Annotated in this window: 59 protein-coding genes and 1 tRNA gene (1 of these 60 only partly in view); 28 read left to right on the top strand and 32 right to left on the bottom strand. The window is 69.1% G+C overall.

The features are described 5' to 3' along the window. Positions 1 to 895, top strand: partial view of an arginase gene (rocF, locus tag AC1RVW_RS19040; protein ID WP_409194372.1) — the 3' portion only. Its footprint begins 23 nt before the window's first position; only the last 895 of its 918 coding nucleotides appear in the window; its start codon lies beyond the left edge, outside the window; the stop codon is at positions 893 to 895. Here rocF and AC1RVW_RS19035 read toward each other — a convergent pair. The 14 genes from AC1RVW_RS19035 to AC1RVW_RS18970 form a co-directional block, all read right to left on the bottom strand. Next, positions 892 to 1422, bottom strand: a complete 531-nt coding sequence (locus tag AC1RVW_RS19035) for a DUF805 domain-containing protein (protein ID WP_285414393.1) — start codon at positions 1420 to 1422, stop codon at positions 892 to 894. The genes rocF and AC1RVW_RS19035 overlap by 4 nt on opposite strands. Positions 1423 to 1491: 69 nt before the next feature. Then, positions 1492 to 2850: a DUF58 domain-containing protein gene (locus AC1RVW_RS19030; RefSeq protein WP_493201765.1), complete on the bottom strand. Its 1359-nt coding sequence runs from the start codon at positions 2848 to 2850 to the stop codon at positions 1492 to 1494. 14 nt (positions 2851 to 2864) lie between these two features. After that, on the bottom strand, positions 2865 to 3860 hold the full coding sequence (locus AC1RVW_RS19025) for an AAA family ATPase (protein WP_106936649.1): 996 nt from the start codon (positions 3858 to 3860) through the stop codon (positions 2865 to 2867). A 17-nt stretch (positions 3861 to 3877) separates the two neighbouring features. Further along, positions 3878 to 5128 (bottom strand): DUF4350 domain-containing protein, encoded by a 1251-nt coding sequence (locus tag AC1RVW_RS19020; RefSeq protein ID WP_493201762.1) that lies wholly within the window; start codon positions 5126 to 5128, stop codon positions 3878 to 3880. Beyond that, complete coding sequence (locus tag AC1RVW_RS19015) at positions 5125 to 5901, bottom strand: DUF4129 domain-containing protein (RefSeq protein WP_493201760.1); 777 nt, start codon at positions 5899 to 5901, stop codon at positions 5125 to 5127. The genes AC1RVW_RS19020 and AC1RVW_RS19015 overlap by 4 nt, the downstream gene beginning before the upstream one ends. Then, on the bottom strand, positions 5888 to 6619 hold the full coding sequence (locus AC1RVW_RS19010; RefSeq protein ID WP_081266031.1) for a hypothetical protein: 732 nt from the start codon (positions 6617 to 6619) through the stop codon (positions 5888 to 5890). The genes AC1RVW_RS19015 and AC1RVW_RS19010 overlap by 14 nt, the downstream gene beginning before the upstream one ends. After that, on the bottom strand, positions 6609 to 7610 hold the full coding sequence (locus AC1RVW_RS19005; protein WP_493201758.1) for a stage II sporulation protein M: 1002 nt from the start codon (positions 7608 to 7610) through the stop codon (positions 6609 to 6611). Before AC1RVW_RS19005 ends, AC1RVW_RS19010 begins: the two co-directional genes overlap by 11 nt. Continuing rightward, positions 7607 to 8344: an RDD family protein gene (locus AC1RVW_RS19000; protein ID WP_493201756.1), complete on the bottom strand. Its 738-nt coding sequence runs from the start codon at positions 8342 to 8344 to the stop codon at positions 7607 to 7609. The genes AC1RVW_RS19005 and AC1RVW_RS19000 overlap by 4 nt, the downstream gene beginning before the upstream one ends. Positions 8345 to 8350: 6 nt before the next feature. Further along, on the bottom strand, positions 8351 to 8869 hold the full coding sequence (locus AC1RVW_RS18995) for an RDD family protein (RefSeq protein ID WP_409194378.1): 519 nt from the start codon (positions 8867 to 8869) through the stop codon (positions 8351 to 8353). Positions 8870 to 8925: 56 nt separating this feature from the next. Continuing rightward, positions 8926 to 9963, bottom strand: a complete 1038-nt coding sequence (locus tag AC1RVW_RS18990) for an FUSC family protein (RefSeq protein ID WP_493201754.1) — start codon at positions 9961 to 9963, stop codon at positions 8926 to 8928. After that, entirely contained in the window at positions 9960 to 10433 is a 474-nt protein-coding gene (locus AC1RVW_RS18985) for a MarR family winged helix-turn-helix transcriptional regulator (RefSeq protein WP_493201752.1), read from the bottom strand. Before AC1RVW_RS18985 ends, AC1RVW_RS18990 begins: the two co-directional genes overlap by 4 nt. 41 nt (positions 10434 to 10474) lie before the next feature. Then, positions 10475 to 11164 (bottom strand): DUF2242 domain-containing protein, encoded by a 690-nt coding sequence (locus tag AC1RVW_RS18980; protein WP_493201751.1) that lies wholly within the window; start codon positions 11162 to 11164, stop codon positions 10475 to 10477. A gap of 97 nt (positions 11165 to 11261) precedes the next feature. After that, positions 11262 to 11915, bottom strand: a complete 654-nt coding sequence (locus tag AC1RVW_RS18975; protein WP_493201749.1) for a nucleoside/nucleotide kinase family protein — start codon at positions 11913 to 11915, stop codon at positions 11262 to 11264. 36 nt (positions 11916 to 11951) lie between these two features. After that, complete coding sequence (locus AC1RVW_RS18970) at positions 11952 to 13226, bottom strand: Glu/Leu/Phe/Val family dehydrogenase (protein WP_409194383.1); 1275 nt, start codon at positions 13224 to 13226, stop codon at positions 11952 to 11954. A gap of 233 nt (positions 13227 to 13459) precedes the next feature. Here AC1RVW_RS18970 and AC1RVW_RS18965 point away from each other — a divergent pair, with 233 nt between their 5' ends. Then, positions 13460 to 13882 carry a hypothetical protein gene (locus tag AC1RVW_RS18965; protein WP_106936641.1) on the top strand — a complete coding sequence of 141 codons (423 nt, stop codon included), beginning with the start codon at positions 13460 to 13462 and terminating at the stop codon, positions 13880 to 13882. A gap of 145 nt (positions 13883 to 14027) precedes the next feature. Further along, entirely contained in the window at positions 14028 to 14495 is a 468-nt protein-coding gene (locus tag AC1RVW_RS18960) for an Lrp/AsnC ligand binding domain-containing protein (protein ID WP_081266040.1), read from the top strand. A 4-nt stretch (positions 14496 to 14499) separates the two neighbouring features. Here the strand turns inward: AC1RVW_RS18960 and AC1RVW_RS18955 are convergent, their stop codons facing one another. Next, positions 14500 to 15210, bottom strand: a complete 711-nt coding sequence (locus AC1RVW_RS18955) for a YggS family pyridoxal phosphate-dependent enzyme (protein WP_493201746.1) — start codon at positions 15208 to 15210, stop codon at positions 14500 to 14502. Positions 15211 to 15261: 51 nt separating this feature from the next. Between AC1RVW_RS18955 and AC1RVW_RS18950 the strand changes: the two genes are divergently transcribed. Beyond that, entirely contained in the window at positions 15262 to 16305 is a 1044-nt protein-coding gene (locus tag AC1RVW_RS18950; protein ID WP_081266042.1) for a type IV pilus twitching motility protein PilT, read from the top strand. A 136-nt stretch (positions 16306 to 16441) separates the two neighbouring features. Next, complete coding sequence (locus AC1RVW_RS18945; RefSeq protein ID WP_081266043.1) at positions 16442 to 17578, top strand: PilT/PilU family type 4a pilus ATPase; 1137 nt, start codon at positions 16442 to 16444, stop codon at positions 17576 to 17578. 104 nt (positions 17579 to 17682) lie between these two features. Here the strand turns inward: AC1RVW_RS18945 and AC1RVW_RS18940 are convergent, their stop codons facing one another. Both AC1RVW_RS18940 and AC1RVW_RS18935 read right to left on the bottom strand, forming a co-directional pair. Continuing rightward, entirely contained in the window at positions 17683 to 19233 is a 1551-nt protein-coding gene (locus AC1RVW_RS18940) for an MFS transporter (protein ID WP_493201743.1), read from the bottom strand. Continuing rightward, positions 19230 to 19712, bottom strand: a complete 483-nt coding sequence (locus tag AC1RVW_RS18935; RefSeq protein WP_106936638.1) for a MerR family transcriptional regulator — start codon at positions 19710 to 19712, stop codon at positions 19230 to 19232. Before AC1RVW_RS18935 ends, AC1RVW_RS18940 begins: the two co-directional genes overlap by 4 nt. 87 nt (positions 19713 to 19799) lie before the next feature. Here AC1RVW_RS18935 and AC1RVW_RS18930 point away from each other — a divergent pair, with 87 nt between their 5' ends. Continuing rightward, a complete protein-coding gene (locus tag AC1RVW_RS18930; protein WP_493201741.1) occupies positions 19800 to 20708 on the top strand; it encodes an NAD(P)-dependent oxidoreductase in 909 nt (302 codons plus the stop codon). Positions 20709 to 20751: 43 nt separating this feature from the next. Here AC1RVW_RS18930 and AC1RVW_RS18925 read toward each other — a convergent pair whose 3' ends face one another. From AC1RVW_RS18925 to AC1RVW_RS18915, 3 genes are all read right to left on the bottom strand, one after another. Continuing rightward, positions 20752 to 21558, bottom strand: a complete 807-nt coding sequence (locus AC1RVW_RS18925; RefSeq protein ID WP_493201740.1) for a BON domain-containing protein — start codon at positions 21556 to 21558, stop codon at positions 20752 to 20754. Then, on the bottom strand, positions 21555 to 22199 hold the full coding sequence (locus AC1RVW_RS18920) for an SIS domain-containing protein (RefSeq protein ID WP_081266048.1): 645 nt from the start codon (positions 22197 to 22199) through the stop codon (positions 21555 to 21557). The genes AC1RVW_RS18925 and AC1RVW_RS18920 overlap by 4 nt, the downstream gene beginning before the upstream one ends. Before the next feature lie 86 nt (positions 22200 to 22285). Further along, positions 22286 to 22654, bottom strand: a complete 369-nt coding sequence (locus tag AC1RVW_RS18915; RefSeq protein ID WP_493201738.1) for a YraN family protein — start codon at positions 22652 to 22654, stop codon at positions 22286 to 22288. A gap of 46 nt (positions 22655 to 22700) precedes the next feature. Here AC1RVW_RS18915 and rsmI point away from each other — a divergent pair, with 46 nt between their 5' ends. Beyond that, positions 22701 to 23648, top strand: a complete 948-nt coding sequence (rsmI, locus tag AC1RVW_RS18910) for a 16S rRNA (cytidine(1402)-2'-O)-methyltransferase (RefSeq protein ID WP_454906541.1) — start codon at positions 22701 to 22703, stop codon at positions 23646 to 23648. On the opposite strand, the gene AC1RVW_RS18905 is transcribed toward rsmI, so the two are convergent. Both AC1RVW_RS18905 and AC1RVW_RS18900 read right to left on the bottom strand, forming a co-directional pair. After that, complete coding sequence (locus AC1RVW_RS18905; protein ID WP_493201736.1) at positions 23645 to 24181, bottom strand: RNA 2'-phosphotransferase; 537 nt, start codon at positions 24179 to 24181, stop codon at positions 23645 to 23647. The two genes, rsmI and AC1RVW_RS18905, sit on opposite strands and share 4 nt — an antisense overlap. Then, positions 24178 to 25074, bottom strand: coding sequence for a LysR family transcriptional regulator (locus AC1RVW_RS18900; protein ID WP_493201734.1), 897 nt, complete (start codon positions 25072 to 25074; stop codon positions 24178 to 24180). Before AC1RVW_RS18900 ends, AC1RVW_RS18905 begins: the two co-directional genes overlap by 4 nt. Positions 25075 to 25171: 97 nt before the next feature. On the opposite strand from AC1RVW_RS18900, the gene AC1RVW_RS18895 reads away from it, so the two are divergent. Beyond that, positions 25172 to 25669, top strand: coding sequence for a hypothetical protein (locus AC1RVW_RS18895; RefSeq protein ID WP_493201732.1), 498 nt, complete (start codon positions 25172 to 25174; stop codon positions 25667 to 25669). A gap of 14 nt (positions 25670 to 25683) precedes the next feature. Here AC1RVW_RS18895 and AC1RVW_RS18890 read toward each other — a convergent pair whose 3' ends face one another. Next, positions 25684 to 26412, bottom strand: a complete 729-nt coding sequence (locus tag AC1RVW_RS18890) for a glutathione S-transferase (protein WP_493201730.1) — start codon at positions 26410 to 26412, stop codon at positions 25684 to 25686. A gap of 76 nt (positions 26413 to 26488) precedes the next feature. Continuing rightward, positions 26489 to 27292 carry a sulfite exporter TauE/SafE family protein gene (locus AC1RVW_RS18885; RefSeq protein WP_493201784.1) on the bottom strand — a complete coding sequence of 268 codons (804 nt, stop codon included), beginning with the start codon at positions 27290 to 27292 and terminating at the stop codon, positions 26489 to 26491. A gap of 134 nt (positions 27293 to 27426) precedes the next feature. Between AC1RVW_RS18885 and AC1RVW_RS18880 the strand changes: the two genes are divergently transcribed. Further along, positions 27427 to 28194 (top strand): AraC family transcriptional regulator, encoded by a 768-nt coding sequence (locus AC1RVW_RS18880; protein WP_493201729.1) that lies wholly within the window; start codon positions 27427 to 27429, stop codon positions 28192 to 28194. A 27-nt stretch (positions 28195 to 28221) separates the two neighbouring features. On the opposite strand, the gene AC1RVW_RS18875 is transcribed toward AC1RVW_RS18880, so the two are convergent. From AC1RVW_RS18875 to AC1RVW_RS18865, 3 genes are all read right to left on the bottom strand, one after another. Beyond that, on the bottom strand, positions 28222 to 28449 hold the full coding sequence (locus AC1RVW_RS18875; RefSeq protein WP_081266057.1) for a hypothetical protein: 228 nt from the start codon (positions 28447 to 28449) through the stop codon (positions 28222 to 28224). A gap of 51 nt (positions 28450 to 28500) precedes the next feature. Then, positions 28501 to 28575, bottom strand: a tRNA-Arg gene (locus AC1RVW_RS18870). A gap of 41 nt (positions 28576 to 28616) precedes the next feature. Beyond that, the gene (locus AC1RVW_RS18865; protein ID WP_081266058.1) at positions 28617 to 29288 is read right to left on the bottom strand and encodes a TetR family transcriptional regulator; all 672 of its coding nucleotides are present in this window, start codon (positions 29286 to 29288) and stop codon (positions 28617 to 28619) included. A gap of 176 nt (positions 29289 to 29464) precedes the next feature. On the opposite strand from AC1RVW_RS18865, the gene AC1RVW_RS18860 reads away from it, so the two are divergent. From AC1RVW_RS18860 to AC1RVW_RS18845, 4 genes are all read left to right on the top strand, one after another. Continuing rightward, a complete protein-coding gene (locus tag AC1RVW_RS18860; RefSeq protein WP_409194387.1) occupies positions 29465 to 30733 on the top strand; it encodes an efflux RND transporter periplasmic adaptor subunit in 1269 nt (422 codons plus the stop codon). An 18-nt stretch (positions 30734 to 30751) separates the two neighbouring features. Further along, a complete protein-coding gene (locus AC1RVW_RS18855; protein ID WP_081266060.1) occupies positions 30752 to 33916 on the top strand; it encodes an efflux RND transporter permease subunit in 3165 nt (1054 codons plus the stop codon). A gap of 156 nt (positions 33917 to 34072) precedes the next feature. Then, positions 34073 to 35497 carry an efflux transporter outer membrane subunit gene (locus AC1RVW_RS18850; protein WP_493201782.1) on the top strand — a complete coding sequence of 475 codons (1425 nt, stop codon included), beginning with the start codon at positions 34073 to 34075 and terminating at the stop codon, positions 35495 to 35497. Between the two features lie 124 nt (positions 35498 to 35621). Then, positions 35622 to 36317 carry a c-type cytochrome gene (locus AC1RVW_RS18845; protein WP_493201726.1) on the top strand — a complete coding sequence of 232 codons (696 nt, stop codon included), beginning with the start codon at positions 35622 to 35624 and terminating at the stop codon, positions 36315 to 36317. Positions 36318 to 36365: 48 nt separating this feature from the next. Here AC1RVW_RS18845 and AC1RVW_RS18840 read toward each other — a convergent pair whose 3' ends face one another. From AC1RVW_RS18840 to AC1RVW_RS18830, 3 genes are all read right to left on the bottom strand, one after another. Further along, positions 36366 to 36932, bottom strand: coding sequence for a DUF2946 family protein (locus tag AC1RVW_RS18840; RefSeq protein ID WP_493201724.1), 567 nt, complete (start codon positions 36930 to 36932; stop codon positions 36366 to 36368). 19 nt (positions 36933 to 36951) lie between these two features. Next, positions 36952 to 37929, bottom strand: coding sequence for a YheT family hydrolase (locus AC1RVW_RS18835; RefSeq protein WP_493201722.1), 978 nt, complete (start codon positions 37927 to 37929; stop codon positions 36952 to 36954). Positions 37930 to 37995: 66 nt separating this feature from the next. Next, entirely contained in the window at positions 37996 to 38448 is a 453-nt protein-coding gene (locus AC1RVW_RS18830) for a YybH family protein (RefSeq protein WP_081266065.1), read from the bottom strand. A 217-nt stretch (positions 38449 to 38665) separates the two neighbouring features. Here AC1RVW_RS18830 and rutA point away from each other — a divergent pair, with 217 nt between their 5' ends. The 6 genes from rutA to rutF are packed head-to-tail and all read left to right on the top strand — an operon-like array spanning position 38666 to position 42982. After that, positions 38666 to 39778, top strand: coding sequence for a pyrimidine utilization protein A (gene rutA, locus AC1RVW_RS18825; RefSeq protein WP_493201721.1), 1113 nt, complete (start codon positions 38666 to 38668; stop codon positions 39776 to 39778). A gap of 14 nt (positions 39779 to 39792) precedes the next feature. After that, entirely contained in the window at positions 39793 to 40587 is a 795-nt protein-coding gene (rutB, locus tag AC1RVW_RS18820) for a pyrimidine utilization protein B (RefSeq protein WP_493201719.1), read from the top strand. Between the two features lie 25 nt (positions 40588 to 40612). Then, positions 40613 to 41005 carry a pyrimidine utilization protein C gene (rutC, locus tag AC1RVW_RS18815; RefSeq protein ID WP_081266067.1) on the top strand — a complete coding sequence of 131 codons (393 nt, stop codon included), beginning with the start codon at positions 40613 to 40615 and terminating at the stop codon, positions 41003 to 41005. 8 nt (positions 41006 to 41013) lie between these two features. Then, positions 41014 to 41820, top strand: coding sequence for a pyrimidine utilization protein D (gene rutD / locus AC1RVW_RS18810; protein ID WP_493201718.1), 807 nt, complete (start codon positions 41014 to 41016; stop codon positions 41818 to 41820). Continuing rightward, on the top strand, positions 41817 to 42416 hold the full coding sequence (locus AC1RVW_RS18805; RefSeq protein WP_493201716.1) for a malonic semialdehyde reductase: 600 nt from the start codon (positions 41817 to 41819) through the stop codon (positions 42414 to 42416). Before rutD ends, AC1RVW_RS18805 begins: the two co-directional genes overlap by 4 nt. A 14-nt stretch (positions 42417 to 42430) precedes the next feature. Then, the gene (gene rutF, locus AC1RVW_RS18800; RefSeq protein WP_081266070.1) at positions 42431 to 42982 is read left to right on the top strand and encodes an NADH-dependent FMN reductase RutF; all 552 of its coding nucleotides are present in this window, start codon (positions 42431 to 42433) and stop codon (positions 42980 to 42982) included. Between the two features lie 40 nt (positions 42983 to 43022). On the opposite strand, the gene rutR is transcribed toward rutF, so the two are convergent. Continuing rightward, a complete protein-coding gene (gene rutR, locus AC1RVW_RS18795; protein ID WP_493201714.1) occupies positions 43023 to 43730 on the bottom strand; it encodes an HTH-type transcriptional regulator RutR in 708 nt (235 codons plus the stop codon). A gap of 226 nt (positions 43731 to 43956) precedes the next feature. Between rutR and AC1RVW_RS18790 the strand changes: the two genes are divergently transcribed. From AC1RVW_RS18790 to AC1RVW_RS18760, 7 genes are all read left to right on the top strand, one after another. Then, the gene (locus tag AC1RVW_RS18790; RefSeq protein WP_409194395.1) at positions 43957 to 44958 is read left to right on the top strand and encodes an isopenicillin N synthase family dioxygenase; all 1002 of its coding nucleotides are present in this window, start codon (positions 43957 to 43959) and stop codon (positions 44956 to 44958) included. Positions 44959 to 45152: 194 nt separating this feature from the next. Continuing rightward, positions 45153 to 45539, top strand: a complete 387-nt coding sequence (locus AC1RVW_RS18785; protein WP_081266073.1) for a VOC family protein — start codon at positions 45153 to 45155, stop codon at positions 45537 to 45539. Positions 45540 to 45644: 105 nt separating this feature from the next. After that, positions 45645 to 46712: a BMP family ABC transporter substrate-binding protein gene (locus AC1RVW_RS18780; protein WP_234382281.1), complete on the top strand. Its 1068-nt coding sequence runs from the start codon at positions 45645 to 45647 to the stop codon at positions 46710 to 46712. A gap of 3 nt (positions 46713 to 46715) precedes the next feature. Then, on the top strand, positions 46716 to 48242 hold the full coding sequence (locus AC1RVW_RS18775) for an ABC transporter ATP-binding protein (protein WP_106936619.1): 1527 nt from the start codon (positions 46716 to 46718) through the stop codon (positions 48240 to 48242). Further along, on the top strand, positions 48235 to 49389 hold the full coding sequence (locus AC1RVW_RS18770) for an ABC transporter permease (protein WP_493201711.1): 1155 nt from the start codon (positions 48235 to 48237) through the stop codon (positions 49387 to 49389). Before AC1RVW_RS18775 ends, AC1RVW_RS18770 begins: the two co-directional genes overlap by 8 nt. Then, on the top strand, positions 49386 to 50318 hold the full coding sequence (locus AC1RVW_RS18765) for an ABC transporter permease (protein ID WP_081266077.1): 933 nt from the start codon (positions 49386 to 49388) through the stop codon (positions 50316 to 50318). Before AC1RVW_RS18770 ends, AC1RVW_RS18765 begins: the two co-directional genes overlap by 4 nt. Further along, positions 50315 to 50989, top strand: a complete 675-nt coding sequence (locus tag AC1RVW_RS18760) for a cysteine hydrolase family protein (protein ID WP_493201710.1) — start codon at positions 50315 to 50317, stop codon at positions 50987 to 50989. The genes AC1RVW_RS18765 and AC1RVW_RS18760 overlap by 4 nt, the downstream gene beginning before the upstream one ends. 22 nt (positions 50990 to 51011) lie before the next feature. Here the strand turns inward: AC1RVW_RS18760 and AC1RVW_RS18755 are convergent, their stop codons facing one another. After that, positions 51012 to 51779, bottom strand: coding sequence for a hypothetical protein (locus AC1RVW_RS18755; RefSeq protein WP_493201708.1), 768 nt, complete (start codon positions 51777 to 51779; stop codon positions 51012 to 51014). Between the two features lie 45 nt (positions 51780 to 51824). On the opposite strand from AC1RVW_RS18755, the gene AC1RVW_RS18750 reads away from it, so the two are divergent. Both AC1RVW_RS18750 and AC1RVW_RS18745 read left to right on the top strand, forming a co-directional pair. Next, positions 51825 to 52424 (top strand): LemA family protein, encoded by a 600-nt coding sequence (locus AC1RVW_RS18750; protein WP_172839768.1) that lies wholly within the window; start codon positions 51825 to 51827, stop codon positions 52422 to 52424. A gap of 126 nt (positions 52425 to 52550) precedes the next feature. Then, positions 52551 to 53262: TPM domain-containing protein (locus tag AC1RVW_RS18745; RefSeq protein WP_493201706.1), on the top strand; the 712-nt coding region annotated here is incomplete at its 3' end.

The raw sequence follows: 53262 nt of genomic DNA, 5'->3' as shown, positions 1-53262 counted from the left end.
ACTGATAGGCGCCCCCACCGACATCGGCGCCAGCGTGCGCGGCGCCGGCATGGGGCCCGATGCGCTGCGCGTGGCGGGCCTGCCCGAGGCGCTGGCGAAACAGGGCTTCGCGGTGATCGACCGCGGCAACCTCGCCGGACCCGCCACGCCGTGGGCGCCGCCGGCCAACGGACTGCGCCATCTCGACGAGGTGGTCACGTGGAACCGCTCGGTCTACGCCGCCGTCGACAGCGCGCTGGGCGCGGGCCACGTGCCGCTCATGATGGGCGGCGACCACTGCCTGGCCATCGGCTCGATCAGCGCGGTGGCGTGGCATGCGCGCAGGCGCGGCAAGAAGCTGCGCGTGCTGTGGCTCGACGCGCACTCCGACGTCAACACCGAGACCACCAGCCCCAGCGGCAACCTGCACGGCATGCCGGTGTCGTGCCTGCTGGGCCACGGGCCTTCGGTGCTCACCGGCTGGAGCGGCGAGCGCGCGGCGCTGGCGCACGAGGCCATCCGCTTCATCGGCATCCGCAGCGTGGACAGCGACGAGAAGGAAGCCATCCGCACGCTGGGCCTGAACGTTTTCGACATGCGCCACATCGACGAACACGGCATGCGCACCACCATGACGGAAGCGCTGCAGGACGTGGACGAAGACACGCACCTGCACGTGAGCTTCGACCTCGACTGCCTCGACCCCGGCATCGCGCCCGGCGTGGGCACCGGGGTGCGCGGCGGGCCGACCTACCGCGAGATGCAGCTGTGCATGGAAATGATCTCGGACACCGGCCGGCTCTGCTCGCTCGACGTGGTGGAGCTGAACCCGGCCCTCGACGTGCGCAACCAGACGGCCGAGGTGGCCGTGGAACTCATCGAGAGCCTGTTCGGCAAGTCGACGCTGGTGCGTTAGCGGGTGGCCGGCATCGCGATGGCCAGCACGATGCCGACCAGCGCGACCACGGGCAGCAGCCACGCGCCGATGATGACGCCGATGCCATTGGGCGGCGGCGGCGCGCCGAAGCGGTTGCGACCCTTGGTGCCGCCCTTGAAGACCCAGATCAGCCCGACCAGGGGGATCAGTCCCAGCAGCAGCATCCAGCCCGACCAGTCCATGTCGTGCGTACGCTGGATCGCCACCAGCACATAGAAGATGAAATAGGGAATCAGGGCCAGCACGGTCACGATGCCGATGCCGGTCGGCGTGCCCAGGCCCGCCGCGCCGATGATGCCGCCCAGCACGCCGGCCCCCGCGACGCACAGCAGGTACGAATACATCATGTACGCCAGGAAGCGCACCCGCCCGATGCGGCCCTTGGCGGACCAGAGCTTCACGGGTTGCACGCTCGCGTTGTCGTCGTAGACGTCGTCCACGGCAGCGCGGGGCGCTGCATAGGGGTTCGGGTTGAGGTTGGGATTGGCGTTGGTGAAATCCGTCATGTGTTTCTTCTCCTCTGACTGTTGGTAGTTGAACGATTGACTGAGCGCAAACATTTTGGACAGGGATGGCTACAAAAGGCCAGCCCTTTTGACGGCGTGATAGCGGTTCACCAACGCCACCGCCAGGTCGGCCGGCTCGACGTCGACCGACAGCGGATCGTTGCCGACCACGCGCGCGAAGGCGTCGCGCCTCGACTGGTCGAACAGGTGCGCGGCCGCCACGTCGACCGCGTCGCGCGGCTGCGCCAGCGGCTGGCTGGCGATGCGCCCGAGCACGCGTTCGCGCAGGCTCGCAACGAGCACCAGGTGCTTGCGGCGCAGCAGCTTGATGGCGGGGCGCAGTTCGGTGGCGTCTTCGTCGCGGAAGTTGGTCAGCACGATGACGAGCGCGCGCCGCTTCTGCGTGAGCAGCAGCTCCTGCGCGGCCAGCAGGTAGTCGGAATGGGTGGCGCCGGGCTGGATGTCGTGCAGCCGGTTCATCAGCGCATTGAGCGTGGCGGTGCCCTTGCGCGGCGCGAAGTCGCGTCGCTCTTCGGGCGGGCAGCCGAAGGTCATGGCGCCGACCTCGTCGCCCTCCTTGAGCGCCACGTAGCTCAGCAGCATCAGCGCGTTGAGCGCCTCGTCGAAGTGGCTGTTGGCCCTCTGTGCCTGCGCGCCTTCGTCCGCGCGCATGCGGCGGCCGCAGTCGAGCAAAAAGAGCACGCACTGGTCGCGGTCGTCCTGGAACTCGCGCACGATGGGGCGGCGCTGGCGCTGCGTGGCCTTCCAGTCGATGTGGCGCAGCGAGTCGCCGGTCTTGTAGTCGGCGAGCTGGCGGAAGTCGGTGCCCAGCCCGCGCTGCGCATAGGTCTTGATGCCGATCTGCGCGAGCCGCCGGTCGCCCGACAGCCATGCGTAGCGCGCCAGCGCGGCGAAGTTGGGATACACGCGCAGCCGGCGCGGCTCGCCCAGCGTATGCCGCACCTCGAAGCAGCCGAGCCGGGTGCGCCAGCGCAGCTGGGTGGCGCCGAATTGCGCCACGCCGCGCTGCGTGGCCGTGGCGGTGTAGCGCAGCACGGCGCGCGAACCCCCGGGCACGGTGACGGACTGCGGCAGCCCGTCGAAGCTGAAGTGCGCGTCGAGTTCGTCGAACACCGCCACCCGCCAAGGCTGCGCGCCTTCATTCACCAGCGAGAGCGTGAGCACCGTCGGCACGCCGAGGGAGAACGCGCCCGGCAGGCTGCGCTCGATGCGCAGCGGCGCGGCGCGCCAGAGCCTCAGGCTGTGCCACAGGTCGAACGCCGCGAGCACGAGCCCCAGCGCGAGCAGCACGCCCGCGACCGCGGCCACGTAGCCCAGCGGCGCGCCCAGCAGCAGCGCCGCGGCGGCGGCCACGGCCAAGCCGGCCAGCGCCAGCACGGCCGCGCGCGCGGGGATCGGAACAGCCATGCGCATCCGCTGGCCTAGAGCCTCGGGGCTTCGACGCTGTCGCGGGCGGCGCGCAGCAGCGCGTCGACGCTGACGCCTTCGAGCTGCGCGTCGGGCGAGATCATCACGCGGTGGCGCAGCGCGGGCAGCGCCTGGCGCGCCACGTCGTCGGGCGTGATGAAGTCGCGCCCGGCCATCAGCGCGGCAGCGCGGGCGGCGCGCACCAGCGCCATGGTGCCGCGCGGCCCGGCGCCCGAAGACAGGCCCGGCCAGTCGCGCGTGGCGCGCGCGATGCGCACCGCGTAGTCGATCACGCGCTCGTCGGCCTGCACCAGGCAGGCCAGCCGCTGCAGCTCGAGCACCTGCGCCTCGTCGAGGCAGGGGCGCACCGCGTCGAGCGGAAACTGGTTGCCGGCGCGCTGGTTGGTGGTGAGCTGCACGATGGCGTTTTCCTCGCTGTGGCTGGGAAAGCCGATGTCGATCTTCAGCAGGAAGCGGTCGAGCTGCGCTTCGGGCAACGGGTAGGTGCCTTCGGTGTCGATCGGGTTCTGCGTCGCCATCACCATGAAGGGGCGCGGCAGCGGCATGGCCGTGCCTTCGAGCGTGACCTGGTACTCCTGCATGACTTCGAGCAGCGCGCTCTGGGTCTTGGCCGGCGCGCGGTTGATTTCATCGGCCAGCAGCAGGTTGGTGAACACCGGCCCCTGGTGCACGCGCAGGGTGCCGAGGCTGCCGTCGCCGCGCGAGGCGATGTCGAGCACCGCGTGGCCGGTGATGTCCGAGGGCATCAGGTCGGGCGTGAACTGCACGCGCGCATAGCGCAGCGTCATGGCCTGCGCGAGCGCGCGCGCGAGCAGCGTCTTGCCCAGGCCCGGCACGCCTTCGATCAGCACATGGCCCGACGCGACCAGCGCCACCAGCGTCTGGTCGACCGCCTCGAGCTGGCCGACCACGGCCTGGCCGACCTCGGCGCGCAGCGTCTGCAGCCACTGGGCCGCGCGCGTCAGTTCTTCGGGTTGGATGGCTTGCATGGGCGTCGTCTCTCGGTTCAGGGTATGGAGGGGGAAGAAGAAGAAGCGGAAGGAGGCGAAGGCACGAACGGCCCGTTGGCATCGAGCCGCCGGCGCGCGGTTTCCAGCACTTCCAGGTCGAGGGCCATGGCCCCGGGGTTGCGGGCGCGCTCGGCCATCGCCCGCACGACCATGGCCGCTTCCAGGCCGGTGGCCCCGGCGATGGCGTCGGCGCGTGCCGACGCGTCGCGGTGGGCATAGCCGCGTAGCTGGCGGGTGGCGGATTCGTTCAGTGCGCGCAGCTGCGCCGCATGCAGCGCGTCGCCGCCGTGCATGTGCAGGAAGCCGGCGGTGCCGCGCACCTGCTCGGCCATGGAACGCCGATGCGTGCCGGCCGAAGGCGCGAGCGGGCCGAAGCGCACGGCCGCGCGCCAGAGCGCGGCGGCCAGCGCCAGCAGGCCCACGACCCAGACCACCCAGCTCTTGTGCCAGAGCCAGCGCAGGAAGGGCTCGCGCGCCTCCTCGGCGACGAACCAGACCTGCGAGCCGGTGCGCAGCTGCAGCGCGGCCACGGCGAACAGCGCGTTGTCGCCGCGCAGCAGGTTCTGGTTGTGCCACACGCCGGAGGGCAGCAAGGTGACGGTGCCCTGGCCGACGCGCACGCGGATCGCCTCGGCGCCGCGTGCGCCGCGCGCCATCCACAGCGGCGGCTGCCGCTTGTCGGAGGGACTGAACTGCACGGGCTCGGCCCAGGTGCAGATGCGAAAGCCCCGCCCGCCCGCAAAGCTCGCGGGCACGGTGTCGGGCTCGGCCAGCATGCGGCAGTCGGCATCCTTGGTGCGTTGTTCATCGCGCTGCGAGCGGGACTTTTTCTTCTTCGGCGCGACGGGTTCGTCGGACTCGTCCGGCCGCACGGTTTTTTCTCGGACCAGCGGAATCCAGCTCTCGAGCATGTCCCCGCTCGCGAGGTGGCCCGGCATCACGAGATGGCCGCCCTGCTCCACCCAGCGGCGCAGGCGCTGCCCGCGCTCGGGGAACATGTCCCAGTAGCTGGAGGCGAGCACCAGCCGCGCCTGTGCGGGCGGCAACTCGTCCAGGTTCTCGCGCCTGACCACCTCGGCGCCGAGGTGGCGCAGCAGCGACTGCACGGCATAGAAGGAGTTCTTCCTGACCTCCTCGCTCGCGGGCGTCGGCACTTCGGTTTCCGCCCATTCGGTGGCGGAAACCAGCCAGGCGCCGGCCAGCACCAGCACGAGCACCGCGACGATGCGGACCGCCCAGGCCTTCATGCGGCGGCCTCCTGCGCGAAGCCGGGCACGGGCGCGGCGACTGCCGGCAGATGCAGGTCGAACTCGCCGCAGATCGCCAGCACCTGCGCGGTGGAAGGCAGGCGCCCGCCGTAGGCCGCCAGTTGCCAGGCATCCACCAGCCGCACGAAGAAGGCCTGTGCCTGCGGCTGCAGCCAGCCGGCGGCAAGGGCCACGCACTCGCCCTCGGTGCTCGCCGCGCGCACCGGCACGCCGTGCGCATGCACGAGCCGCGACAGCGCGCCGCGATACAGCAGCGACAGCGCCGGCCGGTGCTGGCCGCGCTGCCAGAGCGCCGCGGCGGCATTGCCAACGTCGTCGGGCAGGCTCTCGGGCCGGATGTCGAGGCTGCCCACATGGCTGGGCAGCGGCGCCTTGCCGGGCCGCGCGCCGCCGGCACGCACCCGCGCCCAGCGGTGGATGCGGATCGCCAGCCAGGCCAGCGCCAGCGCGGCCAGCCCCCAGATGAGCCAGCGCGCGCCTTCGGCCACGGCCTTCACGAAGTCGCGCAGCCAGTCGAGGCTGTCGGTCTTCTTCTCGGGCTCTTCTTCCTCGTCGTCGTTGCGCTCCTTGAAGCGCAGCTTCTTCTCGGTCTTGACGCCGGGCATGTTGGGGTCGGCGCGCACCTTGTCGGCGGCCGCCCTGACCTGCTCGCGCGTCGGGGCGGTATCGGTCGCGGCCGAGGCCGTGCCGGCCGCGCAGCACACGGCCAGCACGGCAGCGAACAGCCACCGGCGGACGTCAGCGGAAGCCACGGCGGAACTCCTGTTCGATGTCCCAGGCTTCCAGCTCGACCCGGCGGTTGAGGTACATCGCAAAACCGGCGCCCACGTAGAACGGCTCCAGCACGCCGACGACGATGGCGTAGGCGCCCGCGGCCAGCAGGCTCTGCAGCGGCGCGTCCGACTGCGTGAGCCAGCCGAACAATTCGCGCGCGCTGCCTTCCGGCGCGAACCAGAACAGCAGCGACAGCAGGCAGATGTCGAGCGCCATCTCCACGTTCGCATACACCAGCTGCATGCCCGTGGCCGCGCCGCGCCGCCCGCGCAGCAACTGCGCGCGCCGCTTGCTGCGTGCGCCGCCACGCTGGCCTTCGAGCTGGTCGATCGCCTGGGTGAACGAGCGCCAGGGCGACAGCCGCCGCCACACGAGCGTGCGCAGCAGTTGCCCGCCCCATACGGCGCGGCGGTTCTGCCACAGGTCGGCCCAGCGCGTCTCCTGGCCGAACACCGCGCGCGAATGCACGAACAGCAGGCTGCGGTCGAGCCAGGGCTTGAGCCAGAAGATCAGCAGGCTCGGCAGCCAGCCCGCGATCTCGACGGTGCAGAAGGCCAGCAGCACCGTGGCCAGGTACACCGGCAGGAAGGTGCGCCAGACCGAGCGTGCATGGCTGCGCACGAGCTGCGCGCCCAGGTCCGCAGCCTCGGCCATGGGGCGTGGCCGCAGCGCGATGGCGAGGCCGTCAACCTGCACGGCCGGGCTCCTTTTCCGCCGCCGTGCCGGCGGCACCGCGCGGCCGTCCCTGCCAGCCCAGGTACGCCAACACCAGCACCCAGCAGGCGCCGCCCACGCCGTACTTCACGGCCGGCGCGATCCAGCGCGCCGAAGACCAGAAGGCCTCGACCGCGGCGGCGATCAGCAGCAGCCCGATGACGCCGTAGACGATCACCACCGCATGGCGCGCGGCCAGCCGCAGGGCCTCGAGCCGCGCGTGGCGCCCGGGCGCGATCCACGCGTAGCCCAGCCGCAGCCCGGCCGCGCCGGCCAGCACGATGGCCGTGAGCTCGAAGGCCGAATGCGTGACGACGAAGGAGAGGAAGTTCTGCGCATGCCCCGCGCCGATCAGGTAGCCGCCGACCGCGCCGATCTGGATGCCGTTGAACACCACCAGCGCCGCGCTGCCCACGCCCGCGAAGATGCCGGCCGCGAAGCAGCGGAAGCCGATGCCGATGTTGTGCATCACGTAGAAGCCGAACATCTGCCAGTCGTCGCCGGCGCTACGCGTGCGGCCGAAGGCGTCGGCGTCGTCGCTGTACATCGCGTCGAACTGCTGCACGTTGTCGGCGTCCAGCAGGTGCAGGATGAAGCCGGGGTCGCGCCAGGCGGCCCAGCCCGCCACCAGCAGCGGCACCACGAACATCAGCGCCGACACCCACAGGTAGACGCGGTGCGCCCGCACGGCTTCGGGAAAGTCGACCAGCGCCAGCCGGGCGAAGCGCGCCAGGCCGTAGTCGTGCTGCCGGTAGATCAGCCGGTGCGCGCTCTGCGTCAGGCTTTCGAGCCGCTGCGTGAGATGGATCGGATAGGCCCTGGCCTGCGCCAGCGCGAGGTGCTCGCACACGCGGCGGTACAGCGTGGCGAGCCGCGCGCCGTCGAACTTGCGCTTGGTCTCCGCCACGCCGATGACGGCTTCGAGTTCGGCCCACAGGGGCGCATAGGCGGCTTCGAAGTCCAGCGGCGTCATCGCGTCGTGCCTCCTCTGGTTTGGGCTGCGCCACCGCCGCGCCGGCCCAGCACCCACTGCGCCACGCCCAGCAGGCGCTGCGACGCGGAGGCACCGCCGCCCGCGGAGGTGTCGGGGCCCAGCACCGGCTGCGCGATGCGGGCGAGTTCGTCGAAACGCTCGGGCGTCAGGCGCGTCGCGCGGCCGGCCCATGAGACCACTGCCATCTGCTCGCGCGCGGTCAGCGGCCGCGCGGGCGCCTGCGGCTCGGCGGAGGGCACGCTGCCGTGCAGGCTCACCTGGTCGCTGAACACCACCAGCGTGCCGGCGGCCAGGTCGCCCAGCCGCTTGCTGTCGCGCCGCCACAGCATCGACACGATGCCCGCGCCGTAGAAGGAAGGCACGAAGTCGGCCGCGCGCAGCAGGTTGCGGGTGAGCGAGGCGGCGGGCGTCACGGGCAGGCCGGAGTCCATCACCACACGCAGGCCCATCACGCGCTTGCCTGGCGTGGCCGCCGCGCGCGTGAGCTCGAAGATCACCGGGTAGAACCACTCGAGGCAGAAGTAGGCGACCAGCAGGATGCCGAAGCCCATCTTGCCCAGCATGCCGACCGTGATCGAGATGCCGACGAAGATGCCCATCCGGATCGCGAAGTCGATCAGGTAAGCCAGCCCGCGCGCGAACAGCCCGGCCGGGCGCAGCGAGAGCGCGATGCCTTCCGGAGTCTCGGCGGTGTAGAGGGTGTCGAGGCGCACCAACGCTCAGGCCTGCAGCACGACCGTATCGGCGATCTGGTCGTGCAGGCAGCGGCGTGACTCACGGAAGATGAGGAGGCTGTCGACCAGCACGAAGATCTGCCCGAGCATCGGCACGATGTTCGCCAGGAACAGCGGGCTCTCGCGCAAGCCGAGGATGCGGCCGATCGACGGCTTCGAGCCGTCGGGCCGCGCGATGCGGATCTTGAACAGCGCCTTGCCGATGGTCTGGCCGCGCGTGGCCAGCAGGTAGCCGTGCAATGCGAGGTAGAGAACGATGCCGATGGCGGTGTCGGTCACGCGGGGTGTCCAGAGGCCGAGACCGTCGTCGCTCCAGATGTCGTAGGGCGTGAACATCGACAGCAGCCACAGCGCCCCGACCGCGATGCCGCCGTCGACCATGGCAGCCAGGAAGCGCTTGCCGCGCGTCGCGAGCTGCCCCGGCTGCGGCTGGCCGGGTTGCTGCACGTCTTCCACATGGGATTGCGGCGGCGCGTAGCGCGCATCCTGCGTCTGGTCTTCCATGTCCGTCCCTCTCCGAAACGATTGATTTCCGGAAGATTCTAGGGTGATTCGAAGACTCAGCCGGCGCCAGACGGGCGATGGCGGGCGGGTTGCAGCGTGTGACGGAAGAGCCGGAGGTCGTCGAGCAGCAGGTTCAGCGGCGCGGCCAGCATCGCGTTCGACGGGATGCCGCGCGACGCTTGCGCGCAGCGTTCGAGCTGTTCCGCGGTGTCCGGCGGCGCGCCCTTGCCCTCGAGTGCGTCGGCCATTGCGGCAATGGCCCTGGCGGCCGCTCGCGCCGCGTCATGCCGGAACGCATCCGGCGCTTCGTCGCCCTTCTCCAGCCGGAACACGCGGTCCAGCACGACCGCATCCTGGAAGATGCGCGCCGCCAGCCGCGCCCTGTCGCGGTAGGTGCGCGCATTGCCCGCAGCCGTGCCGCGCCGCCACCATCGCGCCTCCAGGTCGGCGCTGCCGGCCAGCACGGCCAGCCGCCCCAGCGCCGCGCGCGTGCCGGTGTCGATGCGCTCCCGCTCCGCATCCGCGGGCCGGGTAGCAGCCGCCATTCGCCTGGCGATGCCGCGCAGCAAGGCGGCGCAGCCTTCATCGAAGCGCACGCCCGCGTGGTATTCGGACATCACCGTCGAGACCGCCAGGGCCACGCCCACGCCGATGCCGATCTGCACCATGCGCAGCAGCGCCACCTGCAACGCCGAGTGGCCGGGGATGCCACCGGCCGACAGGATGATCAGCGCCGCCACCGGCGCGCTACGCAGGCCCGGCACCGCCGCGCCGGCAAAGGCCAGCAGCATGACGACCGCCAGCGTGACCGGCAGCACAGGCGCGCCGTGGTGATGCAGGTAGACACCCGCCAGGCCGCAGAGCGCGCCGGCCGCGGTGCCGCGCACGCGGTCCCAGCCGGCATCGAGCGTGGAGCCAGCGCTCGGCCGCATGACGATCAGCACGCTCATCACGGCCCAGAAGCTCTCCGGCAGGCGCAGCGCGACGGACACGATCCAGGCAAGCGCCACCGCGCCGGCCAACTGCACGCCGGGACGCCAGCGGCCGTGGCGCCAGAGCCCGGCGAAGTGCTGCAGCGCCGGCATCGCGTTCATGGCTTCGTCGCTCCGGCGGCGTTGACGGCCAGCGCGGCGCCGAGGCCGTCGATCAGTTCGCAGGCCTGCAGCAGCACGGCGCGTTGCTGCGCATCCAGCGTGGCGCCGATCGCCTCGGCCAGCGCCGATTCGCGCGACCGCATGATCGCCCTCAGCCGCTTCGTGCCTTCGGGCGTGAGCGACAGCACCGACTGCCGCCCGTCGCTGGCATGCGGCGCGCGCGTGATCCAGTCTTCGGCTTCGAGCTCGGCCAGCAGCCGCGTCAGCGACTGCGGCTTGACGCGCTCCAGCGCAGCCAGCGCGGTCGAGGTGCTGGGGCCATGGCGGTGCAACTGGCCGAGCACGCTGAGCTTGGCCACGCTCGGGCCGTCGGGCGTGGCGCTGCCGCTGCGCAGTTGCCGCGACAGCAGCGCGACGGAGTTGCGAAGACGCGTGGCGCACTGCGCCGGATCCGGGGAGGTCGAAGCCATGCCCGGATTGTAAGACTCATCTTATTATCTGGCGACCGGCGTCAGCCCCGGTTCGGCGACGAGTTCACGGGGTAGGTGGTGGCGGGGCCTTCGGCGGGCACCGGCGCCGCGGCCGGTTTCTCGGGCTTTTCTTCCTGGGGCGCGTCGGCCTCGTCTTGGGGCCCGTCGAGGAAGCGGTCGAGCAGCGCGAAGAAGCGGTCGTAGAAGAGCTCGTCGGTCAGCGTCTCGCTCGCGACCTTGACCATGGCGTCGTCGCTACCCGAGAACGGCAGCGAGAGCGAGCCGATCGCGCCCACGCCGAGGCTGGCCGAGTTGTTGACCTTCTTGATGCCGTAGCGGTCCTGCAGGGCCGTCGCGAAGGCCACGGTGTTCTTGCTGGCCTTGCCGCCGCCCCGCGTGCTCTCGCGCGCGCAGACCACGCGGAACTCGACCTCCACATGCACCTCGGCCGCCGGCTGGAAGCTCTTGCGCCCGGTCACGAGGTCGGCGTTGGCCGCGGTGATCATGTAGCCCTGGCTCAGCAGCGCGCGGCGCGCGGCTTCGCAGGTCTCGGCCTCGGTGGCCTGGTAGTCGCGCGTGTGGGTGGTGGTGGAGCCGAAGGCCTCGGGCTCGTAGTTGACCTTGCGCTGGGCGACACCGCCGCAGCCGGCCAGTACGAGTGCGGACGAAAGGCCCAGCAAGAGGATCGGTGCGCGAAGAGAACGGAAGTGCATGGGGTGCATGGACGGCATGGAGCGGCGAATGCTAACCGGCGCATTTGCCGGCAAGGCTTCGAGCGCAGCGGCGCGCCGGCGTTCCCTGTCCGGCATGAAAGTTTTCCTGGCGGACTCAGCCCCAGGGCAGCGCGTGGTGCGCGCGCACCCGCGTGGCCGCGATCAGCCGCGCATTGGGCGCGTCGGTGCCGGCCACCCAAGCGCGCGCCTCTTCGAGGCTGCGGCCGAACTGCTGGTGGCGCCGCACCAGCCGCTCTTCGCGCAGCGCGTCGTCGATGTCCACGTACCAGACCTCGTCGAGCATCGCCGCCGCGCCGGCCCATGGGCCCACGTCGTGCAGCAGGTAGTTGCCTTCGGTGATGACGAGCTGCGTCGTCGGCAGCACCGCGATGGCGCCGGCCACCGGCTCCTCGATCTCGCGGCGGAATTCCGGCGCATAGACGATGTCGCCGTCGGGCCGCTGCTCGCGCAGGCGCTGCAGCAGCGCGACGTAGCCGGCGCTGTCGAAGGTGTCGGGCGCCCCCTTGCGGCCGGCGCGGCCGAGCCGCTGCAGCTCGACGTTGGCCAGGTGGAAGCCGTCCATGGGCACGACCTGCGCACGGTCGGCGCCCACCAGCGCGAGCAGCGCCGCAGCGAGCGTGGACTTGCCCGCGCCGGGCGCGCCGACCAGGCCCAGGAGCTTGCGCCGGCCGCCGGCCAGCAGGGCTTGCAGGCGGGCGGCGCTGTCCGCGGGAAGGGGAGGAAGTTTGTGCGCGGGGGTTGTGCTCATCCCCCGAGCGTAGCGCCGCCGGGCGCCGAAAAGAGATCAGGGATACAGGCCGCGTTCCTGGCGCGCCATCAGGATGCGCTCGCAAGCAACCGCGTACGTCGCGGTGCGCAGCGTGATCTTGTGCTTGTCCGCCGTGTCCCAGATCTGGTTGAGCGCGTTCATCATGATGCGGTCGAGGCGCACGTTGATCTCGTCCTCGTCCCAGAAGAAGGACGAGAAGTCCTGCACCCATTCGAAGTAGCTCACGGTCACGCCGCCGGCGTTGCAGATCACGTCGGGCACCACCAGCACGCCGCGCTCGGCGAGGATGTCGTCGGCGGTCGGCACCGTGGGGCCGTTGGCGCCTTCGAGCACCAGCTTGGCGGTGGTCTTCTGCGCGCGCTCGGCGGTGATCTGGCCTTCGAGGGCGGCCGGGATCAGGATGTCGCAGGCGACGTTCCAGAAGTCTTCGTTCGGCACGATGTCGCCGCCGGCCTTGAAGGCGACCACGCCTTCCTTGTTGGCCACGGGAATCAGCTTGGCCAGGTCGAGGCCGTTGCTGTTGACGATGGTGCCGGTATGGTCCTGCACCGCGACGATCTTGGCGCCCGCTTCGGCGAAGAGTTCGGCAGCGACGGAGCCCACGTTGCCGAAGCCCTGCACCGCGATGCGCGCGCCGCGCAGGTCCATGCCCAGGCGCCGCGCTGCTTCACGGCCGGTGACGAACACGCCGCGGCCGGTGGCCTTCACGCGGCCGAGCGAGCCGCCCAGGTGCAGCGGCTTGCCGGTGACGACGCCGGTGGCGGTGCCGCCGACGTTCATCGAGTAGGTGTCCATCATCCACGCCATGATCTGCGCGTTGGTGTTGACGTCGGGCGCGGGGATGTCGGTGTGCGGGCCGATGATGATGCCGATCTCGCTGGTGTAGCGGCGCGTGACCTTCTCCAGCTCCTGCAGCGACAGCTTCTTGGGGTCGACGCGGATGCCGCCCTTGGCGCCGCCGTAGGGCAGGTTGACGGCCGCGGTCTTGATGGTCATCCAGGCCGACAGGGCCATCACTTCCTCGAGCGTGACGTCGGGGTGGAAGCGCACGCCGCCCTTGCCGGGGCCGCGGCTCATGTTGTGCTGCACGCGGTAGCCCTCGAAGTGGGCGATGGTGCCGTCGTCCATCTCGATGGGCACGTCGACGATGAGCGCGCGCTTGGGGCGCTTCAAGGTTTCGACCCAGCGGGCCAGCGGGCCGAGGTATGGCACGACGCGGTCGACCTGCGAAAGATAGGTGCCCCACGGGCTGTTGGCGGTAGGGCTGACGAAGGAGAGTTTTTCGCTCATGAGAGATCCCTTGGTTGAACGGGTGGCCGCAACGATAGACCTCCACCGCGCGTTGCGCCATGGCTTATGCGCGCCGCGCTGGCGGTTATGCAAGAGACGTTAGGGCGCCTCGCGCGAGTGATGAGCGGCACAGATGACAGAACCGTCATCGACGGGTTATCGATCCGGCGGATCCACTTCTTAGAGTTGTCTCGACCGATCAACACACAAGCAACCACATCAAGGAGTTACGCATGAAGAAGCCCTCGTCCACCGCCCGCCTGCTGGCCACCACCGCCGTCGCGGCCCTGCTCGGCGCAGCCGCCGCGCCCAGCCTTGCCGGCAACTATGCGGAAGGCGATCCGCGCCCGGTGCCGATGACGTCGTCCACCACCCGCGCCGCGGTGGCCGCCGACGCGCAGCAGTGGCTGAAGGCCGCGCCGACGCAGGGCTACACCGACGCCATCGCGCAGGCGCCGGCCGTGGTCTCGACGAACACGCGCGCCGCCGTGGCGGCCGACACGCGGCTGTGGCTGCAGTCGGGGCTCGCGGCCAAGCAGAACGGCGAAGCCGGCGCCGATGCAGCGCAGCCGGGCTACCGCCAGGCCGCCGCGGACTACAGCAGCCGCAAGGCCGCGGCGCAGGCCCAGGCACAACCGGGCACAACGCTGCGCTGAGCGGCGGCAAAAAAATGCTCCTGCTTCCGCGGCAAGGGTAGGCAATGGGTAGGCCAAGGCATTTCCTTGGTTCTATCTCCTATGGCCGGCACTCGCAGGCCGCATTTTCTTCAAGTGATCGATGGGCGAGCCGGATAATCCTCCGATGCTCGACCTGGACCGCATCGATCTGCGCCTGCTGAAGATTCTTCAGGAGGATGGCCGCATCACCAACCTCAAGCTGGCCGAGGCGGTGGCGCTGTCCCCTACCGCGGTGCTGGCGCGGGTGCAGCGCCTGACGCGCGACGGCTTCATCCAGGGCTACGAGGCGCGGCTCGATCCGCAGAAGCTGGGGCGCGGCTTCACCGTGTTCGTCGAGGTGCTGCTCGACCGCACCACGCCCAACGTGTTCGACCAGTTCAAGGCCGCCGTGCAGGTGCGCGACGAGATCATGGAATGCCACATGGTCGCCGGCGGCTTCGACTACCTGCTCAAGACCCGCATGGCCGACATGGCCGCTTACCGGGAGTTCGCGGGCACCGTCCTCTGGCAACTGCCCGGCGTGCGGGAGACGCGAACCTACGCGGTGATGGAAGAGGTCAAGAGCAGCGCACGGCTGCCGCTAGGGATCTGAGCTTTCAGGCGGGGCCGGCGGGCTTGCGCGCCCGGCCGCCGAAGATGGCGGTGCCCACGCGCACCATCGTGCTGCCCGCGCTGATGGCGGCTTCGAGGTCGGCGCTCATGCCCAGCGAGAGCGTGTCGAGCGCGATGCCCGCGTCGCGGATCGATTCGAAGATGGCATGCGCCCGCAGGAACAGCGCGCGCTGTGAAGCGAAGTCGGGCGCCGGCTCGGGGATCGCCATGAGCCCGCGCAGCCGCAGCTGTGGCAAGGCCGCCACAGCCTGCGCCAGCGGCAGTGCCTCTTCGGGCGTCACGCCGGACTTGTTGGCGCCGCCGTCCACATTAACCTGAAGGCATACATTCAGCGGCGGCAGGTGCGCCGGCCGCTGGGCCGACAGGCGCTCTGCAATCTTGAGCCGGTCGATGCTGTGGACCCAGTCGAAATGCTCGGCCACGGGCCGTGTCTTGTTGCTCTGCAAGGGGCCGATGCAGTGCCATTCGAGCTGGGCGCGCAGGTCGGCCAATGCCTCGATCTTGTCCAGCCCTTCCTGCACGTAGTTCTCGCCGAAGGCCGACTGGCCTGCCGCATGCGCCTCGCGCACCGCCTCCGGCCCGAAGGTCTTGGACACCGCCAGCAACCGCACCTCGGCCGGGTCGCGGCCGGCCGTTACACACGCCTGTGCGATCCGGTTGTTTACTTGCTGGAGGTCGTCGCCAATCATCGTCATAATCGTCCAAAATCGTATCAAAACGTCACCGAACTCGATTCGAGGAGCCCCGTGGACATCACCCAACTGCTGGCATTCAGCGTCAAGAACAAAGCCTCCGACCTGCATCTTTCCGCGGGCCTGCCGCCCATGATCCGCGTGAACGGCGACGTGCGCCGCATCAACGTCGACGCGCTCGACCACAAGGGCGTGCATGCCATGGTGTACGACATCATGAGCGACACGCACCGCAAGCACTACGAAGAGTTCCTGGAGGTCGACTTCTCGTTCGAGATCGACGGCCTGGCGCGCTTCCGCGTCAACGCCTTCAACCAGGCACGCGGCGCGGCGGCGGTGTTCCGGACCATTCCCTCGAAGATCCTGACGCTGGAGCAGCTGAACGCGCCCAAGATTTTCGGTGAACTGGCGCTCAAGCCGCGCGGGCTGGTGCTGGTGACGGGTCCCACGGGCTCGGGCAAGTCGACCACGCTGGCGGCGATGGTCAACTACCTCAATGAAAACGAGTACGGCCACATCCTCACGGTGGAAGACCCGATCGAGTTCGTGCACGAATCGAAGAAGTGCCTGATCAACCAGCGCGAAGTGGGACCGATGACGCTGTCGTTCTCGAACGCGCTGCGCTCCGCACTGCGCGAAGACCCGGACGCGATCCTGGTGGGCGAGCTGCGCGACCTGGAAACCATTCGCCTGGCCATGACCGCGGCCGAAACGGGCCACCTGGTGTTCGGCACGCTGCACACCTCGTCGGCCGCCAAGACCATCGACCGGATCATCGACGTGTTCCCGGGAGAGGAAAAGGAAATGATCCGCGCCATGCTGTCGGAGTCGCTGCAGGCGGTGATCTCGCAGACGCTGTGCAAGACCAAGGACGGCCAGGGCCGCGTGGCGGCGCACGAGATCATGCTGGGGACGCCGGCCATCCGGAACCTGATTCGCGAGGCCAAGGTGGCGCAGATGTACTCCACCATCCAGACCGGCCAGGGCCAGGGCATGCAGACGCTCGACCAGAACCTGACGGATCTGGTGCGGCGCAATACCATCTCGGCTGCGGAAGCCCGCGGCAAAGCCAAGATCCCCGAAAACTTCCCCGGCTAGTCATGAGGCCCCCCGGCTTTTCACTTCGCTGCGCTGCGTGTAACTCCACCCCCCAGGGGGGAGGCGCGGCCGCCTTGGGGCGGCCCGGCGGTCGGCCGCCAGCGGGTTCAATCTAAACAGATCAAGGAGCGCTCTCATGGAACGCGATCAAGCCAGCCAGTTCATCAACGACCTGCTCAAGCTCATGGTGAGCCGCGCCGGCAGCGACCTGTTCATCACCGCCGACTTCCCGCCGGCCATCAAGGTCGACGGCAAGGTGACCAAGGTGTCGCAGCAGGCGCTGGGCGCGCAGCACACGCTGGCGCTCACGCGCTCGATCATGAACGACCGCCAGACGGCGGAGTTCGAGCGCACCAAGGAGTGCAACTTCGCGATCTCGCCCACCGGCATCGGCCGCTTCCGCGTGAACGCGTTCGTGCAGCAGGGCAAGGTCGGCATGGTGCTGCGGACCATTCCCGCCAAGCTGCCCACCATCGACAGCCTGGGCATGCCCCAGGTGCTTAAGGAAGTGACGATGAGCAAGCGCGGCCTGTGCATCCTGGTGGGTGCCACGGGCTCGGGCAAATCGACCACGCTGGCCGCGATGATCGACTGGCGCAACGAGAACTCGTTCGGCCACATCGTGACGGTGGAGGACCCGGTGGAATTCGTGCACCCGCACAAGAACTGCGTGGTGACGCAGCGCGAAGTGGGCATCGACACCGACAGCTGGGAAGCCGCGCTGAAGAACACGCTGCGCCAGGCGCCCGACGTGATCCTGATGGGCGAAATCCGCGACCGCGAGACCATGGAACACGCGGTGGCCTTCGCCGAGACCGGCCACCTTTGCATGGCGACGCTGCACGCCAACAGCGCCAACCAGGCGCTGGACCGCATCATCAATTTCTTCCCCGAGGAGCGCCGCGCGCAATTGCTGATGGACCTGTCGCTGAACCTGCGTTCGCTGGTGTCGCAGCGGCTGGTGCCCACCGAGGACGGCCTGGGCCGCGTGGCGGCGGTCGAGGTGCTGCTGAACACGCCGCTGATTTCCGACCTGATCTTCAAGGGCGAGGTGGGCGAGATCAAGGAGATCATGAAGAAGAGCCGCAACCTGGGCATGCAGACCTTCGACCAGGCGCTGTTCGACCTGTTCGAGAGCCACTCGATCACCTTCGAGGACGCGATCCGCAACGCCGACTCCGCCAACGACCTGCGTCTGCAGATCAAGCTCAACAGCCAGCGCGCGCGCAGCACCGACCTGGCCGCCGGCACGGAGCATTTCGCGATCGTCTGAAACAGCAGCCCCCCGGCTTTTCACTTCGCTTCGCTGCGTGTAACTCCACCCCCCATGGGGGAGGCGCGGGCCGCCTTGGGAGCGGCCCGGCGGCGCCCGCCGACTCAGTCGATCGTCTTCTGCCACGCGGCGAACGCGCCCGCCGCCAGCGCAATGACCGCCATCGCGGTGAAGCCGTCGAGCGAGGCCATGAAGGTGGCCTGCTGTTCGAGCGTTCGCCAGAGCGTGCCCAGCGCCATTGCATGTGCCTCGACCGCCGCATGGCCGGCCGCGGCGAAACCGTGGGTCAGCGACTCCAGCGCCTGCATGAAGGCGGCGTTCGCGGGGTTGGCCGATTCGCTCAGGCGCACTTCGTGCTGCGCCAGGCGGTGCTGCTGCAATGCGATCACGCTCGACGTCGCGAATGAAATCGCCAACTGGCGCACGAGGTTCTTGAGCCGGTAGCCGTGCGCGAATTCTTCCGCCGCGAAGGGCCTGAAGGTGAGGTTGGCCACGGGCAGCACCACGAACAGCATCAGCAGGCCGCGCAGCAGCAGCGGGGCCAGCAGGGCCTCTCGCCCCGCCTGCGGCGTGACCCGCGACAGCCACCACGCCGCCAGCGCCGCGATGCCGAAGCCCGCGACGATGAGCCACTTCTTGCGCGTCAGCCGCGCCGAATAGCGCAGGTAGACGAACACCAGCAGCCCGGTGGCGAGCGAGGCGGCGCCGGTGAAGTAGCCTGTATTGCCCACCGTGAAGCCGAGCCCGCCTTCCATCAGGCGCGGCAGCAGGTAGCTGAAGCCCGTCGAGAGGTAGTAATAGACGACATAGAGCGCGAGCCCCACGCGGAACGACGCATTGCGCAGCGCATGCAGCCGCACCAGCGGCGCGGGGTGCCGCCACTGCTGCCAGCCGAACCATGCGAGCCCCGCGACGCCGGCGAGCGTGAGTCCGATCAGCGCGGGCGAGCCTGTGAACAGCTCGAAGTGCGAGCGCGTGAGCACCACCTGCAACGCGGCCTGCGCCAGCGCGAACACGACGTAGGCGATGTAGTGCGGCTCGGTGCGTTCGTGCGGCGCGACGTCGCCGATGTCGGGCAGCGTCCAGAGCACCAGCAGGCCGATCAGCACCGCAACCGGCGCGGTGCTGGCGAACAGCCAGCGCCAGTCGAAGTTGGTGACCAGAAAGGCGCCGGCAATGGGCGCCAGCGCGCCGCCGAACACGATGAGCACCATGAAGGCCTTCAGCGCCTGGGCCCGTCGCGCGGGCGCGATGCCGATCTGGATCAGGATGCGGCAAGCGCCGAGCATCGGCCCGACGAAGTAGCCCTGCACCGCGCGCGCGGCCGTGAGCTGCATCGAGCTGTCGCAGAGCGCGGCACCCACGCCGCCCAGCGCGAAGGCGAACATGCAGACCGCGAGGTAGCGCCTGTAGCCCAGCCGCTCGACCCACGCATGCTGGTGCAGGATGCCCAGCACCGCGCCCAGCGCATAGGCGCTGGAGGCCCACACCAGTTCGTCGGGCGAGGCGTTGACGCCGCCGGCGATGTAGCTCGCGAAGAAGGCGAACAGCGCGTTGTCGAAGTAGTCGATGGCCGTGACGAGGCCGATGGCCCAGGGCAGCAGCGCGACCGCGGCATTGCCGCGCGAAGGCCGCGCCAGGGCCGGGGAGCTCATGGCGCCGGCCGCTCCTTGCGGCGCTGCTCCAGCGCCTCTTCCACCGGCTCGCCGGCAAGGCGGCGCTCCACGTAGTCGAGGTCGCGCCGCAGTTGCGCCTGCAGCGCCGCGGCCTCCTTGAGTTCGCGGCGAACCTGGGCCACGCGCGCATCCAGCGTCGAGAGCTGCCCGGTCAAGGTTTCGCGCAAGGTCTTGAGCGATGCGTTCGACAGGCGCGGACGGCCGCCTTCGGCCGGCGCTTCCATCGGCTGCTGCAGCATCGTGGTGATGGCCGTGAGCGAGAAGCCCAGCGAACGCATGCGCAGCACGCGCGCGAGCTTGTCGAGGTCGGCCTGCTCATAGAGGCGGTAGCCGCCTTCGCTGCGCTCCGGCACCACGATGCCCAGCTCTTCGTAGTACTTGAGCGTGCGCGGCGTGACCTCGAGCCGGGCCGCGGCGTCGCGCACGGTGATGGTCCTGGCGGGGTTCGGCGTGGTCATGATGCCCCTATTTTACCCAAACCTGTACGTTCACGTACAGGTTTGCGTCATCGCACCGGTCGCGGAATGGCTTTAAGCTGTCGCCCCATGAGCAGCATCAACCCCCGCACCTACGAATCCGTCCCCGCGCAGACCGTCGCCTTCCTGGGCCTCGGCGTCATGGGCGGCCCCATGGCCGGCCACCTGGCCAAGGCCGGCCACAGCGTCACGGTCTACAACCGCACACCGGCCAAGGCCCAGGCCTGGGTCGCCGAATTCGGCGCACCGGGCCGCCATGCACCGACCCCGCGCGAGGCCGCCGCGGGCGCCGACATCGTGTTCTGCTGCGTCGGCAACGACGACGACCTGCGCTCGGTGGTGCTGGGCGACGACGGCGCCTTCGCCGGCATGAAGAAGGGCGCGGCATTCGTCGACCACACGACCGCCTCGGCCGACGTGGCGCGCGAGCTGGCGACGGCGGCACAGACGCTGGGCCTGCATTTCATCGACGCCCCGGTCTCGGGCGGCCAGGCCGGTGCGCAGAACGGCGCGCTCACCGTCATGTGCGGCGGCGACGCGGCCGTGTTCGAGCGCATCAAGCCGACGGCCATGGCGTTCTCGCGCGCGGTCACGCTGCTGGGCGAAAGCGGCGCCGGCCAGCTCGCGAAGATGGTGAACCAGATCGCCATCGCGGGGCTGGTGCAGGGCCTGTCCGAAGCCATCGCCTTCGGCCAGCGCGCCGGGCTCGACATGGAAGCCGTGCTGGGCGTCATCAGCAAGGGCGCGGCCCAGAGCTGGCAGATGGAAAACCGCGGCAAGACCATGATCGAGGGCAAGTTCGACTACGGCTTCGCGGTCGACTGGATGCGCAAGGACCTGGGCCTGGTGCTCGACGAAGCCAAGCGAAACGGCGCGCGCGTGCCGGTGACGGCGCTGGTCGACCAGTTCTATGCCGACGTGCAGCAGGCTGGCGGGCGGCGCTGGGACACTTCGAGCCTCATCACCCGCCTCAAATGAGAAAAGCCCGCTGAGCGGGCTTTTTCAATTCGGGCGCGTTCTTTCAGCGAACCGGCGCGGTCGTCGCGCCGCTGGCCGGCAGCGGCTCCATCGGCGGCAGCGGCACGCGCGACGATGAAGAAGAAGCCGGCACCACCGTCGACGAAGGCGCCGACGGCGTAGCCGATGTCACCGGCGCGGGGCCCTGGCCGCCGCGCTGCGCCGCGGCCTGGTTTGCCGCCTGGCTGGCGGCCAGGTCGGCCTCGGAGACGACCTCGACCACGCGCACCACCTTCACCACGCCCGTCACGCCACGCGTGATTTCGGTGGCGCGGTCGGTTTCGCGGCGGGTGGCGATGCCCATCAGGTAGACCACGCCACGCTCCGTCACCACCTTGAACGAGTTGGCGAAGATGTCCTTGGCGTCGAGCAGCGAGGCCTTCACCTTGCCGGTGATGTACAGGTCGTTCGAGCGGTCCTGGAAGGTGCTCGAGCTGCCCACGGTCAGCTCGTTGACCACCGAGCGCACATTGACGATACGGCTCACCTCGTCCTCGACGCGTCGGCGGTCGGCGTCGCTGCCAACGGCGCCGGTCAGCAGCACCTGGCGGTTGTAGCTGGTGACGCTCACGTACATCTGGTCGTTGGCGATGTCGCGCACCCGGGCAGCGGCGCGCAGCTCGATGCCCTGGTCGTCGAGTTGCGCGCCCGAGCTGCGGCGGTCGGTCGCCACCATGCCCACGCCCACTACCGCGGCGCCGCCCACCACCAGCGGCACGCAGGCGGAAAGGCCCGCGACCAGCACGCCCCCCAGGGTGAGCGCGATGGCGAAACGTCGGGCCGGTGTCGTCTTCATGGTTGCGAGGTTCATGGGGAAACTTCCTGTTCTCCGAGTAACTGGGCATCCACGCCGTCGCACAGGCAATGCAGCGCGAGCAGATGGACTTCGTGGATGCGTGCCGCACGCTCGTGCGGCACGCTGATCTGGACGTCGGTTTCGCGCAGCGCGCGGCCGATGGCGCCGCCGGTGCCGCTGCTGCCCGCGCCCGGCGCCGAAGGTGCGCCCGAGGCGGCATTGCCCAGCAGCGCGACCACGGTCATGTCGCGTTCGTGCGCGGCCGTCACGGCCGCGAGCACTGCGGCCGATTGGCCGCTGGCGCTCAGCGCGAGCAGCACGTCGCCGGCCTGGCCGAGCGCGCGCACCTGGCGGGCGAAGCGGTCGGCGTCGATGGCGTTGGCGCTGTCGGCATTGGGGTCGGTGGTGTCGCCGGGCAGCGCGATGGCGCCGAGCTCGGGCCGCTCGCGTTCGAAGCGACCCACGAACTGCGCGGCGAACTGGGCCGCCAGCAGCCCCGACACGCCGGCACCGCAGGCGAGCACCTTGCCGCCGCTGGTCACGCAGGCCAGGATGGCCTGCATTGCCTGAGAGATGGGTTTGCTGAGGACCGGTCCGGTCTGGTATTTGAGGTCGGCACTATCGATGAAGTGCTGCTGAATCCGTTGCTCGAGCATGAGGCGGGATGATAACTGGGGGCTGTGAAACAAGACGTGTGAGTTGTGGAGCCTTCAAGAGGGCTTCAGTTCCCGCGAAAGAGGCATCAGCCGGCATCGAAGGCCGCCTGCAACCAGGTGATTTTGTCCTCGACCAGCACCACGTCGAAGCGGCACGGCGGCAGCGTGCGCAGCTGGTTCAGGTAGTGCCGCGCCGCGAACACGATGCGCCGCTGCTTCAGGCCGGTGATGCTGCCGCCCGCGCCGCCGTGCGTGCCGCTGCTGCGCTGGCGGACCTCGACGAAGACCAGCGTGTGGTCGCGCGGATCGCGCATGATCAGGTCGATCTCGCCGCCGCCGCGCCCGGGCGTCCGATAATTGCGCGCGACCAGCACCAGGCCGGCGTCCTGCAGATGGTCGAGCGCGGCGTCTTCCGCCGCATCGCCGCGATGCTTCGTTGTGGTGTCGGTCTTCATGGCTCCCTGCCTGCAATCTTCTTGTTCGATCTGACGGAGAAACCTCTTGGCTTCACTCGCCCCTGCTTCTTTCGGCGCCGCCCTCGCGGCCGCGCACGACGCCGCGGGTGCGCAGCATTATCCGCAAGGCACCCTCTACGTGGTCGCCACGCCGATCGGCAACCTGGCCGACATCACCTTGCGCGCACTGCATGTGCTGCAGCTGGTCGACGCGATCGCCTGCGAGGACACGCGCCACACCCAGAGCCTGCTGCGCGCCTACGGCATCGACCGGCCCGGCGCACGGCTGCTCGCGGTGCACCAGCACAACGAGGCCGAGGCCGCGCAGGCCGTGGTCGCGCGGCTCGCGCAAGGTGAGCGCATCGCCTACGTCAGCGACGCCGGCACCCCCGGCGTGAGCGACCCCGGCGCGCGGCTGGCCGCCGCCGTGCGCGCGGCGGGCCAGCGCGTGCTGCCGCTGCCCGGGGCCAGCAGCGTGACCACGCTGGTCGGCGCGGCGGGCCTGGTGGCCGACGGCGGCGACGGCAACGCCAGCAGCGCCTTCGTGTTCGCCGGCTTCCTGCCGAGCAAGGCCGGCGAGCGCGACACCGCGGTGCAGGCGCTGTCGCAGGAACCCCGCGCCGTGGTGCTGCTGGAGGCGCCGCACCGCATCGAGAGCCTGGCGCGCGCCCTCGCCACGCTGGGCGAACGCCGCATCACCGTGGGCCGCGAACTGACCAAGCAGTTCGAGGAAATCGCGACCGTCGCGGCCAGCGCCCTGCCCGACTGGTTCGGCGCCGACCGCGACCGCACGCGCGGCGAGTTCGCGCTGGTTCTGCATCCGGTGGCGGTCAGCGGCGACGGCGGTGCCGAGGGCGAGCGGGTCCTGCGGCTGTTGCTGGCGGAACTGCCGGTGAAGACGGCGGTGAAGCTGGCCGCGGAAATCAGTGGTGCGCCGCGCAATACCTTGTATGAATTGGCGCTGCGCATTCGCAATGGCGCGGAAGACGCCTAGCCCGACAGAAACTCCGGCGGCACGGCTGCGGTCAGCCAGACACCGTTCTCGGCGCAATGAAAGGCGTGCCCCAGCGCATGCATGCGGCCTGCGTCGACCACGAGCACATGCGCCTTGCCATGCCGGCGCCCGACTTGCACCGCGGTGGCTTCGTCAGCCGACAGATGCACATGCTGCCGGGCGCCCGGCAAGAGCCCCTGCGCGCGGATCGCGTCGAGAAAACGCGTGGCCGTGCCGTGAAAAAGCAATGCTGGCGGTGCCAACGCTTCGAAGCCGCGGCTGACTTGCTGCGTCGAATGGCCTTGCAGGGCGCGGATGCGGCGCCCATCGGCGGACAGCTCATAGCGCTTCTTCGTGCCCGAGTCGACCGCCTGCACGACGTCCGCCCGCGCGAGGTCGCGCCCTCCGGCCACGGCGCCCGCCACCAGCGCATCGATGTCGGCCCAACCTTCCGCATCGAGCCGCAGGCCGACCGATTCCGGCGCGTGACGCAGCACGTAGGCGATGAACTTGCTGGCGCTCTCGGGCGTCATGGCGCGGCCTTCCAGTGATCTCGATGCGTCAGCAGCGCGTCCATGAGCCTCTGTGCGTGCGGTGTCGGAGGGCGATCGGCACCGTGGAACATGTGATATTCGAGCGGCGGATAGCCCTGCAACGGAATCGCCACCAGACCCTTTGGAATGCGGCAGCAGGCGTTGACCACGGCAAGCCCGAAACCCAGCTGAGCGAAACGCAGCATCAGTTCCCAGCCATTGGCTTCGAGCGACGGCTGCCACGGCACCGACTCCGCCTGAAGCAGTCGGCCCAGCATTTCGCGGTGCGGCCGCCCTTCCGGTGGCACGATCAGTTGAGCGTCCTTCAAGTCGCGCAGGCGCACCGATTTGCGTGAAGCCAGGGCATGCGCGCGCGGTACGACCAGTACCTGGCCCACGACCGTGAGGCGCACCGCCGCCAGGTCTTCAGGCGCAGTGCCCAGGGGCGCAATGCCGAGTTGCGCCTGTCCGGCCCGCACCGCCTGTATTGCTTCGTCCCGGTTGCGCGTGAGCAATTGCAGGTGCGGCGAGGCGCCAGGACCCGAGAACTGCGACAGAGCCTTGCCCAGTAGATAGAGATAAGCCCCCTCGCCCGCAGCCAGCGTGACGACCGGCTGGTCTCGCCCAGCGGCAAGGCCTTTGACGAAGCGTTGGTTGAGCGCGAGCAGCTCCCGCGCATGCCGTGCGACCTGCTCACCTGCGCTGGTGAGCACGAGCGCGCCACCGATCCGCGTGTACAGCCTCGCATCAAGCTGCTCGGCCAATTTGCGCACTTTGGCATGCAGGGCCGGCTGGCTGATGTGAAGCAGGCGCGCCGACTCGCTGAAGTTCAGCGTGTCTGCGAACACAGCAAAAGACTGAAGTGCGTCGAGATTGGTGCGAGGAACATCCATCTATCCATTTTATGGATAGCGCATCCAACATCAGTAGTTCCTGGTGATTGGCTTCATTCCTACGATTCGCCTGCTTCAAACACAAAGGGAATCAGAAATGCAAGACTCCACTCATCTCCCCCGGCTCGGCATCGACATCGGCCGCGTGCTCATCGCCGCCGAAGGCGCTGGCGGCGCGGACACCTCGTTCATCGGCGGCTCGCTGCAAGACGCACTGGCGACGCCGCCGTACGAAGGCATGTTCGACGCCGTCGCGCCGCTGGTCGAAAGGTTCGAAGGCCGCGTCTGGCTGGTCTCGAAGTGCGGCCCCAGCGTTCAGGCAAAGAGCCGTGCGTGGCTGCAGCACCACCGCTTTTTCGAACGCACCGGCATCGCACCCGCCAACCTGCGCTTCTGCCTTCAAAGGCCGCAAAAGGCCGATCACTGCCGCGACCTGCGCATCACGCACTTCATCGACGACCGCACCGACGTGCTGCGCCATCTGGAGGGCATCGTGCCGAACCGGTATCTCTTCGGCCCGCAGAGCAAGCCGGTGACAGTCGCAGGACTGGTGCTGCTGCCGTCGTGGAACGATGCGGCTGCAATCGTGGCCTGAAGGTTCAGCCGCCGTCAGCCGTCCAGCTCCGCATAGCGCCTGAAGATCCCGTCTTCATTGAACGCGATGCGCCGCGGGCTCTGCAGGTAGTCGTGCACCCGCTGGCGGCGCTTGACGTTGCCATGCAGCTTCTCGACCGCCGGCGTTGCAGCCAGCGCGCGCGCCGTGGCCTTGGGGAATGCATAGCGCAGGCCATCCACCAGCTGGAACAGCGACAGGTCCGCGTAGGTCAGCGTGTCGCCGACCAGGTGCAGGCTGCCCGCCGGGTTGCGCTGCAGCACCTGTTCGAACCAGTCGAGGAACTTGGGGATGCGCTCTTCGCGAAAGGCCTTCGCGCGCTGCATGGCGGCGTCGCGCTGGTCTTCGTAGTAGGCGCCGGTCGATATGGGATGGTGCGTGTCGTGCGCCTCCGCCACCGCATCGGCGATGGTGAGCTGCAGTTGGTGCGTCCACAGCCCGTCGGACTCGCCCACGCCCGACAGGCCCAGCCGTGGCCCGAGGTACAGCAGGATCGCGGCGGTCTGGCCGACCACGATGTCCCCGTCGACGAGGAAGGGCGGCGCGAACGCGGGGCGCGCATTGCCTGCATCGCCGAGGCGGCGGCCCAGCGCGGACTCTCCACCGCCTTTCGACTCGGGCAGCCGCGCCACGTCGACGTAGTCGGCACCGGCCGCCTCGAGCGCGAGCCGCACGAATTCACCGCGGCCCTGGATGGTGGGCCAGTAATGGAGTTGGTATGGCATGCGGCCATGGTGTCATGGCTCGGCGGGCCGCTGCAAGGCTTTGCCGCGAAGCATCGGCTTCGGCTGACATGCACGCTCAGCGCAGCACCATGCCCGCCAGCACCGCCACCAGCAGGCCCAGGTACACCCAGGTGTGGATGCGGTCCGGAATGCGGCCGATCAGCGGCGCGGCCATGCGCACGCCAACCAGCGAACCCGCCACCAGCGCGGCGAACGCGGGCACGTCCACGTAGCCGATGTGCCACCCTTCCAGCGACGAGGCCGAGTTCCATGCGAGCCCCATGTAGGTCGCGGTGCCGGCCAGCGCAACAGGCAGCGACAACGGGTTGGCCATGGCGGTGGCATGCGTCATGGCGGCGCCCCGGCGGCGCATCAGCGGCACGGTCATGACGCTGCCGCCCACGCCGAGGAACGCGGCGATCAGCCCGATGACGAAGCTGCCGAAGCTCGCGACCCGGCCCGACAGCGGGCGTGCCGCGGCGGGTGCGGTGTGCTTGAGAAAACCGGGGCGGAACACGCAATCGAGGATGGTCGCGCCGAGGTACGCGATGAAGGCCCAGCGCACGAACTCGCCATCGGCCGCAACGGCCGCCGCAGCTCCCACCACGGCGCCTGCGCCGATGGGCCGCAGCAGCGGACGCACCTGCGCCCAGTCGAGCGTGCCGGCGCGCTGGTGCCGCCGCGTGGCGAGCATGGCGCTGACGATCATCACGCAGGTCGAAGTGGCCACGGCGATGTGCATGGCGGACTGGCCGGTGGCGCTGCCCGCGCCGTGTTTCGCGATCAGCGCACGGTAAAGCAAGGGAACGACGACAAAGCCGCCGCCAAAGCCGAACAGCACGGTGGTGGCGCCTGCCAGGCAACCGAAGCCGGCAAGCATGAGATGGATCGACACGAAACGCTCCTGGGCATTGAGGACAAGACCGTCACGATAGGTCGGCGCGGCTTGGCGCGCTTGCGCATGTGGGCCAATAATGTTCGCGTTTCGGCCAACCCGCTTTTTTTGCCGACCCTATGCGCAATGTTCCGCTCGACTCCGTGGATGCCATCGCCCGCGCGGTGTTGGCCATAGGCACCGACTACCCGCCGGGCACGATGCTGCACACGCACAGCCACCGGCGCGCGCAGTTCCTTTACGGGGCGACCGGGGTGATGGAGGTCGGCACCGACGACGGCGCCTGGGTCGTGCCGCCGCAGCGCGGCGTGTGGATCCCGGCCGGCAAGCCGCACCGGGTGCGCATGCTCGGGGTGAGCACGCGCAGCCTCTACATCGAGCCGCGCGACGTGCCGCGCAAGGGCGACCAGTGCGAGGTGCTGAACGTGTCGCCGCTGCTGCGACAGCTGCTGATGGAAGCGATCGAGGTGCCGATCGAATACGACCGACAGGGCCGCGATGGTGTGCTGATGCGCCTCGTGCTGCACGAGGTGGCGCGCGCCGAGGCCTTGCCGCTGCTGCACGTGCCGCTGCCGCGCGACCCGGCGCTGGCGGGGCTCTGCGTGGAATTTCTCAGGCGGCCCGGCATCCACGTGGCGCCGTCGACATGGGCGGCGCAGTTGAACATCAGCGAACGCACCTTCAACCGCCGCTTCGGCCTCGAGACGGGCATGGCTTTCGGCAAGTGGCGTCAGCGCGCCTGCGTGCTGGTGGCGCTGTCACGGCTCGCGGCGGGCGAGCCGGTGACGGTGGTGGCGCTGGACATGGGCTACGACAGCCCGGGCGCGTTCTCGACGATGTTCCGCAAGACGCTGGGGCGCCCGCCCTCGCATTTCACGATGGGGTAGCAGCGCTTCGGGGGCCGGAGCGCAGGCTCACCAGAACTTCCACCATGGCCGCGGCGCCTGCCGCAACGCCAGCGGGCGGGTGTCGAGGTCGTCGGTGTTCTGCGGCGCGATGGTGTCGCCCGAGCGGCGCCGCATTTCGGTTTCGAGGGCATGTGCGATGCCGCGCGCCTTTTTCTCGCCGCGCAACGCGCGCCGCCGCCATTCGGCGGCATGCGCTGCCAGGCTGGCCTCGTCCAGATCAGTCAACTCCGTCATGGGTGGGAAAAAGAAAAACCGGAAGCTTTTGGGAGCTTCCGGTCTGGTATGTGGTCCCGCCGCCAGGAATCGAACCTGGATCTCAGCCTTCGGAGGGCCGAATTCTATCCGTTGAAATACAGCGAGAGAGGGCTCCGGCAAGCACCGGAGCCAGACATTATGGCCTATCAGGCGGCCTCTGTTTCGGCTTCGTCCGCAACCGCCGCCGCGGACAGCAGCGGACCGAAGCCCAACCCCGCCAGATAGACCCTGAAGGTGCGCCTTCCCGTGGGCACGAGATCGAAGGCCTCCGGGTCGAGCAGCCAGTTCTGGATGAGCCCGCTGATGAGCGCATGCAGCCCCTGCGCGGCCATGGCGCCGGGCACCGGCAGCTTGATGCGGGCGCGGCGGGCGGCCAGCCGCAGGGCCTTTTCGAAATCGGCGACGCAGGCGTTGCGGGCGTCGAGGTGGCGCTGCTGCACGGAAGCCATGTCGTGCGTGTATTCGACCTTGTGGGTCGCCACGTCGAACACGCGGCGCACCTGCGGGTCGGTGGCCATGAGGGTCAGCGCGTGGACCATGCCCTCTTCGATCTCGGCCAGCGGATCGTCGACGCCGCTGGCGCTGGAGGCCCTGGGCCCTGCTTCGAGCGGAAGGATGACGCGCTCCATCATGGCGTTGAACAAGTCGGCCTTGTCCTTGAAATGCCAATAGATGGCGCCGCGCGTGGCGCCGGCCTGCTGCGCGATCTGCTGCAGCGTGGTCTGCGAGACGCCCTGCGCCTGAAACAGCAGCTCCGCGGCATCGAGCAACCGATGCCGCGTGGCCATTGCTTCTTCCTTCGTACGACGTGCCACCAAGTCTCCTGATTTGTAAAGCAACGCCCTTTCCCGGTCGTGGGGCCATTGCACGACCGTCACTATACATCCATGAATGTATGTAAACTACCGGGCTTCCCCGATGGCCCGCCTGCCCGTACAGGTTTCCGGTTCGCCCGAGAACGCGCCATCTCCCGTCTTCGCTTCAAAGGAATCGCATGCCTCTCCTGCATGTTTCGCGCCAATCGTCCTTTTCGCCGCGTCTCGCGACCGTGGCCGCCGTTGCCCTGCTGGTCCTCGCGGGCTGTGGCAAGAGCGATGCGCCCGCCGGCGCAGGCGCACCCGGCGGCGGCGGCCACCCGGCGCCCGAGGTCGGCGTGGTGGTTGCGGCTCCGGGCGACGTCGGCCTCGTCACCGAACTGCCCGGCCGCCTCGAGGCCTCGCGCGTCGCGCAGGTCCGTGCCCGCGCCTCGGGCATCCTGCTGAAGCGCGAATTCCGCGAAGGCAGCGACGTGAAGGCCGGCCAGCTGCTGTTCCGCATCGACCCCGCGCCGCTGGTGGCCTCCCTGCAGAACGCACAGGCCACGCTGGCCCGCGCCGAGGCCAACGCAGTGCAGGCCAAGGCCCTGGCCGACCGCTACAAGCCGCTGGTCGAGGCCAACGCCGTGAGCAAGCAGGAATACGCGACGGCCGTGGCCTCGCAGAAAACCGCCGAGGCCGACGTGGCTTCCGGCCGCGCCGCCGTGCAGACCGCCAAGATCAACCTCGGCTATGCCGACGTGACCTCGCCCATCGCCGGTCGCATCGGCCGCGCCCTCGTGACCGAAGGCGCGCTGGTGGGCCAGGGTGACGCCACCGAGCTGGCCGTGGTGCAGCAGATCAACCCGGTGTACGTCAACTTCACGCAGTCGGCCACCGACGTGCTGAAGCTGCGCCGCGCGCTGGCCGACGGCCAGTACAAGCGCGCGGGCGGCGAGGAAGCCGCCAGCGTGCGCGTGGTGCTGGAAGACGGCAGCGAGTACGCACAGGAAGGCAAGCTGCTGTTCTCCGACCTCACGGTCGACTCGACCACCGGCCAGATCACGCTGCGCGCCGAAGTGCCCAACCCCAAGGGCGAGCTGCTGCCCGGCCTGTACGTTCGCGTGAGGCTGGAGCAGGCCAAGGCCACCAATGCGATCGCGCTGCCGCAGCAGGCGGTCACGCGCACGCAGCAGGGCGACACCGTCACGGTGGTCGACAAGGACGGCAAGCTGTCCAAGCGCAACGTGAAGATCAGCGCCGCCAAGGACAACCAGTGGGTGGTGCTCGACGGCCTGAAGGCCGGCGAACAGGTGATGGTCGACGGCTTCCAGAAGCTGCAGATGATGCCGCCGGGCACGCCCGTGAAGGCGGTGCCGTGGACCAAGCCAAACCCCGCCGCAGCGGCCAAGCCGGCTGCGGCGGCGCCTGCCGCCGCCGAACCGGCGGCCACGGCCGAGAAGAAGTAATCAGGAGCGCGCCCGCAAATGGCCAAATTTTTTATCGACCGCCCGATCTTCGCGTGGGTGATCGCACTGTTCATCCTCGTGGTGGGCGGCGTGGCAATCACCCAGCTGCCGATCTCGCAGTACCCGCCGGTGGCGCCTCCCGCCATCGTGATCAACGTCGCCTACCCTGGCGCCTCGGCCCAGACGCTCGAGGACAGCGTGCTGTCCGTCATCGAGCGTGAAATGAACGGCTCGCCGGGCATGATCTACATGGAATCGGTGGCCCAGGCCGACGGCACCGGCTCCATCACGATCAGCTTCGAGGCCGGCACCAACGACGACCTCGCGCAGGTGGACGTGCAGAACCGGCTGTCGCGGGCAACCCCGCGCCTGCCCTCCGCCGTGACGCAGCAGGGCGTGCGCGTGGACAAGTCGCGCAACAACTTCCTGATGTTCGTGATGCTGTCCTCCGACAACCCGAACATCGACCCGGTGGCGCTCGGCGACTATGCCGCGCGCAACGTGGTGCCCGAGTTGCAGCGCGTGGTCGGCGTGGGCCAGGCCCAGCTGTTCGGCTCCGAGAACGCGATGCGCATCTGGATCGACCCGGCCAAGCTGCAGGGCTTCAACCTGTCGGCCACCGACGTCAACAACGCGATCCGCGCACAGAACGCGCAGGTGTCCTCCGGCACCATCGGTGACCTGCCCAACATCCCCGGCCAGGCCATCGCGGCCACGGTGGTGGTGAACGGCCAGCTCGCCAACGTCGACCAGTTCAAGGAAATCGTGCTGCGCGCCAACACCGACGGCTCGACCGTGCGGCTGAAGGACGTGGCCCGCGTCGAGCTCGGCGGCCAGTCGTACGCCACCTCGGCGCGCCTGAACGGCGTGCCGGCGGTCGGCGTGGGCGTGCAGCCCACGCCCAACGGCAACGCGCTGCAGTCGGCCAAGGCGATCCGCGCCAAGATGGCCGAACTCGAGCGCTACTTCCCGCAGGGCGTGAAGTGGGCCATTCCGTACGACAGCTCGCGCTTCGTGCAGATCTCGATCACCGAGGTGGTCAAGACGCTGCTGGAAGCCGTGGCGCTGGTGTTCGTGGTGATGTTCCTGTTCCTGCAGAACTGGCGCTACACGATCATCCCGACCATCGTGGTGCCGATCGCGCTGCTGGGTACCTTCGCCTCGCTGCTGGCGCTGGGCTTCTCGATCAACGTTCTGACCATGTTCGGCATGGTGCTGGTGATCGGTATCGTGGTGGACGACGCCATCGTGGTGGTGGAGAACGTCGAGCGCATCATGAGCGAAGAGGGGCTGTCGCCGCTCGAAGCCACGCGCAAGGCCATGCGCCAGATCTCCGGCGCCATCATCGGCGTGACCGTGGTGCTGGTGTCGGTGTTCGTGCCGCTCGCGTTCTTCGCGGGCTCCACCGGCAACATCTACCGCCAGTTCTCGGCGGTGATGGTGGCGTCGATCGCCTTCTCGGCGTTCATGGCGCTGTCGCTCACGCCGGCGCTGTGCGCCACGCTGCTCAAGCCGGTCGAAGCAGGCCACCACCACGAGAAGACCGGCTTCTTCGGCTGGTTCAACCGCGGTTTCACGCGCACGGCCAAGGGCTACGAGAGCCTCGTCGCCCGCGTGCTGCGCCGCGCCGCGCGCTACCTCGTGATCTACGCCGCGATCATCGCCGCGGTGGTGTTCACCTACACCCGCCTGCCCAGCTCGTTCCTGCCGCAGGAAGACCAGGGCAACATCATCGTGAACGTGCAGCTGCCCCCGGGCGCCACGCAGGAACGCGCGCTGTCGGTCATGCAGCAGGTCGAGGGCTTCATCCTGAAGCAGCCCGAAGTGCAGAGCATGGTCGGCGTGATGGGCTTCAGCTTCTCTGGCCAGGGCCAGAACGCGGGCCTCGCCTTCGTGACGCTGAAGGACTGGGACGAACGCAAGGACCCGGCCCACTCGGCCAGCGCGCTGGCCGGCCGTGCCTTCGGTGCGCTGTCGGGCATCCGCGACGCCTTCATCTACCCGCTGAGCCCGCCGCCCATTCCCGAACTGGGCAACGCCAGCGGCTTCAGCTTCCGCCTGCAGGACCGCTCGGGCGCAGGCCACGAGGCGCTGATCAACGCACGCAACCAGCTGCTGGGCATGGCCTCGCAGAGCAAGATCCTGTCGCAGGTGCGCCCTGACGGCCTGGAAGACGCGCCGCAACTGCAGATCGACATCGACCGCGACAAGGCGAACGCGCTGGGCGTGACCTTCGACGCGATCAATGCCACGCTGTCGACCGCGCTGGGTTCGAGCTACATCAACGACTTCCCGAACCGCGGCCGCCTGCAGCGCGTGGTGGTGCAGGCCGATGCGCCGGCGCGCATGCAGCCCGACGACCTGCTCAAGCTGAACGCCAGCAACACGCAGGGCCTGCCGGTGCCGCTGTCGGCCTTCGCGACCACCAAATGGGTCACGGGCGCCACGCAGACGGTGCGCTACAACGGCTACCCCGCGATCCGCATCAGCGGCGACGCAGCGGCCGGCTACAGCACCGGCGCCGCGATGGCCGAGATGGAAAAGCTCGCCTCGCAGCTGCCGCAGGGCTTCGGCTTCGAATGGACCGGCCAGTCGCGCGAAGAAAAGCTCGCGGGTTCGCAGGCCATCGTGCTGTACGGCTTCGCGATCCTGGCGGTGTTCCTGTGCCTGGCCGCGCTGTACGAGAGCTGGTCGATCCCGCTGTCGGTGATCCTGGTGGTGCCGCTCGGCGTGCTGGGCGTGCTGCTGGCAACCATGCTGCGCGCCTATTCGAACGACGTGTACTTCCAGGTGGGGCTGATCACCATCATCGGCCTCTCCGCGAAGAACGCGATCCTGATCATCGAGTTCGCCAAGGACCTGCAGGCGCAGGGCAAGGGCGTCATCGAATCGGCACTGGCCGCCGCGCACCTGCGCTTCCGCCCGATCGTGATGACCTCGCTGGCCTTCGGCCTGGGCGTGCTGCCGCTGGTGCTCGCCTCGGGCGCCGGCTCGGCCAGCCAGCGTGCCATCGGCACCGGCGTGCTGGGCGGCATGGTGACGGGCACGGCGCTGGCCGTGATCTTCGTGCCGGTGTTCTTCGTGGTGGTGCGCAGCCTGTTCAAGGGCAGCGCGCGCCAGCGCGAGGCCGACAAGCGGCATGCGGAAGCGGCCGGCATCACGGAGGAACCGAAACATGACTGAACTCGGGCACACCCCCAGGCCGCGCGCACTGCGTGTCGCTACGCCCACCCCCTTGCAGGGGGCAACACCAGCGGCCCGTCAGAGCCGGTTCCGCGGTGTTTCCCGAACAGGCCGCGCCGCGCATGCAGCGCGAACGGCCATGGAGTCGCTATGACAATGACGAAATTCATTCCAACAGCCCTGGCAGCGGCAATGCTGCTGGCCGGCTGCTCGCTGATCCCGACCTACGAGCGCCCCGCGGCGCCGGTGCCGACCACCTTCCCGGGCGACCCGGCGCAGCCGCCCGGACAGGCCGCGGCCAACCTGGCCTGGCAGGACTTCTTCACCGACCCGCGCCTGGCGGGCCTGATCCGGACGGCGCTGTCGAACAACCGCGACCTGCGGGTGTCGGTGCTCAACATCGAGCAGGCGCGCGCGCAGTTCCAGATCCAGCGCTCGGCGCTGTTCCCGGCGCTGGGCCTGACGGGTTCGGGCTCGCGCTCGGGCCCCAACCCGTACCAGGGCATCGAGCCCGGCGCGGGCAGCGTGGCCTCGCAGTACAGCGTCAACTTCGGCTTCACGGCCTGGGAGCTCGACTTCTTCGGCCGCATCCGCGCGCTGAAGGACCAGGCCCTGGCGCAGTACCTGGCCACCGATGAAACGCGCAAGGCGGTGCAGATCAGCCTGATCGCGTCGGTCGCGAACGGCTGGCTCACGCTGCTGGCCGACGACGAACTGCTCGAGATCACGCGCCAGACGCTGGTCACGCGCGAAGAGTCGGTGCGCCTCACGAAGCTGCGCTTCGACAACGGCGTGTCTTCCGAGCTCGACTTCCAGGCGTCGAACGGCCAGCTCGAAAGCGCGCGCGCCGCCTATGCGCAGCAACTGCGCACCCGCGCGGAGGACGAGAACGCCCTCGCCCTGCTGCTGGGCGCGCCGGTGCCCGCCGAAGCCACGGCGGGCGGCGCCAAGGGCCTCGCCGGCATCAAGCCGATGCCCGACGTGCCTGCCGGCCTGCCCTCCGACCTGCTGGCCGAGCGCCCGGACATCCGCGCGGCGGAGCAGCAGCTGATAGCGGCCAACGCCAACATCGGCGCGGCGCGTGCGAACTTCTTCCCGCGCGTGTCCCTGACCAGCTCCATCGGCACCGCGAGCACCGAGTTCTCGGGCCTGTTCGACCGCGGCTCCAAGGCCTGGTCCTTCGCGCCGACGGTGACGCTGCCGATCTTCAACGCGGGCAGCAACCGCGCGACGCTCGAGTCGGCCAAGGCCGGGCGCGAGATCGCGGTGGCGCAGTACGAGAAGTCGATCCAGACGGCGTTCCGCGAAGTGGCCGATGCGCTCGCGGGCCGCGCCACGCTGGGCGAACAGGTGCGCGCGCTGCGTGCGCAGGCCGATGCGGAGGCGGTGCGCTTCAAGCTGTCCGACCTGCGCTACCGCAATGGCATCGCCAGCGCGCTCGACCTGCTCGACGCGCAGCGCTCGCTGTTCTCGGCACAGCAGTCGGCCGTGACCACGCAGCTGCTGCAGCTGCAGAACCAGGTCACGCTGTACAAGACGCTGGGTGGCGGCTGGGCCACGCGCGACGGCAACAACGGCTGATGCGCTGAGAAACTTTGGCGTCCGCTAAGGGTAGGTCCCTTGCCCGCTTGGGCAAGGGGTCTCTCTATAATCGCCGGTTGGTTAGGAAAAGCCCCCCGACGAGCCCCCGATATTGAGGACGCCAATGAGCGCAGACCCGCATTACCAGGCCACAGAAGAAGCCCACACCGGGCCGATCAAGAACCCGAAGCAGCTGCTTCTCGCGGTATTTTTCTCCTTCATCGCCCCGATCCTGATCATCGTGGGTCTTGTTTCCTATGTGGTCTCGGGCGACAAGCCCTCGGGCACCGCGCAGGGCGACAACATGTCCCTCTACGGCGTGACCAAGGAAGCGCGCGACCGCGAAGTGGCCGAGCGCCTCAAGAAGGTCGGCGCCATCGAGATCCGCGATGCCAACCGTCCGCTGGCCACCGGCGAGACCGTCTTCAAGGCCCAGTGCGCCACCTGCCACGGCTCGCCCGGTATCCCTGGCGCGCCGCACTTCCAGGACGCCGCAGCCTGGGGCCCGCGCATCGGACAGGGCTACGCCACGCTTCTCGAACACGCCCTGAAGGGCAAGGGCGCCATGCCTGCCCAGGGCGGCGGCGACTTCGAAGACCTCGAAGTGGGCCGTGCCGTGGTCTACATGGCCAATGCCGGCGGCGCCAAGTTCCCGGTGCCGGATCGCCCGGCTCCGGCCGCCTCCGCCGATGCACCCGCTGCCGAAGGCGCTGCTGGAGCGGCTCCCGCAGCTGCTGCAGCCGGCGCTGCTGCCGCACCCGCGGCCCCTGCGGCGGCAGCAGCCCCTGCTCCCGCAGCAAGCGCTCCCGCTGCCAACTAGGCGTTTACCCTAGTCTTGAGAACGAAGCCGGCCCAGCGCCGGCTTTTTTCATGGGCGGGTGGCCTCTGCTGCAGCAGCGGCTTCGGCGTGGTGTTGCGCCGGGCTCAGCACGTGCCCGAAGCGGTCGGGCAGTTGTGCGGCACGCACTTCCTCCGGCGTCCAGAGCCCGCGTTCGATGGCATCCGCCGCAATGCCGACGTCCTGCGTGTGCACCAGCCCCAGCCCGGCCGAAGACGACAGGTAGAGCCTGCCATCCTCGTCGAGCAGGCAGCCGGTCACCTTGGCGGGCTGGCCGGTGTGCGCGGTGACGGTGAAGCCGTCGCCCTGCTCGGCCACCCGCCACACCAGGGGCGCCGCCTCCAGTTCCACGTACACGCGCTGCGGCCCGTTCTGGAAGAACCACTGGCCTTCGCCGTCGTGCTCGTAGTTGCGGTGAATGAACTCGATCAGCTTGTCGTGCCTGAGCATCGATCCCTTCGCTGCTGGAAAGGGGCCTTCGGCCTGCGTGCGGTCGTCGCGCATGTACCAGTTGCCGCGCGCGTCCAGACCGAGCCAGCCATAGCAGTGCGGCACGTTGGGCCATTTGGCGAGTGCCTGTTTGACGATGTCATCCATGAAGCTATTGTGCTCGCCGTCAGGCGTGGCGGGTCAGCCAGCCGCCTACGCGCTCCGGCATGCCGCGCACGTGCCCCGGCGGCAGCCCCATGGGAAAGCCCACGTGGCCGCCATGCGCGGGCTGCCACAGCGTGACGTGCGCACCCACCTCGCCGGGCAGCGGCAGGCTGCTGGCGGGAATGAAAGGGTCGTTGCGCGCGTTCACCACCAGCGCGGGCACGCGGATGGATGCCAGGTGCGGCTTGGCCGAGCCCCGGGCCCAGTAGTCGTCGGCATCGCGAAAGCCGTGCAGGGGCGCGGTGAAGATGTCGTCGAAGGTATAGAGGTCGCGCGCGGCCAGCAGGCGGTCGCGGTCGAAAAGGCCAGGGAACTGCGCCAGCTTGGCCATGGCCTTGGGCTTCATGGTCGCGAGGAACATGCGCGTGTAGACCAGCTTGTTGAAGCCCCTGCCGATGGCCTCGCCGCCCGCCGCCAGGTCGAGCGGCGCACACACCGAGGCCACCGCGTTCACCACGCCGGCAGCCGTTTCACCGGCCTCAGAGGCCCATCGCATCAACGCGTTGCCGCCGAGCGACACGCCCGCGGCCAGCACCGGACCGCCGCCCTTGCGCGCATGGTTCTCGCGCATGCGCGAGAGGATCCAGCCGATCTCCTCGAAGTCGCCCGAGTGATAGGCGCGCGGCGCCAAGTTCAGTTCGCCGCTGCAGCCCCGGAAATGCGGCACCGCGAAGGCCATGCCCTGCGACGCGGCGAATGCGGCGAAGGCTTCGGCGTAATGGCTGCGCGATGAACCCTCCAGGCCGTGGAACAGCACCAGCAGCGGCGCCGGCTGCCGGGGCGCATCGACGAAGTCGACGTCGATGAAGTCGCCGTCGGGCGTCTGCCAGCGCTCGCGCCGGTAGACCGGCGCCGGCCCGTCGAAGCGGCGTGCATAGAGCGCGGGCCAGATCGTCTGCAGGTTGCCGCCGGGCAGCCAGCGCGGCGCCATGTAGCCCATGGCCGTCGAGGGGGAAGGGCCCGAAGCGGATGACGGGGGAGCGGAAGGAACGAAGGACGGCATCGATCAATGCAGGGTCTGGGGCGGATCGTTGGCGTCGTCGGGTTCGCGCGCGCTGCCGGGGCTCGCATGGTGCGCCACCAGGCGCCAGCCCTGCGCGGTCTTGTGATAGACGTTGGTGGCCAGCACGAAAGCGTGGCGCGGGCCCTCGGCCGTGAGCACCTCGATGCGCTCCAGCACGTTGTGCACCGCGCTGGCGAGCGATTCGATCTTGCGCACCCGCGCGGGCGTGGCGTGGATCGCGCCGTTGCCGAACATCTGCTCGAAGGCCGCGCGGATCGCGACCGCGCCCACGAGCCGCGGACCGCCGGGGTGCACGCAGAACACCTCGTCCTCGTCGGCCCAGCAGGCCATCAGTGCATCGATGTCGCCGCGTTGCAGCGCTTCGTAGAAGGCCGCTTCGACGTCGTCGGCAGTGCCGCCGATGGCCGCGGCGGCGCGGAGTGGAGTCTTGGGCATGGCGTGATTCTGCCGCGCAGTCGGTGACGGGGGCACTGCACCGCTTTGGCACGGTCCGCACCGCGGTGCCGCAATCCTGGCGAATCGCCTGCTCCGTTTTGGACCAAATGGTCAAACACAAACCGAAAAATACAACTAAGCCATTGATTTAAAACAACTTTTTAAACTGGCACGCCGCATGCAAGGAGCTGCGCAATCACGCAACAGGAGTCCTTCCATGAACGTCGGCATCTTCATTCCCATCGGCAACAACGGCTGGCTGCTTTCCGAAAACGCGCCCCAGTACAAGCCCAGCTTCGAGCTCAACAAGCAGATCACGCTGAAGGCCGAGCGCTACGGCGTCGACTTCGCGCTGTCCATGATCAAGCTGCGCGGCTTCGGCGGCAAGACGGAGTTCTGGGACCACAACCTGGAGTCGTTCACGCTCATGGCCGGCCTCGCGGCCGTCACCAGCAAGATCAAGCTGTTTGCCACGGCCGCATCGCTGGTCATGCCGCCGGCCATCGTTGCGCGCATGTCGTCGACCATCGACTCCATCTCCAACGGACGCTTCGGCCTGAACCTCGTCACCGGCTGGCAGCGCCCCGAGTACTCGCAGATGGGCATGTGGCCCGGCGACCAGTTCTTCGGCACGCGCTACCAGTACCTCAGCGAGTACATCCAGGTGCTGCGCGACCTGTGGGGCACCGGCCAGTCGGACTTCAAGGGCGAGCACTTCAAGATGGACGACTGCCGCATGAGCCCGCAGCCGCAGGCCGACATGAAGGTGATCTGCGCCGGCCAGAGCGACGCGGGCATGGAGTTCTCCGCCAGGTACGCCGACTACAACTTCTGCTTCGGCAAGGGCGTGAACACGCCCAAGGCCTTCGCGCCCGCGGCCCAGAAGCTCATCGAGGCCACCGCCAAGACCGGCCGCCACGTCACCACCTACGTGCTGATGATGGTGATCGCCGACGAGACCGACGAAGCCGCGCGCGCCAAGTGGGAGCACTACAAGGCTGGCGCCGACCACGAAGCCATTGCATGGCTGGGCCAGCAGGGCGCGGCCGACACCAAGTCGGGCGCCGACACCAACGTGCGGCAGATGGCCGACCCGACCTCGGCCGTGAACATCAACATGGGCACGCTGGTGGGCTCCTACGCAAGCGTCGCACGCATGCTCGACGAAGTGGCCGAGGTGCCCGGCACCGAAGGCGTGCTGCTGACCTTCGACGACTTCCTGCAGGGCGTGGAAGCCTTCGGCGAGCGCATCCAGCCGCTCATGAAGAGCCGCGCGCACGTGCAGAGCCCCGTGCCGTCGCAGATCGAGCCCCAGCGCCTCGCGGCCTGAACAGGAGCACCCACGTGAGCGCACCCGCACGCAACACCACCCTCACCTCGACCACGCCCGTCGGCGCGCCCCGCCTGCCCGGCGCACCCGCACCGCTGGTGCTGCCGGCACGCCCCGAGCCGCTTGCGATGCACGCCAGCGATTCGGCGCTCATCGTCGTCGACATGCAGAACGCCTATGCATCCATTGGCGGGTATGTCGACTCGGCCGGCTTCGACATCTCCGGCGCGCAAGGCACCATCGCCAACATCGTGCGCGCCATTGCCGCGGCGCGCGCGGCCGGCATGCTGGTCGTGTTCCTGCAGAACGGCTGGGACGCCGCATACGTGGAAGCCGGCGGCCCCGGCTCGCCCAACTGGCACAAGTCGAACGCGCTCAAGACCATGCGCGCCAAACCCGAGCTGCAGGGCAAGTTCCTCGCCAAGGGCGGCTGGGACTACGAACTCATCGACCAGATGAAGCCACAGGCCGGCGACATCGTCGTGCCCAAGACGCGCTACAGCGGCTTCTTCAACAGCACGCTCGACAGCACACTGCGCGCGCGCGGCATCCGGCACCTGGCCTTCACCGGCATCGCGACCAACGTGTGCGTGGAGTCGACGCTGCGAGACGCCTTCCACCTCGAGTACTTCGCCGTGATGCTGGAAGACGCCACGCACGAACTCGGCGGCCCGGCCATCCAGAAGGCATCGGTCTACAACGTCGAGACCTTCTTCGGATGGGTCTCCACGGTGGACCAGTTCTGCACCACCTTCGCCGCGCCGCAAGCCGTTTCCCAACCCGCGTCGGCCGAAGCGGCCGTCGCCTGATTCACCTTCATCGAGGAGTTCCCCCATGCCCAAGCAAGCCATCATCCCTCCCGGCACCGGCGTGCCGCTCGCCCCCTATGTTCCCGGCACGCTCGCCGACGGCGTGCTCTACGTGTCGGGCACGCTGCCCTTCGACAAGGACAACAACGTGGTGCACGTCGGCGACGCGAGTGCGCAGGCCCGGCATGTGCTCACCATCATCAAGGGCGTGGTCGAGGCCGCCGGCGGCACCATGGACGACGTGACCTTCAACCAGATCATGCTCAAGGACTGGGCCGACTACGCGAAGATCAACGCGGTGTATGCCGAGTTCTTTCCCGGCACCAAGCCCGCGCGCTACTGCATCCAGTGCGGCCTGGTGAAGCCCGATGCGCTGATCGAGATCGCCTCGATCGCGCACATCGGCAACAAGGGCTGAGGCGCCGCATGCCTTCGCTGCACTACGAGGTGCACGGGCCGTCCGAGGCGCCCTCCACCGTGCTGCTGTCGTCGGGCCTCGGCGGCTCGGCCGGTTTCTGGCAGCCGCAGCTCGGCGCGCTGGTCGACGCCGGGCACCGCGTCGTCGCCTACGACCAGCGCGGCACGGGTCGCAGCCCCGGCGCGCTGCCCGCTGCCTATGCCATCGAGCACATGGCGCGGGACGTGCTGGAAATCCTCGACGCCACGAACACTTCGCGGTGCCACTTCGCGGGCCATGCGCTCGGCGGCCTCGTGGGCCTGCAGCTCGCGCTGGATGCACCCGCGCGCATTGCGAGCCTCGTGCTCGTCAACGCATGGTCGAAGACCAATCCGCATTCGGCGCGCTGCTTCGATGCCCGGCTCGCGCTGCTCGGCGCATGCGGTGCGCGCGCCTATGTGGAAGCGCAGCCGATCTTCCTCTACCCCGCAGCCTGGGCCGCCGAGCACGCGCAGCGCGTGGCCGCCGAAGTCGATCACGCCTTCGCCCATTTTCCCGGCGAGGCCAACATGCGCGCGCGCATCGCCGCGCTGCGCGCCTTCGACATCGACGCACGGCTGGGCGACATCACCGCGCCCGCATTGGTGGCCGCGGCCAAGGACGACGCACTCGTGCCCTGGACCTGCTCCCAGCGCCTGGCCGATGGCCTGCGCGACGTCACGCTCGACTTCATGCCGCACGGCGGCCACGCCCACAGCGTGACCGAGGCCGAGGCCTTCAACCGCAGCCTGCTCGACTTTCTTTCGCGGGTCACCGCACCCGCAGTTCCAGCATGACCACTCTTGCATCCACACTCGACGACGCAGCGCTGTCGCTGCTGTTCACCGCCGCACGCAGCCACAACGGCTGGACCGACGAGCCCGTCACCGACGCGCAACTGCGGCAGATCTATTCGCTCGCGAGCCTGGGCCCGACCTCGGCCAACTGCTCGCCCGCGCGCTTCGTGTTCGTGCGCACGCCCGAAGGCAAGCAGCGCCTGGCGCCCGCGCTCTCCAAGGGCAACCTCGACAAGACCATGAGCGCGCCGGTCACCGTCATTGCCGCATGGGACCGCAAGTTCTACGACAGTCTGCCCACGCTGTTCCCGCAAGCCGACGCGCGCAGCTGGTTCACCGGCAGCCCCGAGGCCGCGCACGAGACCGCCTTCCGCAACGCGAGCCTGCAGGCCGGCTATCTGCTGCTGGCCGCGCGCGCGGTGGGCCTGGACGCCGGCCCGATGTCGGGCTTCGACAAGGCGAAGGTCGATGCGGCCTTTTTCGAGGGCACCGACTGGACCGTCAATTTCCTCATCAACCTCGGCCACGGCGATGCGTCGAAGGTGTTCGGCCGCCTGCCGCGGCTGCCCTTCGACGAAGCCTGCATGCTGGCCTGAAGGAGTCACTCTCCATGTTGAACGCCATGGCCTCACACGCCCCTTCGTCATCGAACCCCGCCGGCTTGCCTGCGGGCTTGCAGAAGGCCGACTACCGCAACGCGATGGCGCGGCTGGGCGCGGCGGTGAACATCATCACCACCGACGGCCCGGCGGGCCGCGCCGGCTTCACCGCATCGGCCGTGTGCAGCGTGACCGACGAGCCGCCGACGCTGCTGGTGTGCCTGAACCGGTCCGCTTCCGTGTACCCGGCGTTCAAGGCCAACGGCGTGCTGTGCGTGAATGTGCTGGCGGCGGGCCACCAGTCGCTGTCCGCGTTGTTCGGCGGCAAGACGCCGATGGACGAGCGCTTCGCCGCCGGCCGCTGGAGCCGCAAGACCACCGGCTCGCCGATGCTCGACGATGCGGCCGTGTCGTTCGACTGCCGCGTGGTGCACGCGACGAGCGCGGGCACGCACGACGTGCTGTTCTGCGAGGCCGTGGCGATCGCGATCGGCGGCGCGGCGCAGGGCTTGATCTACTTCGACCGGCGCTATCACGAGATCGCGGCGCCGCCGCAGCACTGAATTGCTTCCTCCCCCGGAAGGGGAGGGAGCAAGGCAAGAGTCAGCGCGGCGCGATGCCCTGCAGCACGATGCGCTGAACGTTCTCCGCCGTCTCCTCGAAGAACGCCGCATCTTCCAGCGTGTGCCCCGTCAGCGCCTGCACCTGGACGCCGAAATCCGCGTAGTGCTGCGTCACCGCCCACAGCGCGAAGATCAGGTGGTGCGGATCGACCGGCGCCAGCTTGCCGGACTCGACCCAGGCGCGGATCACTTCCGATTTCTTCTCCACCAGCGAGCGCAGCTCGCGGTCCAGTTCGTCGCGCAGCAGCGGCGCGCCCTGGATCATTTCAAGGCAGAACAGCCGCGATGCATCGGGCCGGTCGCGCGACACCACCAGCTTGCGGCGGATGTAGCCGCCGATGGCCTCGGCCGGGTCCTGCTCGGCGCTGAAGCCGCGCAGCGGTTCGAGCCACAGCGCGAGCAGGTCGCGCAGCACGTTGACGTAGAGCTCTTCCTTGTTCGCGAAGTAATAGAGCAGGTTGCTCTTCGACACATCGGCACGCGCCGCCACCTGGTCGATCGATGTGCCGTGCAGGCCGAAGCGCGAGAACAGCCCCAGCGCCGCGCCGAGGATCGCGGTGCGCTTGTCCTCGATCTGGCGCAGCCGCCGGTTCACGGCCGACGCACTGCGCACGGCCGGCTTGGCACGCTTGCGCGCCGGTTTGTCGGTACTGCTGCTGGCTGCGGCCAGCGCCTTGGTCTTCGGCATCTTCCCTCGCTCTTCTTTTCACGTTCATCGGTTTTCAAACGGCGCACCACTGTAAGGCCACGGTGCATCGCCTTGCGTCACGACCGGCGGCACAACGCGGTGTTGCGCACCATGCTGACGCGGCGAATGCGATTTGTCCATTTGGTCCAACTGGCACAGACGTTGCATGGCGAAAGGCATGCCAACGCATGCACGACTGCATGACCGACCGAATGAGGAAGCCGCCATGACCCTGCTGTCCGTTCCCATCATCGATCTCGCGCCCTACTTCGACGGCACCGCCGAAGGCAAGTCGGCGGTTGCGAGAAAAGTCGACGAAGCCTGCCGAAGCATCGGCTTTCTCGTCATCACCAACCATGGCATCGCGCCCGAGCTGATAGAGCGCGTGTCGTCGCTCTCGCGCCAGTTCTTCGACATGCCGCTGGCCGAGAAGCGCAAGGTCGACCGGCCGCGCGAAGACGCGGTGCGCGGCTACAGCGCGGTCGGCGAAGAGGGGCTCTCCTACAGCCTGGAAGAGGCAGCGCCCGGCGACCTGAAGGAGTCGTTCTCCATCGGCCCGTCGAACGTGCCCGACGACGACTATCACCGCGGCCCAGCCGCCGGCCCGCACTTCGAGCCCAACAGCTGGCCGCCCATCGACGGTTTCCGCGAAGCCTACGAAGGCTACTTCGAGGCCATGAGCGATCTCTCGCGCTCGCTGATGCGCATCTTCGCGCTCGGCCTCTCCCTGCCCGAGACCTTCTTCGACGACAAGATCGACGAGCACATCAGCATGTTCCGCGTGCTGAGCTATCCGCCGCAGCGCGAGCAGCCGCTGCCGGGCCAGTTGCGCGCGGGCGCGCACAGCGACTACGGCAGCCTCACCATCGTGCTGCCCGACGACAAGGGCCTGCAGGTGTTCAACAAGGCAGGCCAGTGGGTCGACGTGCCGCAGGTCGAGGGCGGCCTGGTCGTCAACATTGCCGACCTGATGATGCAGTGGACCAACGACCAGTGGGTGTCCACGCTGCACCGCGTGATCAACCCGCCGTTCGAGGTGGCGAGCACCAACCGCCGCCAGTCGCTGGTGTTCTTCCACCAGCCGAACTACGACGCGATGGTCGAGTGCCTGCCGAGCTGCCTCGCGCCCGGCGAGGTTGCCAAGTACGCACCCATTTCCTCCGGAGACCACCTGACGTCGAAGTTCGTCAAGCAGACGACCTTTGGCGGGACCAAGGCGGTGGCTTGAGATGACTTACCGCTGTTCTTCGGGGCGCGCTCACGCCGACGGGGTACCTTGCTCCGCGAATGTGCGCAGGGCGTCGGGTGCTCCCCGCAGCGAAATAAAGGAGGAGGCCGCAGGCCGGGGGACATTCGCGGAGGGGAGTACCCGACGGCCTGTGCACGCGCCCTGAAAAACACCACATCAAAAAAAGCACAGACATGGCCCATCTCTCCTACGTCAACGTCTTCGCCAAAGACGTGGTCGCGCTCAGCGGCTTCTACCAGCGCGTGTTCGGCTTCACAGAGATAGAAGCCATCCGCTCCCCCATCTTCCGCGGCCTGGACACCGGCAAGTCGAGCCTCGGCTTCAACGCGCTCGACGCCTATGAGCTGCTGCACCTGAGCGAGTACTCCGACACACGCGGCGTCAAGTTCCTGCTGAACATCGACGTCGACAGCCAGGCCGACGTCGACCGCATGGTGCCCGTTGCCCTGGAGGCCGGCGCCACGCTGGTGAAGGCGCCCTACGTTACTTACTACAACTGGTACCAGTCGGTGCTGCTCGACCCCGAAGGCAACGTGTTCCGCATCAATTTCATGATGTAGCCGCACGCGACCTCCCCTCTTTTTTTCTCCTCTCTTCCCATGCTCCCCACGAAAGGTTGCTTCATGCCGCGCACTCCCTCCCACGGCCCCGTCCTCGGGCTTGCCATGACCCTCGCAGCCGGCGGCGCGCTCTTCACCACGCTGCCCGCCGTTGCGGCCGACGGCTTCACGCTCAAGGACAAGCCGAAGATCGCGATGCTCTACTTCGGCCCCAAGAACGACGGCGGCTGGACGCAGGCCTTCGACGAAGCCCGCGTGAAGATCGAGAAGGAGATCGGCCAGAAAATCCAGTTCGTCGAGAACGTGCCCGAAGACGCATCGGCCATCAAGCCCGCCGCGGAGAAGTTCATCCAGCGCGGCGCCAACATCGTCATCGGCACCGCCTTCGGTTACTCCGACAGCTTCAAGGACCTGGCCGCCAAGTACCCCGACGTGGCCTTCCTCAACGGCTCCGGCACCACCAATGGCAGCAACCTCGAGTCGTTCTACGGCCGCACCTACGAGAGCCAGTACCTCTGCGGCATGGCCGCGGGCGCGGCGTCGAAGACCGGCAAGCTCGGCTTCGTCGCGGCCAACCCCTTCGGCGTGGTGAACTGGACCATCAACGCCTTCGCGCTCGGCGCGCAGAAGATGAACCCGAACGCCACCGTCAACGTGATCTACACCGGCGCGTGGAACGACCCGGTGAAGGAACGCGCGGCAGCCGCGGCATTGATCGACCAGGGCGCCGACGTGATCGGCCAGCACGTCGACAGCCCCACGCCGCAGATCGTGGCGCAGGAGCGCGGCGTGTACGGCACCGGCCACCACCGCGACCTGCGCCAGTTCGCGCCCAAGGCCACGCTGTGCTCGTCGGTGTGGGTGTGGGACCGCTTCCTCACGCCGGAGCTCAAGAAGATCATGGCCGGCAACTGGAAGCCAGCCCAGTACGGCGCCTTCATCGAGATGAAGGACGGCGGCACCGACATCGCCGGCTTCGGCCCCGCCGTGCCCAAGGACAAGGCCGCGCTCATCACCGCCGAGCGCGACGCGATCATGAAGGGCAAGCAGATCTACGCCGGCCCGCTCGCCGACCGCGACGGCAAGGAGCGCGTCGCCAAGGGCGCGGTGCTGTCCGATGCCGACCTCTGGAAGATGGACTGGTTCGTCAAGGGCGTGGTCACGCAGAAGTAAGCCATGCCCAATGCGCTGGAACTCACCGGCATCCGCAAGTCCTTCGACGGCTTCGCGGCACTGACCGACGCCCACTTCACCGCGCGCTGGGGCGAGGTGCATGCCCTGCTCGGCGAGAACGGCGCGGGCAAGTCGTCGCTCATGAACATCGCGGCCGGGCTCTATGCGCCCGAGGCGGGCCAGCTGCTGGTGGACGACAACGCGGTGCGCTTCACCGGCCCGCGCGATGCGGCCAGGCAGCGCATCGGCATGGTCCACCAGCATTTCAAGCTGGTGCGGCCGTTCACCGTGGCGCAGAACATCCTGCTCACCGCGCCGCCGCCCGTCGGCTTCCAGAGCCACGGCGAAAGGCTGCGCGAAATAGAGCGCGACATCCGCAACAAGGCCTCGGAGCTGGGCTTCGACATCGATCCGTCGAAGCGCGTCGATGCGCTGTCGATCGCCGAGCAGCAGCGCGTGGAGATCCTCAAGGTGCTGCTGGCGGGCGCGCGCATCCTGATCCTCGACGAGCCCACCGCCGTGCTGACCGACCAGGAAGCCGCGCGCCTGCTGCAGACCGTGCAGGGGCTGGCGCGCAAGGGCGCCGCGGTGGTGCTGGTCACGCACAAGATGGCCGACGTGAAAACGTACGCCGACCGCGTGACGGTGATGCGCGGCGGCCGCACGGTGGCCACGCTGAAGCCGGCCGAGGCCACGACCGCCGAGCTGGTGAAGCTCACGGTGGGCGAGTCGATCGCCGCCCAGGGCTTCCAGGCCCCGGCCGCATCGCGCGGCCCGGTGCGGCTGACGGTGCGCGGGCTGCGCACGCCTGCTTCGCCCGAAGGCCGGCGGGTGCTCGACGGCGTCGACCTCGAACTGCATGCCGGCGAGATCTACGGGCTTGCCGGCGTGGGCGGCAACGGGCAGGGCGAACTGGCGGGCGCCATCATGGGCCTGCCGGGCGAAGCCACCGAAGGCGAGATCCGGCTCGAAGGCCACGGCGACCTGAAGACGATGGCCGCATCCGCGCGGCGCGGCATCGGCATTGCCGCGATTCCGGCAGACCGCTACGGCCTTGCGCTCGCGGGCGGCCTGTCGGTGGCCGAAAACTACGCCATCGGCCGCGTGCACACCGGCCGCTACGGCCCCGTGTGGCGCCTGCGCCGGGGCCGCATCCAGGCAGACACGCAGGAGGCGGTACGCGCCTTCGACGTGCAGGGCGTGCGCTCCGTCGCGCAGAAGGCGGCGCTGCTGTCGGGCGGCAATGCGCAGAAGCTGGTGCTGGCGCGCGAGTTCGGCAAGTCGCCGACGCTGGTGCTCGCGCACAGCCCGAGCCGCGGCCTCGACGTGCGCGCCAGCGCAGAGGTGCATGCGCGGCTGCGCGCGGCACGCGACGGCGGCGCTGCGGTGCTGCTGATCAGCGAAGACCTCGACGAAGTGCTGCAGCTCGCCGACCGCGTGGGCGTGATGACGCGCGGGCGCATCGCCGGCGAGTTCGCACAGCCCGCCGACCGGCAGGCGATAGGGCAGGCGATGGTGGACCATGGTTGAAGCATCCCTCTCCGCAGACATGGCAAGCGCACCGAAGACCGTCGCGGCAAAGCCGCCGCAGCCACAGCCACAGCCGCTGGCGCGCCGCCGCTACGCGCTGGAGATCCGCCAGCACATGGCATGGCGCTGGCAGGCGCTGATCCTCGCGGCGGCGCTGCTGGTGGGCTTCGCCATCTCCGCCGCCATCCTGGTGGCGGCCGGCGTGCCCGCCGACGAACTGGCCAACGAGTTCGTCACGCAGACCTTCCTCGATGGCCAGAACTTCCGCGCGGTGCTGTTCCAGGCGGCGCCGATGATCCTCGTCGGCCTGGCCGGCGCCATCGCGTTCCGCGCGCGCTTCTGGAACCTCGGGCTCGAGGGCCAGATGATCTGGGGCGCCATCGGCGCCACGGCGGTGTCGATGTGGCAGATCGGCCCCGACAACCTGCGCCTGCCGCTCATGTTCATCGCGGCCGTCGGCTGCGGCCTGCTGTGGGTGCTGGGCCCGGCGTGGCTGAAGCTGAAGCTGGGCGTGAACGAGATCATCTCGACGCTGATGCTCAACTACATGGCGGCCAACTTCCTGCTGCACCTGGTGTACGGAAGCTGGAAGGACCCGAAGGACAACTTTCCCTATTCGCCGCAGTTCCGCGCGTTCGAGCGGCTGCCCGAACTCGGCGGCGGCGTGGGCAGCTCGATCCTGCTGGCGGGCGTTGTCGCGCTGCTCGCGTGGTGGCTGGTGAGCGTGAGCCGCGCGGGCCTGTACCTGCGCTTCGTCGACGCCAACCCGCGTGTCGCGCATGCCAACGGCGTGCCGGTGCGGCGCACCATCTACGGCGCGGTGCTGCTGTCGGGTGCGATGGCCGGTCTCGCGGGCTTCGCCGTTGCGGCGGGGCAGGAAGGCAGGCTCACGCAGGCCTTCTACCAGGGCTACGGCTTCTCGGGCATCCTCATTGCCTTCCTTGCGCGCAACAACCCGCTGGCGGCCACGGTGGTGGCGCTGCTGGTGGCGGCGCTGTTCGTCACCGGGCGCAGCCTGCAGGTGTTCTACCAGGTGCCGTTCTCGATGGTGCAGCTCATACAGGCCATCATCGTGGTGTGCGTGGCGTCGAGCGATTTCTTCATCCGCCACCGGCTGCGCCGCGTGGGCGCGGAGGCTTCGGCATGAGCGGCGGCATCGTTCTCAACTGGCTGGCGAGCACGCCGGACTTCGCGGTGCCCTATGCGCTCGCGGCGCTCGGCCTGATCATCTGCGAGCGCGCGGGCGTGCTGGCGCTCGGTGCCGAGGGGCTGATGCTGGTCGGCGCATTGGCCGGCATCGGCGCGCAGATCGCCATCGGGCAGCCGGCGGTGTCGCTGGTGCTGGCCATGCTCGCGGCCAGCGTGGTGTCGGTGCTGTTCGCGGTGATGGTGATCTGGCTGCGCGTGAACCAGGTGATTGCAGGGCTCGCGCTGGTGTTCTTCTGCCAGGGGCTCACGGCGCTGGTCGGCTCCATGGCCGAGTGGACCAACCACGCGACCGAAGGCATCGGCGCGATGGGCCTGTGGCCGCTGTCGATGCTGCCGGGCGTGGGCAGGCTCTTCGAGCAGAACGCGATGGTGTGGCTCACGCTGCCGATCTTCTGCGCGGTGGCTTGGTTCTTCGCGCGCACCTCCACCGGCCTGCGGCTGCGCGCGGTGGGCGAGAACCCGCAGGCCGCCGACGCCGCCGGCATCCGCGTGGCGGCATGGCGCTTCGCGGCGGTGCTCGCGGGCTCGGCGCTGGTGGGGCTGGCGGGCGCGTACATCTCGGTGGTCAGCACCAAGCTGTGGATCGCGGGCATGACCGGCGGGCGCGGCTGGATCGCCGTGGGCCTCGTGATCTTCGCGCGCTGGTCGCCGTGGAAGGCGCTGGTGGGCGCGCTGCTTTTCGGCTGCATCGAGGCGCTGATTCCGCAGCTGGCCGCCGCCGGCGTGCAGCTGCCGCAGTACTTCGTGATGATGACGCCCTATGCGGTGACGCTGGGCGTGATGGTGTGGGTCGCGCTCTCCAGGCGCGGCGCCGATGAAGAGCCCGGTGCGCTGGGCCAACCCTATGTGCGGGAAGAACGCCGATGAAGGCCTGGGTCTACAACGAGGAGCGCGAGCTCGACGCGGCGCAGTTCGCCGACTACCTGAACCCGGCCACCACGGCCGTGGTCTCCATCGACATGCACCGGGGCCATCTCGACGACGACCCCGACTGCCCCTGCCCCGCGCCGCGCGCACGCGACGTGGTGGCGCCCATCGACAGCTTCCACGACGAAGTGCGCGCGCTGGGCGTGCGCATCGTGCATGTCAGGTCGGTGCTGCGGCCCGGCGGCGAGGACGACACACGCGGCATTCCGGCCGCATGGCGGCGCACCTTCCCGCTGCATGTGGGCGAGATTCCGAACGCCCATGCGCATGCCATCGAAGGCACCAAGTGGACCGAGTGGGTCACGCGCGTGGAGCCCGGCGACATGCGCGTGGACAGCAAGCGCCGGCTCTCGGCGTTCTATCCGACCGACCTGGACTTTCTGCTGCGCAACCAGCGCATCGAGACGGTGGTGCTCGACGGCGGCTTCACCGACTGCTGCGTGCTCAACACCGCCTTCGACGCCAACAACCACAACTACCGCGTGATCGTGCTGCGCGACCTGGTGCGGGGCACCGACGCGCACCTGGAAGGCGCGGCGCTGGCGATGGTGTCGCTGCACCTGGGGCTGGTGATGGATTCGCGCGAGCTGCTGCGCAAGTGGCGTGAATGACGGCGCGAATGACCGCGCCAGCCTAGGCCGGCGCGCCCAGCCAGCGGCGCGCCTCGCCTTCCATGTCGCCCTGAGACGCACGCCACACCAGCTCCGGCGCGGCCACATGCACGCCCGGCGGCGCGATGCGCAGGGCGATGTCGACCAGCTCCGCCACCTTCGAAGCGCGCACCGGCTGTTCGCTGCTCGGCACCATGAAGCGCACGATGGACAGCATCCACGCGGCCACCCGCTCGAAGGGGTTGGCGAGCTTCGCATCGGCCGGCTTGCGCGCCGAGCGCACCAGGATCACGCGCTCGAAACCGTGGGCCACCACCGCCTGCTCGTCGAGGCTGGCGAGGCCGCGCTTCAGCGCCTCGGGCAGCCGGCCCTGGTCGTGCGGCTGCACGATGGCCAGCGTCTGCACGCCGCAGGCGCGCAGCCAGCGGGCGAGTTCGGGAAGGTCAGACGGCTCGGGCACCCACAGCGCGCGCTCGCGGTCGTGGTACAGGCGCGGCGGGTCGAACGCGATGATGGCGGTATGCGCCGACGTGAGCGGCCATTGGCCGATAGGAGTGCTCGTGCGCGGCGGGGTCAGGCACGCTTCCACGCCGCGCACGCCGTCGCGGATCGGCTCGCGCGCCAGCACGCGGGTGTGGGCATGCCGGTGGCTGCCCGCCAGCCGCCGCAGCAGTTCGGCGCCCAGCGCGCCTGTCGCGCCTGCGACCAGCAAGGTGCCGAACGCGGCGGACGCCAACGGCAATGCCGCGCGGTTCGCGGCCTGGAGGGCGTGGAGCGGGTCTAGGGCCATGGGGCATCTATGCTAACTTCCGCCTCTTCTGCGGAGGTAATGCAAATGATGATGAAGCGCTGGTTCCTGATCCTTGCGGCGGTCGTGTCCCTGAGCGGCTGCGGCTACAACCAGTTCCAGTCCCTCGACGAGGCCAGCAAGTCGGCCTGGAGCGAGGTGCTCAACCAGTACCAGCGCCGCGCCGACCTGGTGCCCAACATCGTCGCCACCGTCAAGGGAGAGGCCTCCTTCGAGCAGGACACGCTCACCAAGGTGGTCGAGGCCCGTGCCAAGGCCACCTCGATCCAGGTCACGCCGGAAACGCTGAACAACCCCGAAGCCTTCGCCAAGTTCCAGCAGGCGCAGGGCGAGCTGTCTTCCGCGCTGTCGCGGCTCATGGTGGTGTCGGAGCGCTACCCCGACCTCAAGGCCAACCAGGCCTTCCGCGACCTGCGCGTGACGCTCGAGGGCACCGAGAACCGCATCACCGTGGCGCGCAACCGCTACATCGAGACCGTGCAGGAGTACAACGTGCTCGCGCGCAGCTTCCCGACCAACATCACGGCCAAGATCTTCAGCTACGCGCCGAAGCCGACCTTCACGGTGCAGAACGAAGCGCAGATCTCCGTGCCACCGACGGTCGATTTCAGTAACCCGAAAAAGTAACCTCCCCCAGTCTTCGTGCACTTCGTGTCACTGCGCCTTCCCTCTCACCGGGGGCAACACCGGCGGCCCGGCAAAGCCGGTTCCGCGGTGTTTCTGGAATGGGCCGCACGCCTCCTTGCGGCACTCATGCTGCTGACGATGGGCGGCGCATTCGCGCAAGGCCTGCTGCCGGTGCCCGCGCTCACCGCGCGCGTGATCGACCAGACCGGCACGCTCGACGGCCCGCAGCGCAGCGGCCTGGAGACCAAGCTCGCCGCCTTCGAGCAGCGCAAGGGCTCGCAGATCGTGGTGCTGATGGTGCCGACCACCGCGCCCGAGGACATCGAGAGCTACACCCAGCGCGTGGGCGACACCTGGAAGATCGGCCGCAAGGGCGTCGGCGACGGCCTGCTGGTGGTCGTGGCCAAGAACGACCGCCGCATGCGCATCGCGCCCGCCAAGACGCTCGAAGGAGTTGTGCCCGACCTCGCGGCCAGCCGCATCATCGACGAGGAGATGAAGCCGCGCTTTCGCAACAACGACTTCTCCGGCGGGCTGAATGCGGCGGTCGACCGGATCATCGGGCTGGTCGACGGCGAGCCGCTGCCGGCACCGGTGCAGGACACGGGCGGCTCCGGCCGAGGCGGCGGCTTCGACTGGGAGAACCTCGCGATCTTCCTGTTCGTGGGCGTGTTCGTCGGCGCGCCCATCGCGCGCGCCGTCCTCGGCAAGAAGCTGGGCACGATCGTCGTGGGCGGCGGCGTGGGCGTGGTGGTGTTCTTCATCACCGCCAGCATCGCCATCGCGGTGATCGCCGCGCTTGTCGCGCTGGTGTTCTCGCTCGTCGCCGGCGCCGGAC

The organism is Variovorax sp. MPBD4-3, from assembly GCF_058809745.1.
Note: the sequence above shows the minus strand (reverse complement) of the source record. Positions and strands in the feature narration are given on the sequence as shown.

What these genes read in the sequence shown, in the direction of transcription:
- AC1RVW_RS19035 (WP_285414393.1), bottom strand. Translation starts at nt 1,422, where the DNA reads ATGACGGATTTCACCAACGCCAATCCCAACCTCAACCCGAACCCCTAT.
- AC1RVW_RS19030 (WP_493201765.1), bottom strand. Translation starts at nt 2,850, where the DNA reads ATGGCTGTTCCGATCCCCGCGCGCGCGGCCGTGCTGGCGCTGGCCGGC.
- AC1RVW_RS19025 (WP_106936649.1), bottom strand. Translation starts at nt 3,860, where the DNA reads ATGCAAGCCATCCAACCCGAAGAACTGACGCGCGCGGCCCAGTGGCTG.
- AC1RVW_RS19020 (WP_493201762.1), bottom strand. Translation starts at nt 5,128, where the DNA reads ATGAAGGCCTGGGCGGTCCGCATCGTCGCGGTGCTCGTGCTGGTGCTG.
- AC1RVW_RS19005 (WP_493201758.1), bottom strand. Translation starts at nt 7,610, where the DNA reads ATGACGCCGCTGGACTTCGAAGCCGCCTATGCGCCCCTGTGGGCCGAA.
- AC1RVW_RS18995 (WP_409194378.1), bottom strand. Translation starts at nt 8,869, where the DNA reads ATGGAAGACCAGACGCAGGATGCGCGCTACGCGCCGCCGCAATCCCAT.
- AC1RVW_RS18990 (WP_493201754.1), bottom strand. Translation starts at nt 9,963, where the DNA reads ATGAACGCGATGCCGGCGCTGCAGCACTTCGCCGGGCTCTGGCGCCAC.
- AC1RVW_RS18985 (WP_493201752.1), bottom strand. Translation starts at nt 10,433, where the DNA reads ATGGCTTCGACCTCCCCGGATCCGGCGCAGTGCGCCACGCGTCTTCGC.
- AC1RVW_RS18980 (WP_493201751.1), bottom strand. Translation starts at nt 11,164, where the DNA reads ATGCCGTCCATGCACCCCATGCACTTCCGTTCTCTTCGCGCACCGATC.
- AC1RVW_RS18975 (WP_493201749.1), bottom strand. Translation starts at nt 11,915, where the DNA reads ATGAGCACAACCCCCGCGCACAAACTTCCTCCCCTTCCCGCGGACAGC.
- AC1RVW_RS18970 (WP_409194383.1), bottom strand. Translation starts at nt 13,226, where the DNA reads ATGAGCGAAAAACTCTCCTTCGTCAGCCCTACCGCCAACAGCCCGTGG.
- AC1RVW_RS18965 (WP_106936641.1), top strand. Translation starts at nt 13,460, where the DNA reads ATGAAGAAGCCCTCGTCCACCGCCCGCCTGCTGGCCACCACCGCCGTC.
- AC1RVW_RS18960 (WP_081266040.1), top strand. Translation starts at nt 14,028, where the DNA reads ATGCTCGACCTGGACCGCATCGATCTGCGCCTGCTGAAGATTCTTCAG.
- AC1RVW_RS18955 (WP_493201746.1), bottom strand. Translation starts at nt 15,210, where the DNA reads ATGACGATGATTGGCGACGACCTCCAGCAAGTAAACAACCGGATCGCA.
- AC1RVW_RS18945 (WP_081266043.1), top strand. Translation starts at nt 16,442, where the DNA reads ATGGAACGCGATCAAGCCAGCCAGTTCATCAACGACCTGCTCAAGCTC.
- AC1RVW_RS18940 (WP_493201743.1), bottom strand. Translation starts at nt 19,233, where the DNA reads ATGAGCTCCCCGGCCCTGGCGCGGCCTTCGCGCGGCAATGCCGCGGTC.
- AC1RVW_RS18935 (WP_106936638.1), bottom strand. Translation starts at nt 19,712, where the DNA reads ATGACCACGCCGAACCCCGCCAGGACCATCACCGTGCGCGACGCCGCG.
- AC1RVW_RS18930 (WP_493201741.1), top strand. Translation starts at nt 19,800, where the DNA reads ATGAGCAGCATCAACCCCCGCACCTACGAATCCGTCCCCGCGCAGACC.
- AC1RVW_RS18925 (WP_493201740.1), bottom strand. Translation starts at nt 21,558, where the DNA reads ATGAACCTCGCAACCATGAAGACGACACCGGCCCGACGTTTCGCCATC.
- AC1RVW_RS18920 (WP_081266048.1), bottom strand. Translation starts at nt 22,199, where the DNA reads ATGCTCGAGCAACGGATTCAGCAGCACTTCATCGATAGTGCCGACCTC.
- AC1RVW_RS18915 (WP_493201738.1), bottom strand. Translation starts at nt 22,654, where the DNA reads ATGAAGACCGACACCACAACGAAGCATCGCGGCGATGCGGCGGAAGAC.
- AC1RVW_RS18905 (WP_493201736.1), bottom strand. Translation starts at nt 24,181, where the DNA reads ATGACGCCCGAGAGCGCCAGCAAGTTCATCGCCTACGTGCTGCGTCAC.
- AC1RVW_RS18900 (WP_493201734.1), bottom strand. Translation starts at nt 25,074, where the DNA reads ATGGATGTTCCTCGCACCAATCTCGACGCACTTCAGTCTTTTGCTGTG.
- AC1RVW_RS18895 (WP_493201732.1), top strand. Translation starts at nt 25,172, where the DNA reads ATGCAAGACTCCACTCATCTCCCCCGGCTCGGCATCGACATCGGCCGC.
- AC1RVW_RS18890 (WP_493201730.1), bottom strand. Translation starts at nt 26,412, where the DNA reads ATGCCATACCAACTCCATTACTGGCCCACCATCCAGGGCCGCGGTGAA.
- AC1RVW_RS18885 (WP_493201784.1), bottom strand. Translation starts at nt 27,292, where the DNA reads ATGCTTGCCGGCTTCGGTTGCCTGGCAGGCGCCACCACCGTGCTGTTC.
- AC1RVW_RS18880 (WP_493201729.1), top strand. Translation starts at nt 27,427, where the DNA reads ATGCGCAATGTTCCGCTCGACTCCGTGGATGCCATCGCCCGCGCGGTG.
- AC1RVW_RS18875 (WP_081266057.1), bottom strand. Translation starts at nt 28,449, where the DNA reads ATGACGGAGTTGACTGATCTGGACGAGGCCAGCCTGGCAGCGCATGCC.
- AC1RVW_RS18860 (WP_409194387.1), top strand. Translation starts at nt 29,465, where the DNA reads ATGCCTCTCCTGCATGTTTCGCGCCAATCGTCCTTTTCGCCGCGTCTC.
- AC1RVW_RS18855 (WP_081266060.1), top strand. Translation starts at nt 30,752, where the DNA reads ATGGCCAAATTTTTTATCGACCGCCCGATCTTCGCGTGGGTGATCGCA.
- AC1RVW_RS18850 (WP_493201782.1), top strand. Translation starts at nt 34,073, where the DNA reads ATGACGAAATTCATTCCAACAGCCCTGGCAGCGGCAATGCTGCTGGCC.
- AC1RVW_RS18845 (WP_493201726.1), top strand. Translation starts at nt 35,622, where the DNA reads ATGAGCGCAGACCCGCATTACCAGGCCACAGAAGAAGCCCACACCGGG.
- AC1RVW_RS18840 (WP_493201724.1), bottom strand. Translation starts at nt 36,932, where the DNA reads ATGGATGACATCGTCAAACAGGCACTCGCCAAATGGCCCAACGTGCCG.
- AC1RVW_RS18835 (WP_493201722.1), bottom strand. Translation starts at nt 37,929, where the DNA reads ATGGGCTACATGGCGCCGCGCTGGCTGCCCGGCGGCAACCTGCAGACG.
- AC1RVW_RS18830 (WP_081266065.1), bottom strand. Translation starts at nt 38,448, where the DNA reads ATGCCCAAGACTCCACTCCGCGCCGCCGCGGCCATCGGCGGCACTGCC.
- rutA (WP_493201721.1), top strand. Translation starts at nt 38,666, where the DNA reads ATGAACGTCGGCATCTTCATTCCCATCGGCAACAACGGCTGGCTGCTT.
- rutC (WP_081266067.1), top strand. Translation starts at nt 40,613, where the DNA reads ATGCCCAAGCAAGCCATCATCCCTCCCGGCACCGGCGTGCCGCTCGCC.
- rutD (WP_493201718.1), top strand. Translation starts at nt 41,014, where the DNA reads ATGCCTTCGCTGCACTACGAGGTGCACGGGCCGTCCGAGGCGCCCTCC.
- AC1RVW_RS18805 (WP_493201716.1), top strand. Translation starts at nt 41,817, where the DNA reads ATGACCACTCTTGCATCCACACTCGACGACGCAGCGCTGTCGCTGCTG.
- rutF (WP_081266070.1), top strand. Translation starts at nt 42,431, where the DNA reads ATGTTGAACGCCATGGCCTCACACGCCCCTTCGTCATCGAACCCCGCC.
- rutR (WP_493201714.1), bottom strand. Translation starts at nt 43,730, where the DNA reads ATGCCGAAGACCAAGGCGCTGGCCGCAGCCAGCAGCAGTACCGACAAA.
- AC1RVW_RS18790 (WP_409194395.1), top strand. Translation starts at nt 43,957, where the DNA reads ATGACCCTGCTGTCCGTTCCCATCATCGATCTCGCGCCCTACTTCGAC.
- AC1RVW_RS18785 (WP_081266073.1), top strand. Translation starts at nt 45,153, where the DNA reads ATGGCCCATCTCTCCTACGTCAACGTCTTCGCCAAAGACGTGGTCGCG.
- AC1RVW_RS18780 (WP_234382281.1), top strand. Translation starts at nt 45,645, where the DNA reads ATGACCCTCGCAGCCGGCGGCGCGCTCTTCACCACGCTGCCCGCCGTT.
- AC1RVW_RS18775 (WP_106936619.1), top strand. Translation starts at nt 46,716, where the DNA reads ATGCCCAATGCGCTGGAACTCACCGGCATCCGCAAGTCCTTCGACGGC.
- AC1RVW_RS18770 (WP_493201711.1), top strand. Translation starts at nt 48,235, where the DNA reads ATGGTTGAAGCATCCCTCTCCGCAGACATGGCAAGCGCACCGAAGACC.
- AC1RVW_RS18765 (WP_081266077.1), top strand. Translation starts at nt 49,386, where the DNA reads ATGAGCGGCGGCATCGTTCTCAACTGGCTGGCGAGCACGCCGGACTTC.
- AC1RVW_RS18760 (WP_493201710.1), top strand. Translation starts at nt 50,315, where the DNA reads ATGAAGGCCTGGGTCTACAACGAGGAGCGCGAGCTCGACGCGGCGCAG.
- AC1RVW_RS18755 (WP_493201708.1), bottom strand. Translation starts at nt 51,779, where the DNA reads ATGGCCCTAGACCCGCTCCACGCCCTCCAGGCCGCGAACCGCGCGGCA.
- AC1RVW_RS18750 (WP_172839768.1), top strand. Translation starts at nt 51,825, where the DNA reads ATGATGATGAAGCGCTGGTTCCTGATCCTTGCGGCGGTCGTGTCCCTG.